This is a genomic window from Brevibacillus laterosporus LMG 15441 (assembly GCF_000219535.2).
GTDB classification, from domain to species: Bacteria; Bacillota; Bacilli; order Brevibacillales; family Brevibacillaceae; genus Brevibacillus_B; species Brevibacillus_B halotolerans.
In genome coordinates this window covers 1810858-1868528 of the sequence record NZ_CP007806.1, presented here as the reverse complement: position 1 = coordinate 1868528, position 57671 = coordinate 1810858, and the positions used below count along the sequence as shown (strand labels likewise).

Annotated in this window: 57 protein-coding genes and 1 pseudogene (2 of these 58 only partly in view); 6 read left to right on the top strand and 52 right to left on the bottom strand. The window is 41.0% G+C overall.

From position 1 onward, the window contains the following. Positions 1-1034 carry the 5' portion of a hypothetical protein gene (locus tag BRLA_RS08675; protein ID WP_003337772.1) on the bottom strand. 154 nt of this gene lie to the left of the window's left edge, so only the first 1034 of its 1188 coding nucleotides appear in the window; it begins with the start codon at positions 1032-1034; its stop codon lies off the left edge, out of view. A 1052-nt stretch (positions 1035-2086) separates the two neighbouring features. Between BRLA_RS08675 and BRLA_RS08670 the strand changes: the two genes are divergently transcribed. From BRLA_RS08670 to BRLA_RS24955, 3 genes are read left to right on the top strand one after another with little or no spacing between them, the layout of a single operon-like run. Beyond that, on the top strand, positions 2087-3292 hold the full coding sequence (locus BRLA_RS08670; protein WP_003337775.1) for a serine hydrolase: 1206 nt from the start codon (positions 2087-2089) through the stop codon (positions 3290-3292). Then, positions 3285-3638 carry a serine hydrolase gene (locus BRLA_RS24960; RefSeq protein WP_272898014.1) on the top strand — a complete coding sequence of 118 codons (354 nt, stop codon included), beginning with the start codon at positions 3285-3287 and terminating at the stop codon, positions 3636-3638. The genes BRLA_RS08670 and BRLA_RS24960 overlap by 8 nt, the downstream gene beginning before the upstream one ends. Continuing rightward, positions 3530-3940: a serine hydrolase gene (locus tag BRLA_RS24955; protein ID WP_272898015.1), complete on the top strand. Its 411-nt coding sequence runs from the start codon at positions 3530-3532 to the stop codon at positions 3938-3940. The genes BRLA_RS24960 and BRLA_RS24955 overlap by 109 nt, the downstream gene beginning before the upstream one ends. Before the next feature lie 588 nt (positions 3941-4528). On the opposite strand, the pseudogene BRLA_RS23130 reads toward BRLA_RS24955, so the two are convergent. The 5 genes and pseudogenes from BRLA_RS23130 to BRLA_RS08650 all read right to left on the bottom strand — a co-directional run. After that, a pseudogene (locus BRLA_RS23130) lies at positions 4529-4793 on the bottom strand (peptidylprolyl isomerase); the annotation flags it as partial. A gap of 188 nt (positions 4794-4981) precedes the next feature. Then, positions 4982-6238, bottom strand: a complete 1257-nt coding sequence (locus tag BRLA_RS08665) for an SH3 domain-containing protein (protein WP_041752033.1) — start codon at positions 6236-6238, stop codon at positions 4982-4984. Positions 6239-6443: 205 nt separating this feature from the next. Then, on the bottom strand, positions 6444-6962 hold the full coding sequence (locus BRLA_RS08660; protein ID WP_003337780.1) for a hypothetical protein: 519 nt from the start codon (positions 6960-6962) through the stop codon (positions 6444-6446). Between the two features lie 728 nt (positions 6963-7690). After that, positions 7691-8224, bottom strand: coding sequence for a DUF4367 domain-containing protein (locus BRLA_RS08655; protein ID WP_003337782.1), 534 nt, complete (start codon positions 8222-8224; stop codon positions 7691-7693). Positions 8225-8252: 28 nt separating this feature from the next. Further along, positions 8253-8765: a hypothetical protein gene (locus BRLA_RS08650; protein WP_003337783.1), complete on the bottom strand. Its 513-nt coding sequence runs from the start codon at positions 8763-8765 to the stop codon at positions 8253-8255. A gap of 45 nt (positions 8766-8810) precedes the next feature. Here BRLA_RS08650 and BRLA_RS08645 point away from each other — a divergent pair, with 45 nt between their 5' ends. Continuing rightward, a complete protein-coding gene (locus tag BRLA_RS08645) occupies positions 8811-8975 on the top strand; it encodes a hypothetical protein (RefSeq protein WP_233882583.1) in 165 nt (54 codons plus the stop codon). Between the two features lie 103 nt (positions 8976-9078). Here BRLA_RS08645 and BRLA_RS23125 read toward each other — a convergent pair whose 3' ends face one another. The 27 genes from BRLA_RS23125 to BRLA_RS08520 form a co-directional block, all read right to left on the bottom strand. Then, positions 9079-9252 (bottom strand): aspartyl-phosphate phosphatase Spo0E family protein, encoded by a 174-nt coding sequence (locus tag BRLA_RS23125; protein WP_003337785.1) that lies wholly within the window; start codon positions 9250-9252, stop codon positions 9079-9081. Between the two features lie 286 nt (positions 9253-9538). Continuing rightward, positions 9539-9676, bottom strand: coding sequence for a hypothetical protein (locus tag BRLA_RS23940; RefSeq protein WP_154071882.1), 138 nt, complete (start codon positions 9674-9676; stop codon positions 9539-9541). 13 nt (positions 9677-9689) lie between these two features. Beyond that, positions 9690-10973 (bottom strand): helix-turn-helix domain-containing protein, encoded by a 1284-nt coding sequence (locus BRLA_RS08640; protein ID WP_003337788.1) that lies wholly within the window; start codon positions 10971-10973, stop codon positions 9690-9692. Positions 10974-11363: 390 nt separating this feature from the next. Next, positions 11364-11798, bottom strand: coding sequence for a peptidylprolyl isomerase (locus BRLA_RS08635; RefSeq protein WP_003337789.1), 435 nt, complete (start codon positions 11796-11798; stop codon positions 11364-11366). A 193-nt stretch (positions 11799-11991) separates the two neighbouring features. Further along, the gene (gene lysA / locus BRLA_RS08630; protein ID WP_003344685.1) at positions 11992-13308 is read right to left on the bottom strand and encodes a diaminopimelate decarboxylase; all 1317 of its coding nucleotides are present in this window, start codon (positions 13306-13308) and stop codon (positions 11992-11994) included. A 212-nt stretch (positions 13309-13520) separates the two neighbouring features. Then, the gene (locus tag BRLA_RS08625; RefSeq protein WP_003337791.1) at positions 13521-14990 is read right to left on the bottom strand and encodes a spore germination protein; all 1470 of its coding nucleotides are present in this window, start codon (positions 14988-14990) and stop codon (positions 13521-13523) included. After that, the gene (locus BRLA_RS08620) at positions 14977-15558 is read right to left on the bottom strand and encodes a stage V sporulation protein SpoVABEA (protein WP_003337792.1); all 582 of its coding nucleotides are present in this window, start codon (positions 15556-15558) and stop codon (positions 14977-14979) included. Before BRLA_RS08620 ends, BRLA_RS08625 begins: the two co-directional genes overlap by 14 nt. A 26-nt stretch (positions 15559-15584) precedes the next feature. Further along, positions 15585-15935, bottom strand: coding sequence for a stage V sporulation protein AE (gene spoVAE / locus BRLA_RS08615; RefSeq protein ID WP_003337793.1), 351 nt, complete (start codon positions 15933-15935; stop codon positions 15585-15587). Positions 15936-15937: 2 nt separating this feature from the next. After that, positions 15938-16966 carry a stage V sporulation protein AD gene (gene spoVAD, locus BRLA_RS08610; RefSeq protein ID WP_003337794.1) on the bottom strand — a complete coding sequence of 343 codons (1029 nt, stop codon included), beginning with the start codon at positions 16964-16966 and terminating at the stop codon, positions 15938-15940. A 15-nt stretch (positions 16967-16981) separates the two neighbouring features. Beyond that, on the bottom strand, positions 16982-17467 hold the full coding sequence (gene spoVAC / locus BRLA_RS08605; RefSeq protein WP_003337795.1) for a stage V sporulation protein AC: 486 nt from the start codon (positions 17465-17467) through the stop codon (positions 16982-16984). A gap of 143 nt (positions 17468-17610) precedes the next feature. Continuing rightward, the gene (locus BRLA_RS08600) at positions 17611-18027 is read right to left on the bottom strand and encodes a stage V sporulation protein AB (protein WP_003337796.1); all 417 of its coding nucleotides are present in this window, start codon (positions 18025-18027) and stop codon (positions 17611-17613) included. Further along, positions 18024-18638, bottom strand: a complete 615-nt coding sequence (locus BRLA_RS08595) for a stage V sporulation protein AA (protein ID WP_003337798.1) — start codon at positions 18636-18638, stop codon at positions 18024-18026. Before BRLA_RS08595 ends, BRLA_RS08600 begins: the two co-directional genes overlap by 4 nt. A gap of 80 nt (positions 18639-18718) precedes the next feature. Next, the gene (gene sigF / locus BRLA_RS08590) at positions 18719-19474 is read right to left on the bottom strand and encodes an RNA polymerase sporulation sigma factor SigF (RefSeq protein WP_003337799.1); all 756 of its coding nucleotides are present in this window, start codon (positions 19472-19474) and stop codon (positions 18719-18721) included. 10 nt (positions 19475-19484) lie between these two features. Then, entirely contained in the window at positions 19485-19925 is a 441-nt protein-coding gene (gene spoIIAB / locus BRLA_RS08585; RefSeq protein WP_003337800.1) for an anti-sigma F factor, read from the bottom strand. Positions 19926-19927: 2 nt separating this feature from the next. Continuing rightward, positions 19928-20278, bottom strand: a complete 351-nt coding sequence (spoIIAA, locus tag BRLA_RS08580; RefSeq protein WP_003337801.1) for an anti-sigma F factor antagonist — start codon at positions 20276-20278, stop codon at positions 19928-19930. A gap of 136 nt (positions 20279-20414) precedes the next feature. Next, positions 20415-21584, bottom strand: a complete 1170-nt coding sequence (locus BRLA_RS08575; RefSeq protein WP_003337802.1) for a D-alanyl-D-alanine carboxypeptidase family protein — start codon at positions 21582-21584, stop codon at positions 20415-20417. 157 nt (positions 21585-21741) lie between these two features. Then, positions 21742-23793 carry a methyl-accepting chemotaxis protein gene (locus BRLA_RS08570; protein ID WP_003337803.1) on the bottom strand — a complete coding sequence of 684 codons (2052 nt, stop codon included), beginning with the start codon at positions 23791-23793 and terminating at the stop codon, positions 21742-21744. Between the two features lie 328 nt (positions 23794-24121). After that, positions 24122-25081, bottom strand: coding sequence for an ABC transporter ATP-binding protein (locus BRLA_RS08565; protein WP_031308890.1), 960 nt, complete (start codon positions 25079-25081; stop codon positions 24122-24124). Between the two features lie 31 nt (positions 25082-25112). Then, positions 25113-26108: an ABC transporter ATP-binding protein gene (locus BRLA_RS08560; RefSeq protein WP_003337805.1), complete on the bottom strand. Its 996-nt coding sequence runs from the start codon at positions 26106-26108 to the stop codon at positions 25113-25115. 11 nt (positions 26109-26119) lie between these two features. After that, on the bottom strand, positions 26120-27034 hold the full coding sequence (locus BRLA_RS08555; protein WP_003337806.1) for an ABC transporter permease: 915 nt from the start codon (positions 27032-27034) through the stop codon (positions 26120-26122). 7 nt (positions 27035-27041) lie between these two features. Further along, entirely contained in the window at positions 27042-27974 is a 933-nt protein-coding gene (locus tag BRLA_RS08550; RefSeq protein ID WP_003337807.1) for an ABC transporter permease, read from the bottom strand. A gap of 510 nt (positions 27975-28484) precedes the next feature. Next, complete coding sequence (locus BRLA_RS08545; protein WP_003337808.1) at positions 28485-28964, bottom strand: Lrp/AsnC family transcriptional regulator; 480 nt, start codon at positions 28962-28964, stop codon at positions 28485-28487. 550 nt (positions 28965-29514) lie between these two features. Then, positions 29515-30651: a M20 family metallopeptidase gene (locus tag BRLA_RS08540; RefSeq protein WP_003337809.1), complete on the bottom strand. Its 1137-nt coding sequence runs from the start codon at positions 30649-30651 to the stop codon at positions 29515-29517. Positions 30652-30669: 18 nt separating this feature from the next. Then, complete coding sequence (locus tag BRLA_RS08535; protein WP_003337810.1) at positions 30670-31476, bottom strand: ABC transporter permease; 807 nt, start codon at positions 31474-31476, stop codon at positions 30670-30672. Beyond that, the gene (locus BRLA_RS08530; protein WP_003337811.1) at positions 31473-32315 is read right to left on the bottom strand and encodes an ABC transporter permease; all 843 of its coding nucleotides are present in this window, start codon (positions 32313-32315) and stop codon (positions 31473-31475) included. The genes BRLA_RS08535 and BRLA_RS08530 overlap by 4 nt, the downstream gene beginning before the upstream one ends. Before the next feature lie 2 nt (positions 32316-32317). After that, complete coding sequence (locus tag BRLA_RS08525; RefSeq protein WP_041752520.1) at positions 32318-33427, bottom strand: ABC transporter ATP-binding protein; 1110 nt, start codon at positions 33425-33427, stop codon at positions 32318-32320. 9 nt (positions 33428-33436) lie between these two features. Beyond that, positions 33437-34525: an ABC transporter substrate-binding protein gene (locus BRLA_RS08520; protein WP_003337813.1), complete on the bottom strand. Its 1089-nt coding sequence runs from the start codon at positions 34523-34525 to the stop codon at positions 33437-33439. Positions 34526-34741: 216 nt separating this feature from the next. On the opposite strand from BRLA_RS08520, the gene BRLA_RS08515 reads away from it, so the two are divergent. Beyond that, complete coding sequence (locus BRLA_RS08515; protein ID WP_003337814.1) at positions 34742-35497, top strand: IclR family transcriptional regulator; 756 nt, start codon at positions 34742-34744, stop codon at positions 35495-35497. A gap of 93 nt (positions 35498-35590) precedes the next feature. Here the strand turns inward: BRLA_RS08515 and BRLA_RS08510 are convergent, their stop codons facing one another. The 8 genes from BRLA_RS08510 to BRLA_RS08475 all read right to left on the bottom strand — a co-directional run bounded on the left by BRLA_RS08510 (position 35591) and on the right by BRLA_RS08475 (position 41968). Then, complete coding sequence (locus tag BRLA_RS08510; protein WP_003337815.1) at positions 35591-36400, bottom strand: purine-nucleoside phosphorylase; 810 nt, start codon at positions 36398-36400, stop codon at positions 35591-35593. Between the two features lie 13 nt (positions 36401-36413). Further along, entirely contained in the window at positions 36414-37589 is a 1176-nt protein-coding gene (deoB, locus tag BRLA_RS08505; protein WP_003337817.1) for a phosphopentomutase, read from the bottom strand. Between the two features lie 57 nt (positions 37590-37646). Continuing rightward, on the bottom strand, positions 37647-38534 hold the full coding sequence (gene xerD / locus BRLA_RS08500; protein ID WP_003337818.1) for a site-specific tyrosine recombinase XerD: 888 nt from the start codon (positions 38532-38534) through the stop codon (positions 37647-37649). Positions 38535-38616: 82 nt separating this feature from the next. Beyond that, the gene (locus BRLA_RS08495; RefSeq protein WP_003337819.1) at positions 38617-38856 is read right to left on the bottom strand and encodes a DUF4227 family protein; all 240 of its coding nucleotides are present in this window, start codon (positions 38854-38856) and stop codon (positions 38617-38619) included. Between the two features lie 105 nt (positions 38857-38961). Next, complete coding sequence (locus BRLA_RS08490; protein WP_003337821.1) at positions 38962-39423, bottom strand: ferric iron uptake transcriptional regulator; 462 nt, start codon at positions 39421-39423, stop codon at positions 38962-38964. A 94-nt stretch (positions 39424-39517) separates the two neighbouring features. After that, positions 39518-40144 (bottom strand): stage II sporulation protein M, encoded by a 627-nt coding sequence (gene spoIIM / locus BRLA_RS08485; RefSeq protein WP_003337822.1) that lies wholly within the window; start codon positions 40142-40144, stop codon positions 39518-39520. Positions 40145-40220: 76 nt separating this feature from the next. Further along, on the bottom strand, positions 40221-41402 hold the full coding sequence (locus BRLA_RS08480; RefSeq protein ID WP_003337823.1) for an endonuclease Q family protein: 1182 nt from the start codon (positions 41400-41402) through the stop codon (positions 40221-40223). Positions 41403-41404: 2 nt separating this feature from the next. Continuing rightward, positions 41405-41968 (bottom strand): NUDIX domain-containing protein, encoded by a 564-nt coding sequence (locus BRLA_RS08475; RefSeq protein ID WP_003337824.1) that lies wholly within the window; start codon positions 41966-41968, stop codon positions 41405-41407. Between the two features lie 272 nt (positions 41969-42240). Here BRLA_RS08475 and BRLA_RS23620 point away from each other — a divergent pair, with 272 nt between their 5' ends. Further along, on the top strand, positions 42241-42378 hold the full coding sequence (locus BRLA_RS23620) for a hypothetical protein (RefSeq protein ID WP_003337826.1): 138 nt from the start codon (positions 42241-42243) through the stop codon (positions 42376-42378). Between the two features lie 7 nt (positions 42379-42385). Here the strand turns inward: BRLA_RS23620 and BRLA_RS08470 are convergent, their stop codons facing one another. The 11 genes from BRLA_RS08470 to BRLA_RS08420 form a co-directional block, all read right to left on the bottom strand. After that, entirely contained in the window at positions 42386-43495 is a 1110-nt protein-coding gene (locus BRLA_RS08470) for a DUF3866 family protein (RefSeq protein ID WP_003337827.1), read from the bottom strand. Between the two features lie 137 nt (positions 43496-43632). Next, positions 43633-44748, bottom strand: a complete 1116-nt coding sequence (locus tag BRLA_RS08465) for a M20/M25/M40 family metallo-hydrolase (RefSeq protein WP_003344733.1) — start codon at positions 44746-44748, stop codon at positions 43633-43635. A gap of 106 nt (positions 44749-44854) precedes the next feature. After that, positions 44855-46411, bottom strand: a complete 1557-nt coding sequence (locus BRLA_RS08460) for an acyl-CoA carboxylase subunit beta (RefSeq protein WP_003337829.1) — start codon at positions 46409-46411, stop codon at positions 44855-44857. Beyond that, positions 46404-47246, bottom strand: coding sequence for a methylmalonyl-CoA epimerase (gene mce, locus BRLA_RS08455; RefSeq protein WP_003344737.1), 843 nt, complete (start codon positions 47244-47246; stop codon positions 46404-46406). The genes BRLA_RS08460 and mce overlap by 8 nt, the downstream gene beginning before the upstream one ends. A gap of 25 nt (positions 47247-47271) precedes the next feature. After that, positions 47272-48924, bottom strand: a complete 1653-nt coding sequence (locus tag BRLA_RS08450) for an acyl-CoA mutase large subunit family protein (RefSeq protein WP_003337831.1) — start codon at positions 48922-48924, stop codon at positions 47272-47274. Between the two features lie 398 nt (positions 48925-49322). Beyond that, complete coding sequence (locus BRLA_RS08445) at positions 49323-51407, bottom strand: stalk domain-containing protein (protein ID WP_003337833.1); 2085 nt, start codon at positions 51405-51407, stop codon at positions 49323-49325. A gap of 228 nt (positions 51408-51635) precedes the next feature. Next, positions 51636-52988, bottom strand: a complete 1353-nt coding sequence (locus BRLA_RS08440; protein ID WP_003337834.1) for a dihydrolipoamide acetyltransferase family protein — start codon at positions 52986-52988, stop codon at positions 51636-51638. Positions 52989-53006: 18 nt separating this feature from the next. Beyond that, positions 53007-53990: an alpha-ketoacid dehydrogenase subunit beta gene (locus BRLA_RS08435; protein WP_003337835.1), complete on the bottom strand. Its 984-nt coding sequence runs from the start codon at positions 53988-53990 to the stop codon at positions 53007-53009. Between the two features lie 12 nt (positions 53991-54002). Continuing rightward, positions 54003-54995 carry a thiamine pyrophosphate-dependent dehydrogenase E1 component subunit alpha gene (locus tag BRLA_RS08430; RefSeq protein ID WP_003337836.1) on the bottom strand — a complete coding sequence of 331 codons (993 nt, stop codon included), beginning with the start codon at positions 54993-54995 and terminating at the stop codon, positions 54003-54005. Positions 54996-55013: 18 nt separating this feature from the next. Next, a complete protein-coding gene (gene lpdA / locus BRLA_RS08425) occupies positions 55014-56435 on the bottom strand; it encodes a dihydrolipoyl dehydrogenase (protein ID WP_041752032.1) in 1422 nt (473 codons plus the stop codon). A 253-nt stretch (positions 56436-56688) separates the two neighbouring features. Next, positions 56689-57671, bottom strand: partial view of a Glu/Leu/Phe/Val family dehydrogenase gene (locus BRLA_RS08420; RefSeq protein ID WP_003337838.1) — the 3' portion only. The gene runs 109 nt beyond the window's last position; only the last 983 of its 1092 coding nucleotides appear in the window; its start codon lies beyond the right edge, outside the window; its stop codon occupies positions 56689-56691.

Sequence of the window (57671 nt, the reverse complement as noted above, 5' to 3'; positions counted from 1 at the left end):
GAATTAAAAGACATAGCAAAGCTATGGTATCTATCAATTTCCTTGGCGTTTTCTGTCATTTTTTCAAGGGAAATATTGTGTAAGATACCACGAAAATAGGCTGATATTGCATCAGGTGTGTTTAATTCTAGTTCTAGTGAGTTTAAACTGCTCGCCAAATAACGTACTGCTTCGTCATAAATGGAGCGAGCCAGATAACGAACAGTACGCTTTTGTTTAAGTATTTCTTCTTCTACTTTCGAGTAAGAAGTCGCACGAATAGAATATTTATTTAACAGTAGAAATTCGGACTCCTTTACTAAACTGTGAATAAAACCTTTAGCGGTTGCTAGTATTCCTTGGTAGGTTTCTGGAGAAAGATTTTTTACTACACCGTAGCATGTAAAAGTGTCTTTAAGAAGGCTTCTTTCACGTTCGATCGTATAAAATTGGGTAAGGATTTCTGGAACAAAGTTAAAAACTAAAAATTCTTTTTTTGTCTCAACAGATTTATGTATTTGTACATCCACAATTCCAAATAGCTTAGCGTTTATCTCACGAATTGATAAGGAAAAGCGTTCATTATCAATAGGTAATTTACGCAAATGGTATTGTTTACGTGAGAAAAATGTTTCTTTTTTCATTACAACAGTCGCATTCTGAGACAAACTTTGAATAGATAATTGGAGAGCAGCTTTTAAAATGATACGTTTAGCGTTAACTTTTAGTCTTTTAAATTCAGGTCTATCGAAAAAGAAAAACGGTTTACAATAACGATCCCCGCGTTCCCATTCAAGGTTATCGCTTGCCAGCTCGAATCGGATTAGATCTGGATTATTAGGGTGGTAAGACAGTACACCATCCCGTTTAAGTTCATTCATCATTTCTTTTACATATTTTACAGTGGTCCCAATTTCAGATGCCAAACGTTCAATAGTCGAAAAACGGACATGACAATCCCAATCAATATATTTAAAGAGTGAGAGACAAAGATCAATTTTTTTTGAAGACAATGTATTAATGTCTTGATTAATAAAACTTTCAATTATCTTCATTTTTGTCTCCCTCCTCGCATAAATAGTTTAAAAGAATCTTACACGTAATTAAAAAGCTCATCAACTCGTACTTGTGAGTACCTTAAATTAATAGATTCAGATATTAACCTCTCGTACCTTTGAGTACTAAATATGTTAAAAAAAATCTATTATTTTTTTACAAGTTTGCAAAAGGTCTCAACAATCGAACTTGATCCTATTTTGATGCTATCTGCTACTTCCCCTCTGGTTAACTTCAATAATTCCTTACCGTTTTCAATACGGGTACCACCAGCAATATGTGATTATCTTAATTTCAATGTGACAACCATTGATTTAATAACAGTGATTGTCACATTGAAGTTAAGTTAAACGCGGATATACAACGTTAAGGAGTTCTGTCCCATAAAAATAACCAGTCTTCACTCCGCTAAGGGTAACCGTTAGAAACGAAGACACATACAACTTTTATCAAAAAAAGTTAATAACTAAACAATTTAACGTGTAAAGACGTGTACATTCTACTATTGGGATATAGTACCGGGATGGATGAGAGGTCTCTCTTTGATTCAAATGATCCCGATTTATAAAAAAGAAGGAGCATTTATCGCTCCTTCTTCTTCTTTGGATATTTCTATTGTTATCAAATACTAACAATATTGAATGTTTAAGCCTCGTTTATATCGGATAGAGATCTTGGTCAGATACACCTTACACCTACCCCCAATACCGCTATTGAGAATACGCTGAATTATTAGTGATTTCACATTGAGCTCCCGTTTTGCAAACTCTTGTAACATCCCTTTATCTAGGCAAAGCTACGGATCTCCTTTGAAGTAAAGGGATATTACGAGAAGATTTATTAAAGCATATGTCCATCTGGACTCATCTCCTCTTGGTTTCATTGTAAGGATTTAACTAAAAGGTATCCATTAAACTATACTAACTTCAGAGTAATAAAGCATAATAATAACTATTGAAAATAAAGTAATTAAGGTTTCCAACTCAGAAACACGCATCAACGTACTTTAATACTTTATTTCCATCAGACAATGTTATTAGGAGTGTGTTATATGGCATATGCATGGCAGGCCCGGCACGGACTTACATCCAACCAATTTCAAGCTGAATACAACTCACTAGTATCCCAAGGATATCGACTCATCGATATTAGCGGTTTCGGAGTAGATGGAGTCGATCGTTATGCTGCTGTCTGGGAACAGTCGCCAGGTCCGGAGTGGCAGGCTCGGCACGGACTATCTTCCGCAGATCATCAAGCCTTATTTAGGACCATGACTGCTAAAGGATACCGTCCAGTCCGAGTAAGCGGTTATGAAGTAACCGGCAGAGATCGCTACGCATCTCTCTGGGAAAAAACGGCCGGTCCGGAGTGGCTCGCTCACCATGACTTGACCGCAGCTCAATATCAAGCCGAATTTAACAACCTTATTTCGCAAGGGTTTCGACTAATAGACCTGTGCGGGTATACCGTAGCTGGTCAGCCTCGATTCGCAACAATTTGGGATAAATCTCCAATCGTCAATTGGGTCGCTCGCCATGGCCTGAGCTCTGCTCAGTACCAGGCTGAGTTCAACCACTGGAGCAACCAAGGATTTATACTGTGGCGCGTAAGTGGATACGAGGTTGCCAGCCAAAACTATTATGCGGTGATTTGGATCAAAGGACCAGATCTCACATGGTCAGCCCGCCACGGCCTGAGTCCTGCTGAGTACCAAACTGAGTTTAATTCCATGCTGTCTAGGGGATTCCGTCTAGTTCAGGTTAATGGACATCCATTGCGCGGAGAAGTGCGATATGCAGTAATATGGCACAAGCCTTACTTGTCCGATAGTGACCTAGCGTTCATCCAGCAGACTGTGACGACCTTCATGAACAATCACAGGATCCCAGGAGTATCACTAGCTCTCACCTACCAAGAGCGATTAGTCTTCGCTCAAGGATTTGGCCTTGCTAATCAAGCAACCAATGAACCAGTCAGAACCAATCACCTCTTTAGAATAGCCAGCGTCTCGAAACCGATTACTTCGGTAGCGGTGTTTAAATTGATCGAAGCTGGACGGCTAAATCTTGGCGATAGAGTGTTTGGTCCAAACGCTATCCTCGGTACCACTTACGGAAAACAGCCATATGGCAAAAATATTCACCAAATAACGGTACAACATCTTCTAGAACATACCAGCGGCTGGGCGCAAAAACAGGATCCGATGTTTAGCCATTTCAACTTAAATCAAGACGAGCCTTATCACATGGATGCTTGATGACGATAACGCACCATTGACTTATGTGCCGGGACGGACTTTCGATTATCTCAACTTTGGTTACTTGCTGCTCGGTCGAGTGATTGAACGCGTTTCAGGTATGTCCTATGCTGACTATGTTCGACAGCACGTCCTCGCGCCCTGCGGTATTACGGATATGCATATTGCCGGTGACACTCTCGCGGATCGCCGAACGAAGTTGTATATTACCCGCAAAGCAGATGGAATCCTTACACGATCCGGGTTTCTCGCATGGACGCACATGGAGGGTGGATTGCGTCTGCAACGGATCTCGTTCGTTTCCTCGTTCGCGTCGATCGTTTCGCCTCTAAGCCGGACATCCTGAACAGAGGATCCCTAGCGACAATGTACACAACCACGACTGCACCAAGAATAGATGGAAGCCCTTCAAATTACGCAAAGGGATGGGCCATTGATTCTTCAGGTAATTATTTTCATGATGGAGACATACCAGGTTCGACTTCTATCGTTATGCGGACACATCACGGATATTGTTGGGCCGTGTTAGTCAACTCTCGTAACGACACACAATTGGAAAAAATGCGGACCGACCTCGACAACCTGGTGTGGACGATTATTGGGCGCATCAAAGATTGGCCGGCTTATGATTTGTTCAGAAACCGATGACAAAGCAAAGTAGAGTATCACGACTGTAGCACTCCAAATGCTAATAACCAGTATCTTCTATCTTGATTATCGCACGACAAATCTCAAGTTTAACATCATTATAGAGTCCTTATGCTGCGGTTCCGTTGGTACCGAAGACGGTTGACACCGTCCGTTGCAGGCGCCACAACTACGAATAAGTAACTCAGTGGGTCTGATTAAGTTGATGATACCAAAACAAGCCAGTTGCTGGTGGCTAGAGGATGATGCAGGACGATTGCTCGCCATCTGTTGATGACGAGCACCACACCAATGCAATTTAGTCAAAAACACGCAATGACTTACGTATGTAAGTGGGGAACTTTATTGATTCGTGCAAAAGCACGCCTTAAGCTCTGTTAACTTAAACGTACACTTACAAAATTGTTGGTATTTTCAGTCGGTAACACTGACACGAGGAGTCTCACAGCCGACTTACTAGGTCACCACACCATTTTCGGAAAACTGATTTAGATAAAAATGGTGCTACTCCACTAAGGGAAAGACAGCACCATTTGCTTTAAGAGATTGTGCAGTCTCCATTTTATCAAATGAAGCGAACTTAACGCCTTACTCTATTCCATTCTGCACTTCAGTCATTTTATTACCTTGCTGAATTTTGTCCACATGCTCCATGCCTTCGATAATTTGTCCGAATACAGTATGAACGCCGTCTAGATGCGGGAATGAATCATAGCCGATAAAGAGAATTGGCTGCCGCCTGTATCTTTACCTGCATGTGCCATCGACAATGCACCACGAACGTGTTTGTGTGGGTTACCTTGTGTTCACATTTGATTGTGTATCCAGGGCCGCCAGTTCCTGTTCCATGCGGGTTATACATACGCCCTTATAAATTTTATACGATCAAAATTTTGATTTTTTAAATCAACGTGTAAAAGATACTATTAATAATAAAATTTACGATGTAATTGAGGACTTTTATTTCAACTCAGGGATAATTATATTCCATCATCTCTTGCTCATATCCATAATAAAATTCCTATCAAAATATTATAAATGTTATTTTCTTTCCAAGTATCTTGATAGAACCCATCCACTTTTTCTTTCGTTTTTGTATTTAAATTCCACATAAGACCAATCTTTTCGTTTTCTCATGAAAACAACCTCTTGCTCCTTTTCAAGATAAGCAATCGTCTTTGAACGATGCCACGGGTTTTCCTTTACTTCGAGCTTGTCTTTTTTTGAATATCGAAAAGGCTTTTGCCATAGTAAAGTAATGAACATAGCAGAATCTATTGATGGAACTGCTGCACTAAAGCTGCCAGAAATAGAACTGCTAATTATTAAGAGTATTAAATAATTAACAATATGAATTGTAAACCATAACAAAACTTGATTTACCCATTCTGGTCTTTCAGTAGGACTTTGCAATTTTTGGTCTAATGCTTCTAACTTCTCTTCTGCTGATAATTTAGACTCAAAGAATCCTGAGTCTTCCAATTCAGTATCTAAAGTTGAATGTATTAATTCCTTTTCAGGGAAGCTATCTTCATCAAAATCATCAAAATTTAGATATGATCTAAAATGATGAGCATATGTTTCTAAAGATGATAAACTAAAAGCAGATTTTCTCGCTGTTTCCAAAATAGTATTATTTATCCTGCTATTTTCTACTAGATAATCCAAGTTGTTTTTTATACTATTGTAAATATCAAAATTATATCTTAATGAAGTTGCACTGCTTATCTCACTACTTGACTTAAATGCTTCTAAAGCAACTCTTGTAATATTGTAAGCCTTATTAAAATCAGGAAATTTTCGCAATTCTACATTTGGAATTTGCATTGCCTTGGTAGCCAATGACCCATAATATAATGTATCCTTAATATTTTTACCGAGAGACATTACTCTTGAAAAATCATTAAATGTCTTTTCATATTGACTTATATGCTTTAATAGGTGCATTTCAGGATAAACAACATTTAGATCACGAATACTTGAATAGGGGCTAGATACTTGCTGTGCAAGTTTTGTAATAGTATCCAGCCCTTTCAATCTCTGAACCCCTAGAATTTTTTCCATCTTTTGATTGTGTAAATCATTTTCTACCTTTTTATAGCTATCCAATGCTAGTTTAAACCGTATGAAAAAATCATCTTGATCATTTATTTCTTCAAAATAACCTTTAAACTTTGCATTTCCATTAACATACAGACACCCTAGTTCTATTAAATTTTTATCTTGGAGTAAACTTAATCTTTGAAATATGTCTTCATCCTCGTTTGGACTTATCACTTTGTCCGCTATGAATTTCAAGAAAAATTCTCTATCTGTTGTGTACTTTTGATGTTTGTCAAAAAATATATCTGCTGCTCATATGTAATTTCTAAATCTAAACTCGTCCCCTCCTTCTTGGATAATAAATGCTTTTTGCTCTATAGACTTTATGAAATCTTTTGTAGTGTTCTTTGCCATATTTATTCCTCCAAATCCATAATAGTTAAAATACCAATGTCATTGCTTATCTCCCGAAATTATTCGTGTTATAATATAAACCCTTCATCATTTCAGCTGTTTTCGTTTGAGAATAGCCATATCGCAAAAGAACATTCTTCTTAATTTTAATAATATCGATTAAATATTTGATATTATCTAAATACGCATCATCTGCAAATCTCTTTTCAACGTCATAAACCTCATTTTTTATTTTGCGTGTGTGTTCTTCTATCAAATATAATGAATCTACTATTTCCATTGCTGTTTTCAAACTAATATCTTTTATTTCTTGGAAGTTGTTAATGAAATAATAATGTTTCGTATATTTATAACCAGTTTCATTAAAAAAATCATCGCCATGCTCAAACCAATCTTCTGAAACCAGATGTTCATCTATGCAATGTTTTAAATCAAGCTCTTCTTCTAAATAAAGATATTTAGCTACTTCCATGACACTATTAAAACCTATTTTGGGAAGAGGTTCTTTTTCAAGAATTTTCTTTTTATCGTTGGAATAAGTCACAACTTGTATTAGCTCTAACATAAAATTTCCCCTTTCTCTGGTCAAAACACCCTATTTTTATTGTTATTTCGTTCCACGTCTTTAAATACCCTTTCTTTTTCCACCAAAATCTTACATTTTATGAATTCATTTTTAGATTCTCTTTTGCTTACTTTGAAAAATAGTTTTCAGTATAAGAATAAAAGTTGCTCCTCTAATTTATAATTTTAAAACAATACCTATTGGCAATTTGTAATGAATGATTCGGTGTCAATATGATCGGTAACAAAATATACATTCATTCTAAGTTCTTTTGTTCTAGTAAGCAGATCGACATTCCCTAAACTACTATAAGCAATTCTATGTTTTTTAGAGAATGGATTATAAAAGCTGTTTTTATCAGACAATTTCCGCTTTCTTCTGCTAACTGATAGTATGGTTGAACTACCACAAAAAAGATGATCACAACTACCTCCAGTGTTGTAAATCCTTATAAGTAATTCAGAACTAACGAATGAAAATCCACCCAAAAACAAAGTTAGAGGATATAAAAATTCCGGCCGCTGTTACAGTAAGGGTAGGATTAGTGACATACATGCCAGGATTACGGTGAGGAATTTAAAATATGATTGAGATGCTGGTTATGTATTTATTTTGTAGGCTAGGATTAAAAAAAGAAAGAAGTAGATCACTCTTGAGCCAAACAACTCAATGATCTACTTCATCCTGCAATTGTGTTGGGGCACAAATGTCACTCGGACGTTTAGACTTTACTCTACGATAGAATTAGCGAATTTTAAAACTTCTTCACGTGTTAATGTTTCTGATTTTTTAGCCAGTACCCAGTATGTTAGACCTTTATACTTCCAAGACAAGTTAATGACGTTTTCATTTTCTTGAATTTCAGCCTTTGAGCCATTAATCTCCGTTTCTTTAACGGCTCCACCAATATGCATATTTCCTTCTGTAACAATCATATATAGAGAGTTACATACCTTTCCTTTTTCGCATGAACCAGAATAAAAAATATCGTATGTTTTAAGCCTATTTTGCAATTCACTAGCTGTAATTTCTCTAGGGGGATCATTCTGTACTACAGATTTCAAGGTAAGACTCTCTGGTACATATTTAGGCATAATAAAACCTAAATCATTTTGAATAGTTTGCAATGTGACTACCTTAGATGGTTCTTCACTTCTTATTTTGTATCCTTGTACTGGTTTGTTCTCAACATTGGCTGAGACAGAGAAACCTATACTCAATAAAGCTAAGGTTAATAATGCACCAGCAAAGTGTTTTTTCATAGAATGTTCTCCTTATTTAGATGTTTTATTAAGGCTGATAAACGTATTTATTTCTAACAAAATATGAGTCACCAGCTCCACAACCATTTGCATGTGCAAACACTCTTGATTCTGTATACGCAAGCGCTCTTGCGGTTGTTTTTAGCTTGACACCTGTATCGAATTTTTTGTTTCCACTAGTTAAGCCATCACAAAAAATATCATTATAAGTAGTGGTATTTTCCCCACCGCCTGCACTGTCAACAACCAGATAAATTCCATAAGAGACACCATCATCTGAAGCCTTAGCTTTTGTAAAATCGGCTCTTTGGAATTCAATCGTATCTTTGCTTATTCTTTTTATGGTATCATAATGTCTAAAAGAGAAAGTTTCATAACCGTTCAAATAATCTGGAGAACCATCTTCTACATCTTGATAATATGTGTATGTGGCTCCAATGTCCGGTTTTAATTTTGAAACATAAGTTTCATCAGCATATACAGGACTTGTGCCAATAATGGACAATGCTAAAATGGAAGTCAAGGCAAAAAATCGCTTCATTTTTTCAGCTCCTTAATATTCAAATATGAAATGGGAGGGAATAAGATGAACTTTTTGTACTTTGGGATTGGTATTGTTTTACTTATCGTAGGTATTGGATTATTTCCTTTGATGGATTCAATCAGTTTAAGAAAAAGGGATAAACATGGTAGTAAACATCCAATAGATGAATCTAACTATCCCTCATCATCCGAAAATCGACCAGATTAATACAGCTAGAGGTCTTTAGTGAATAGCTGAAAAACGGCTTTATAATTATTCCCCCTACTGGGCTTTGTAAAGTTTCCCGTACAGCTTCTTCATATTCGACCAACTAATGTCTAATCTTCTCAAACATAACGATGTACTCATCTAGTTGTTGGCTCATTTGTAGTACGGTTGGGTGTACAAATGAGCCTTCTTTGTAATACAACATCTCTAATTCTTTACGGAGGAGTTCTATAAGCTTCTGTAAATCATTTTTTAGTTGAGAATTTTCTGTTTTCATATTTTGTAAGTGAGTGGTAAAATGTACTTGAGTAACATTTATTGTTGCTCAAGGAAGGGGTGTTCCCGTAAGTTTAGCGACAGGGGGAACGCCCTTTTTAGTTGATACATTAAATAGACTAAAGATGGCACCTCCTTTCTTCCTCCTGAGCATCATTTTACCATCCCGTTCTAATTTTTCCTCTAAAAACCATTAGCTTGAAACGTTTTACAAAATACGACAAAATATTGATGAAAAAACATAAAAAAAGAACGCTATTTTGTAGCGCTCGAAAGTAACAAAAGTATCAATAGCCCGGATCAGCATTATTAGCACGCATACTGAAAGTGTTCAGATTATTTGCCTCATCTGTTTTAACCAAGGCAAAACCCATATTTGTAATTAATCCTAAAGTTAATAACATTAGAACAATTTTTTTCCTCATTGGAATCCTCCTTTCACTTACTCTTTTTTCCATTTATTTCATTATACGCTTCTTCTAACTGTTTTACATAGTGCAAATCAATTGGCTTTGAATTTTTCGAGAAATATTCGAAAATTTTCTGTAAGCATTCTACTATCTCGTTATAATCATTTATTTTCCCGTATGTCGTTATGCTGTTAATGTAGCTATCCATACCTTCTTCTAGAAGTCCTTTGCTTATTTGAAAAGCAGCTTTTTGACGGTAATATCTTGCAAGTGATGTTAATTTATACGGTGTATATGCATTATCCGGAAGTAATTCCCTTTCTCTGTTTATTATTTCATGTATTGACTCAACAATGTTAAAATGAACATATATCCCAAGCAGTTCATTTACTACATGTATTTTATTATCCTTACTTAATTCATCAATAAATTTTTTTAACATAGGAATCGCTATCTCATACTCTTTCTTTTTAGCTTTAGTGATAGCTCGTGTAATCATGGATGATTCTCGAACAAATTCATGTTTAAAATTTTCGAAAATATCAATCAAATCTTCAACAGAGTCATAATTATGTAAATCAGAATATGAGTTAATCATAGCTAAATATGCTCTAGCCTTCAGCTCAGTATCCTTTTTTTCAAGAGTAATTCCAGCTTGACATAGTTCAATACATGTTTCGTATTTTTTTATAGCATATGCTTGAAGCGCCATTCTAAAATATAAAATGATCCGCTCCTCTTCAGTCAAAAAATCTGCATAGTGAACAACCTCTTCACCAATTTTAAATGACTCCTCCATCTTTTTTAAATCTTGTCTTTCGATTAGGTATTTTTGTAATGACGGTTTGGCTATGTACATGGGAATGCCGTGTACTCTTGCATATTTAATAATTGTATTGTACAGCGACAATCTAACCTCATTGTTTACGGCTTTATTGGCTAGATTATATACCTGCTCTAATAATACATATGTTTCTTCCTTAGAATTTTCAAGGAATTTCGTTGCCACCTTAGTCGTCAAAGAAGAACTTGAGACTTCAAGACACAATTGCAATATATCATTTAAGACTTCGATTCGATGTTCTATTTCAACATAGCACTCAATGATCTCTTCATAAGGAATTTCTAAAGCATCTGCAATCGGTTTTAATGTCCGAAGCTCTGGACGTTTCGTATCTCCAGATTCAATCTTTGATAAAACCCCTTTACTAATCCCTATCATTCTCCCTAATTCCGATAAGCTAATTCCCATTTCAATTCTTTTCTTCCTTATCAGTTCCCCCAATGTTGTGAAAGTTAGACTTACACTCATGTTTATCCCCTTCCATAATTTATAAATAAGTACATGGATTCCTTTATTGATCTTAACTTAATTCTAACTTTATTGTATATATATGTAAATAACAATAAAAATTATTAGATTAAATAATACTTTTTTATAAAAAGTAGTTTTTTTCTGAAATAAGAAAAGATGACAGCTTTTATTTGATATCTCATTTTTATAGGGATTTAATATAATGTCGGGAAGGATTGAGGAACGATAGTTTGTAACTAATCCAGATAAATAGGCTTTTTTTAAAAAAGATGAAATGAATTTCGTATTCAACTGTTTACCTGTAAAAGAAAGAAAGCATATAAAAAAATAAATCCCCTAGCAAGGGGTAACACCTTCACTAGGGGATTCATTATGATTGACTGGGAACTATTCTTCCCAAACCTTCACTTCAGTCATTTTATTGCCTTGCTGAATTTTGTCCACATGCTCCATGCCTTCGATAATTTGCCCGAATACAGTATGAACGCCGTCTAGATGCGGGAATGCATCATAGCCGATAAAGAATTGGCTGCCGCCTGTATCTTTACCTGCATGTGCCATCGACAATGCACCACGAACGTGTTTGTGTGGGTTACCTTGTGTTTCACATTTGATTGTGTATCCAGGGCCGCCAGTTCCTGTTCCGTGCGGGCAACCGCCTTGTGCAACAAATCCTGGGATAACACGGTGGAAGGTTAGGCCATTGTAAAAGCCTTCATTTGCTAGCTTTTCAAAGTTTGCAACGGTGCCAGGAGCTTCTTTATCAAAGAATTCAATAACAACCTTATTGCCGTTTTCTAGGGTAATTTGACCTTTTTTCATATGTATATACCTCCAATATTTCCATTCCCTTACAAGAGGGTAAATAAGTAGCCACCCGCTCAAAGAACGTAGCAGTCTTTATCCCTTTTATCTTATCTTGTTCAATTCCTAATAGCAAGTTATCATTGTACAAAGCAAAAAAAGAGATTCAATAGCTGATATCTCTTTTCCTTGAGGTACTTTGTCATCCTTTTTATAGAGAGACCTTCGTATACAGGCGATCATTTCGAATCAGATCCATTAATGATTCACGCTGGACCACCAATTCAGCCTCTCCGTCCTTAACAAATACAACAGCAGGGCGGGTGATTCGATTATAGTTATTTGCCATTGCATATCCATAAGCACCGGTACTAGAAACTGCTAAAATATCTCCTGGCTGATGTGCGGATAGACAAATGTCCCAGATTAGCATATCTCCTGATTCACAGCATTTACCTGCTATCGAAACCAATTCTGTAGCAGGCTCATGTAAGCGATTAGCGACACAGGCCTCATATTTAGCCTGATACAAAGCCGGACGCAGGTTATCAGTCATTCCCCCATCAATTGCAACATATTTTCGGACATTAGGAATTTCCTTCGTTGCCCCAATGGTATACAAGGTTGTCCCAGCATCTCCAATAATGCTTCGTCCAGGTTCAATCCAAATTTCTGGGAAGGGCAGGTTATGCTTGATAAATTCTGTACGAACGCTATTTGCAATTGCTTCAATATAATCTTTTGCTACAAGGGGTGTATCTCCTTCCACATAGCGAATACCAAAACCGCCTCCGACATTAAATACCTGACAGGTAAAGCCTAACTCCTGTCTAACATCTGCTAAAAATTCCGTCAGCCGCTGAATAGCTAATAAAAAACCATCCGTTTCAAAAATCTGCGACCCTATATGACAATGGATACCAAGTAAATGCAAAGCTTGGCTTTCCTGCGCTACTTCAATCGCCTTCATCGCTTGATTGCTTATCATATCAAATCCAAATTTGGAGTCCTGCTGTCCAGTGGATATATATTCATGTGTGTGTGCTTCTACGCCTGGTGTAAGACGCAACAACACATTAGCTGTCAATCCACGTTCTTTGGCAAGGTCATGCAGCATCTCTAATTCATAAAAATTATCTGCCACGAAACAGCCAATATTGGCTTCTAGAGCCATAATTAATTCCTGCATGGTTTTATTATTCCCGTGGAAATGAATTCGTTCTGCCGGAAACCCTGCTGCCAATGCCGTATATAATTCTCCAGCAGAAACTACATCCAGAGATAATCCTTCCTCTTCTATCAACTTGCACATTGCCATCGTACAAAAAGCTTTACTGGCATAGGCTACTTGGAAGGCAAACCCGCTTTGCTGAAAGGCCTCTACAAAAGCACGGCACTTTTCCCGAATTAATGTTTCATCATAGACGTACAATGGAGTCTGATATTGCTCTACTAGTTTGGTAGTATCACATCCCCCAATTTCAAGATGCCCTTTTTCATTGATGCGACTTGTGCCATGCAAAAACATAACCTTTGCCCCCTCATCCACTTTCCCTATCATTGTATAAAGCTATTCTGTCTTTTCCATGTATTTTGACTCTTTTAGGAAGGATATAGCGAAGCCACATTCTCGTGGCTTGCTATATCCTTTGTATGTTTTATTCGTATATCTAATTTTTAAGCATTAATATACCACAGCAAGTAACCAAATCCAAGAGATATATAACTATGTCTACTTTGCTATTGTCTGTCTGGATTTTGGGAACGAACAATTTTCGGCCGTTTCTCCTGATATGGCACAGCCTTGCGTAGTACAATTTCCTTAAATCCCTCATAATTAAACGGAATTAATGGCCACAAATAAGGGGTATCAATCGATCTGGTCATCGCAAGGACAAGTAAAACAAAGGCACAGCCAAACATATAGCCTTGCAATCCAAAAAGTCCAGTAGTTACCAGTAATAGTAACCGGACCAGCCGGTTGGCCATGCTGAGTTCATAGCTTGGAGTTGCATAGGTTCCAATTGCCGCAACAGCTAGATACAAGATTACTTCTGGCGAGAACAGGCCTACCTTGATGGCAATCTCCCCAATTAAAATAGCTGCAATCAGTCCCATTGCAATAGAAAGCGGTGCAGGAGTATGGACCGCTGCCATCCTCATTAAATCGAGTCCAAGCTCAGCTAATAAAAACTGTATCATGATGGGAATAGAACCTTGATTCTTCACACCGAGAAATTCCAGATGAGGAGGGATATACTCCGTATGCATCACTAATAGCAGCCATAAGGGCGGTAACAGTAAAGAGGCAATAATCCCTAGAAAACGTACCCAGCGTAGATATGCTCCAACAACTGGTGTTTGCCTGTATTCCTCCGCATGCTGTACATGATGAAAGTAGGTAGCAGGAGTGATGATGACACTCGGTGATGTATCTACATAAATTAGGACATGTCCCTCAAGCAAATGAATGGCCGCTACGTCCGGACGTTCTGTATAACGTACCATAGGGAATGGATTAAACGATTTTCCAATAATAAACTCTTCAACGGTTTTCTCTGACATGGGAATTCCATCGATTTGGATCTCCTGAATCTTTGATTTTAATTTTTCCACTAACTGCGGATTAGCAACATCTGCCAGATAAGCGATCGCAACATCTGTTTTCGAGCGTTCCCCGACCTGCATAATTTCAAAACGCAAACGCTCATCACGTATACGGCGCCGAGTAAGCGAGGTATTGGAAACTAGACTTTCTGTAAAACCATCATGAGCTCCTCGTACAACGCGTTCAGTATCTGGTTCCTCTGGTGTACGAGTCAAATAAATTTTTGCATCGATCATCAGAGCTGTATCCTCACCATCAATCAGCATCCCGATTTGACCAACCAAAACTTTATCCATGAATTCATTACACGTTTTTATCTTGGATATTTGAAAGAAAGGGACATATTTCTGATAAAATATTTTCCAGCCATCCTCGCTCGTTTCCCGTTCTTTTACATTATTGAGGTCTTGTAAAATTAACGTTACGATTGTGCTATCCGCAAAGCCATTAATATAATACAGACTAACTCGGGTACGACCTACTTTTATATCATGGACGCCAATATCAAACGTTGTGCCTACCCCTAGCTTGTCATCAAGAAACGCCCTATTTTCTTCAAGGCTAGAGACTATAGGCTGCTTGTCCTGTTTATCCTCCGACACGATATCCACTCCTTTCCATAATCCACTCGATTGCTTTTTTAGTAATCGGACAGCCTTTATTAATGTGGTCCCTGCCGTCCATTTTTCCGATGTCGCCAATCCCAATTATGTGGGTAATATCACATGCATTTAGAATATCAACTGTATCGCCGTAAATTCGATGCTGAAGTTCCTTATGGACAACCCCATCCTTGTCGACAGCATCCTCCACCACTATTCCTTGTTTCGTAACCGAATATTTCACTTTAGTACCTGTTACCCATTTCGTATTGGAGGCAACTGCTACTGCCCCTAACACTTCAATGTCTGGATGCTTCGCCACAAAACAAATAGCCCTTTCTCCACGTCCAAAACCGTAATTCCCATTGTCATCAAACATTACTAGCACCGGATCATAAGGTGTCTGCTTAATAAGGGTTACCATCTGCTCTCCTGACAGTAGTGTTGGATTTCCCGCGGATAATGAAATGCATCTTCCCCCGATTTGTCGGGCTACTTCTTCTATTACCCTCTGAGCGATGTGGTCACCGTCTGTGATGATGATAACGCGGCGTCGAGCCTGATTCATCGAACCGCCTCCTCCGCCAAAAATTCTTATCCTTTTGGTTTGAACACCAGAGAAGCAAGAAAACTAAAAGCAATGGCCGCAGTAATACCAGCCGCTGGTACCTCAAACATCCCGCTCGCTACTCCAATGGCACCGGTTTGATTTAACTCCTGTAAGGCACCGTGGTACAGTGAATGTCCAAAGCTGATAATTGGCACAGTAGCACCTGCACCTGCAAATTTAATAAAACCATCGTAGATTCCAATAAAATCAAGCACCACACCTGAGACTACTAATGTAACCATGACATGGGCAGGTGTTATTTTAGCTACATCTAACATGATCTGCCCAACCACACAGATTATACCTCCTATGATAAAGGCAATAAGGTATTCCACGATTACTCTCCTCCTTCAAATGCTACTGCGTGAGCGATACACGGGATTGAATTTCCCTGTTGTGTACTGGTGGGACTAAGTAATGCACCGGTTGCGCACACAAGCACCTTTTTCAATTCGCCAGATTGAAGCTGCTTCATAATATAGCTGTAGGTTACGCTGGCACTTGAGGCGCATCCACTCGCCCCTGCAAACACTTCCTCGTCAAGTGGATAAATCATAAGGCCGCAGTCATTGTACACACCTTCAACGTTATAGCCTTCTTTCGCTAGCATATCTTTGCAAATGGCATAGCCCACGCTCCCCAAATCTCCTGTGACAATGAGATCATAATCAGATGGGCTACGTCCCGTATCAATAAAATGAGTGGCGATCGTAGAAACAGCGGCAGGCGCCATCGCGGCTCCCATTGCAAAAGGGTCTGTAATTCCCATATCTATTACTTTGCCGACTGTAGAATAGGTGATCCTAGGTCCCTTTCCCCCTATCCCTACAACTGCTGCGCCTGCTCCGGTAACTGTAACTTGTGAATGAGGAGGCTTTTGTCCACCATATTCAGTCGGATAACGGAATTGCCGTTCGGCTGTTGCGTTATGGCTGCTGCACGCGGCTACTATATAGTTAGAATATCTTGCATTGACTAGGGCCGTAGCGGTTGAGAGTGTCAGCATCGAGGAGGAACATGCCCCGTACATGCCAAGTGTAGGAAATTGCATTTTTTCAGCCGTAAAGCTAACGGTGATATTTTGATTAAGCAGATCACCTGCGATAATCTGATCGATTTGATTTTTTTTCAAATTAGCTTTCTTAATTGCAAAAGTAATGGCGTCCTCCATTAGCTTTTTTTCGGCTTTTTCCCAGGAATCCTGACCTGCGTACATATCGTCATAACTTTTATCAAATAAATCTTTTAGTGGTCCTTCTGCTTCCTTAGGCCCTACAACCACCGCACTTCCCTGAATCCGAACATCCTCGTTGAATCTCCACGTTTGCTGACTAACTCTATTTTTACCTTTCGTTGCCGTACTCACTGTTTTCACCTCGTTTTAGTAGAACATATTTAATATCACTCGCAGCATTCCAAAAATAAAAGCTGCTGTAACTCCATAAACGATAACAGCACCTGCCAGTTTAAACATGTTGCCAGCTACACCAAGCACATAGCCTTCACTGCGATGTTCAATGGCAGCAGATGACATAGAATTAGCAAAACCTGTAATGGGAACTGCTGAACCAGCCCCGGCATATTGACCGATATTGTCATAAATACCAAATCCAGTTAATAAAACAGAGATAAAAATAAGAGTAATGGAGGTTGGTCCGGCAGCCTTTTCTGCGTCCAGATGCATGAAAGCGATATAGAGATTCTGAATGATTTGCCCTAGCAAACAAATTGCTCCACCTACCCAGAAAGCACGAAAGCAGTTTAGCAAAATATTTCGTTTGGGCTCATATTTTTGAGCTTGCTCCTGATAGACTTGCTTATTCATTTGTAGTTTAAAGCCCTGTTTTTGTTTTTGCTTTGTTGCCATCTAACTTGTCCCCTTTATTTCCATTATGAAGTGCCATTGTAATGTCTAATTCCTCCTGCTTATTTTTGCTATGTCAGTGCTATTCTATGAATGGTTCGATTTACCAGGCTTATTTCTGGTTCCTTCCTAGCCTCTCATGGGCTTTATAAGGAGAAAGTCCATTGCAGCAAAGAACCTACTATCTTCCCTAACACCATCGCCATCAAAAAATTTCTCATATAATCATGGAGCCCCAATCGCTTGGTTAGAATAGGAAACACATTTAATACCTCTGTAAGACCAGCCGCTAGCATACCTACGAATATACCAGCGAAGCTTCCTACCACCGCGGTTAGCACCGCTGGGAGCTGCACTGAAATCGCCAAGTAATCACACCATGTAAACCAAAGCGCACCTAAGACGATGGCCCATTCATAGCTGCGAGTAAAAGAATGAGAAGAAGAGAGCTGTGTAAGGCGTGGAATGATATCTAGAACGCTTAAAAAAGCGACCAGACCACTTCCTACAGCAAGACCCCAGCCTAGTCCCATTACGATGACAAACAAATATAGCAGCATCATGTCTTATCTCGTTGATTTTCCTCGTTCTCATTTTCTAAATAATATTGATCCAGGTTCTGTTGATATAAAAATAATTCAACGTCAAGTGGACTGGGCTCTTCGTTGAATCGTTTACGAAAAATATGATTAAAAAACAAAACCATCCCAAGACCGATTCCTAATGAGTAAGGGATTTGAAGTAGTAGAGGACGTTTTTCATATTGTCCCGTGATTAGCTGATATAGACGTCGCTGTACCTCTAACATGCTGACATCAGCGTGAAAGTTCATTAGGGCTAAACCAGATCCTATAAACAGAAGAAGCCAAACAAATGATACAAGAAAAAAATTAGCACGTTTGGCGGGATTCTCTACCTCAACGATAATTTGAGTCGAACCCTGTACCTTAAGGTGGATCTCTGGATACATCTGACGCAGTTTACGGATTACCTGCATAATGTCGATGATAATCAAATTCCCATCCTCTTTTTTTACTTGATAGAGCGGAATACGACGTAATTTCTCCTCGCGCTCCCCATCTAAATAAAGCTGACAGATATCACCGAGCAGAATAACATCTTTCTGTCTTATCACCAGTCGCTTACGTAAGCGTAAAAATAAAATCTGCTCCATATTCACTGCCTCCTTCCTGCCTAATGCAAGCAGTGCGGTGTTTTTATGTAGTATCTGCAAAAAGAAAGAGACCATTCGAGCTATTGCTCGATTTGGTCTCTTATCGTTTGAAGTATCCTCTTTTCCAATCGCGACACCTGTACCTGTGAGATTCCTAATCTCTCAGCTACCTCAGATTGAGTTTGATCTTTATAGTAACGAAGAAGAACGATCAATTGTTCCCGTTCTGTCAATTTACTTATTGCATCACGTAAGGCAATCTGATCAAACCATTTGCTTAAGCTTTCATCGGCTATTTGATCAATCAAGGTGATCGGGTCACCATCATTTTCAAAAACCGTTTCATGAATCGATGATGGCGCTCGACTAGCCTCCTGAGCGAATACGACATCCTCATTAGACAGACCCAACGTCTCTGCAACTTCGCTGATGGTAGGGGAACGCCCGAATTTCTTATACAATTCGTCCCGCGTTCTTCGCACTTTGTTTGCCGTTTCCTTCAACGAACGGCTGACTTTGACCGTACCATCATCCCGCAGAAAGCGTTGAATTTCTCCGATGATCATTGGAACAGCATACGTTGAGAATTTGACATCATAGTTTAAATCGAATTTGTCGACTGCCTTTAATAATCCAATACATCCAATTTGAAACAAATCATCTGCTTCATAGCCACGGTTCATAAAACGTTGGACAACAGACCATACTAAACGAATATTACTACTTACCAGTTGGTCACGTGCAGACGTATCTCCCGTTTGGCTTTTAGCAATGAGCTCTTTTACTTGTTCGTTAGTAAGAAACGGCTGACTAGCGTTTTTAATATCGGCTCCCATGGCATTACCCCTAGCTTTGTAAAGCTTTTGCATAAGCGAGACGTTTAACTAAGCGAATCCTTGTACCCTGATCAATGGCCGTAACAACTTCTAATGAATCCATGAAATTTTCCATAATCGTAAAACCCATTCCTGAGCGTTCCAGCTCTGGCTTAGAAGTAAACAATGGTTGCATCGCCTCTTCCACATCAACAATTCCTTTTCCATAATCCTCAATGACAAGCTCAACTACTCCATCCTCTAAAGAAGCTTCAATATGAACCACTCCAAGTGGGTTTTCCTCATAGGCATGGATAATCGCATTTGTCACTGCTTCTGATACGACAGTTTTGATTTCCTCTAATTCTTCCATTGTGACATCGAGCTGCGAGATAAAAGATGCCACTGCAACGCGAGCAAATGCTTCGTTTTGACTGAGGGCAGAGAATTGTAGTTGCATGTGATTTTTCATCGTTATGCCACCCCCAGTACGTCCAAAGCATCTGATACATGCTCTTTGTACTTTAATACCTTAAACAAACCTGACATTTCAAAAATGCGATAAATGGTTGGATTAATGGAACAGACAAATACCTCACCAGAACGCGCTGTAATTTGTTTGTATCTCCCTAAAATCACACCAATTCCTGAGCTATCCATGAAGGTCAAGTCCTCCAAGTCGAGGACCACATGACGAATCTGCTCATCCTTGATAGCGGTGTCTAAACGGTTCCTCAAAGTTTCCGCTGTGTGATGATCCAGCTCCCCTTGCAGGCGGACCAACAGGACCTCACGTAAGGTCTCCATTTCAATGTGCAAGCTCATAACTTGGAACAACTCCTTCTCCCGTTGATGTCTCTCTTTTTCTCTATTCAATAAACCAAATCCTCCCAGCCGACAAAAGAACAAAAAAGTCGAGAAGCCTCTACAAAAGTGGACATTCTCGACATTTTTCGTAATTTCAGCGATAGGTAAACATTACCTTCTGGGTTGTTCTTTTGAGTATGTCCCACATATTGGCTCGTTCAACGGTTTTCTCTGGATACAAATCAATTCGGGCTACTTCTTTACCATTTTTTTTGATAAAAATATGGCCCACTACATTTGACTTTTTAATCGGAGCTTTTGCCTCACTAGCAAGTGTAATCTCTTTTACAAATGCATTAGGATTTTCTCCCTTTTTCAAAAGAAGACTAACAGGCTGTTCGGTCACAACGTTTACCTTCGTTTCTTCTCCCTTATCCAAAGAAAGCTGTTGAATAACATCCCCTTTTTTATATATGGGATGTACTTGATAATGATTAAAGGCATAATCAAACATACCAGTAATTTCTTTATTTCTTACCTTGGTATCGGGTTCACCCAATACAACAGCAATTACGCGCATATTTTTACGTTTTGCTGTTGCTGTAATACAAAATTTGGCTTCCGAGGTGTAACCCGTCTTCAAGCCATCTACTCCGTCATAAAATCGAACAAGTCGATTCGTGTTAACTAACCAGAATGGGCTGGCACTGTCTTTTCGTAGATAATCTTGATAGATGCCGGTATATTTAGTAATTATTTCATGTTTTAACAGCTCACGCGACATGATTGCAATGTCAGAGGCAGTTGTGTAATGATCTGGGGAGGGTAATCCGTTGCAGTTAATAAAGTGTGTATTTTTTAAACCTAATTGGGCAGCTCGTTCATTCATCTTCTTGATAAACGCTTCTTCTGTTCCTCCGATATGCTCAGCCATAGCAACTGCAGCATCATTTCCAGAAGCAATAGCAATCCCTTTCACCATATCCTCCACTGTCATCTCTTCACCAGGCTGCAAGAAAATCTGAGATCCGCCCATGGAAGCAGCTCGTTCGCTGGTACGAACTTTGTCGGTTAGCTTTACTTCTCCTCGTTCCATCGCCTCAAAAATCAATAACAAGGTCATTACCTTAGTGATACTTGCAGGCGGTAGTTTCTCATGCGCATTTTTTTCAAACAGAATGGTTCCGGAATCTGCCTCCATTAGGATCGCTGATTTTGCATGCGGAGCCATATTAGGTTTTGACTCTTCTGCAGAAGCTAGCCCTGGAGTAAGCATGGTTATGCAAGTAACCAAACAGAGAAAAACATGAAGTAATCTTTTCATTTCAATCTCGTACCTCCATTCGTATTTCTAGCTTCTCCTTTTCTCAGGAAAATATTCACACTTTGATCGAAATAAAAAATAAAGAGATTCGAGAGGTTGCTTACTGTACTGACAAAAAAGCTTGCCGTCCCTGCTAAGGTGAACGGCAAGCTTGTACTTATACTTGGAATTTAGCCACATGGGCTTCTAGATCATTTGATAATTCTTGCATACTTTGGACGTTTTTATTTATCTCTGCAATCGCTTTTAACTGCCCTTCGATAGTAGTAACTGCTTCAATCAGTGATTGATCAATCTCCCCAGACCTTTGTGACAAGTTTTGCATGGAGCTACTAACAACTTGATTACCGGCTGCCATCTCTTCTGAAATAGCAGTCATGGATTCACTCTGTTCAGCAGCCGCCTGAATCTCCTGTAAGATATGGGTAAAGGATTGGCCTACCATTTCCACGGATGTAAGTCCAGCATCCGCTTGTTTTACTACCTCATCCATATTTTGCGTCATCTCTTTTGCTTCATAGTTAATCGATCCCGCGATTGCTGCAATTTTTTCCGAAAAGCTACTGCTTTCCTCTGCTAACTTGCGAACCTCGCTTGCTACAACCGAGAATCCTTTACCTGCTTCTCCCGCCCGTGCTGCTTCTATAGCTGCATTTAAAGCAAGCAGATTGGTTTGAGATGCGATTCCCGTTATCATTTTAACAATTTCTGCAATTTCATTTGAGCGTTGGCGTAACGAATGCATCCGATTCGCATTTTGTCCGATTTCTTTCGTAACACCACGAACAACCTCTACTACATCTTGAACCTGCTTCATGCCGACCTGTGCCCGTTCTAATGTTTTCGATGTAGCATGAGAGGTAGCTTCTGCTGATATCGCAACCTGCTCCACCCCCTCGGAGATCTCCGAAACAGTAGTCACAGTATTCTGCACCTCTCGATTTTGCATGGATATGCGTTCTGATATCCCAGTTAACGTACCTGAAATCTGATGCAGGGACACGGTATTTGCTTCAGAATGTTTCTGCAACTCACCAGATGCCACATTTAGGACAACTGCTTGACTTTGTACACGGGTGATTAAATCCTTTAGTTCCCCCACCATCTGGTTAAGTGCTTGTCCGACTTGAGCAATTTCGTCTTTACCCCGCACCTCAATTTTTGTCGTGAAGTCTCCACTGCCAACTCGCTGCATTTGTGTTGTTACAGATAATAATTGCCTTTTCATCGAATTTGCATACCACCAAATAGCTACACCTGCTAGCACAGTGACCGGAATACTGACTAAGAAGATAATCCAGCCCATGCTGTTAACTTCTCCGTAGACTTCCGACAGGCTTGTGCTTAATACCAAGCTCCATGGCAACGTTTTTAATGGAGCAATGGATGCGAATGATTCGATTCCATTATCATTGTAAATAACATTGGAACTTGAGCGATCGACTACTTTTTGCATCAATTCTTTATAAGCCGGATTACTACCTACCTCTAAATTGTTCGTGTATTCCTCATTTTTATGAGCCACGACCAGACCATTCTCGTTTAATACATAGCCATAGCCATTTTCCATGAACTGAACCCCTGCTACGCTGTCTAGCAATTTTTGCATAGAAAAGGCAACGATCAGGATACGGCTTGTATCGCTATTAGATGGACCAATTGGTGTTGCGATGTAGCCATAGCTTTTTTCTACATGAGGCTGAATATCTTCACCCGAAATAACCATTTGTTTTTTAGAAACTGCCTCTTTAAAAAAGAATTTATCATTAAAATTCGTAAAATTCATAGTAGTTAATGAATACTCTTCGATTCCTGTATTTCCATTCACTAGATGAATCTTTTTAATTTCCGGAAAACTCTGTCGCAACAATTTAAATTCATCTTTTATGAGGGTATCAATGTTGGTACGCATTACATTCTTTGAAGCAGAGCTTTTTACTTTTGTTCCAATTGAATTTATCCAATCATCAACACTGGCTGTGTATTGCTCTGTCAACATTTTAGATTGTTTGGTTGTAATGTTGATTAACGTATTTTTGGAGAAAGACAATACGATCGTTTCTAAGGTTCCAAAGATCAATAGAACCAGGATGATTCCCCAGATAATCATTTTAGTTGCTATGGAGTTCCCCATATGAAGTCTTACATTTCTTATGTTTGTTAAAAAGGGCCTCCAGTTATCCTTTAACCCCCTAACTCCCTTGATCATTATTATCATCCTCCTTACATGTTAAAAGACCCGGCACATATCGAGCCTATAGTACCACAAATTATTCATATGTATAAAAGAAACATGAAACTTATTATCTATATCGGATAAACAGAGGGACTTAATTACTAAAAAACTGTAAAATTTCACAAAATAATAACTTTACAAATGATTACCACAGCATTTTACAAAATAAGATTGTCTGCAATTTTCGGATATTTTGAAATAAATGGAAATCCATGCTTTACCGGATAAAAGAAAACGGCGCCCTGCTGTACTGCAAGGCGCCGTTTTCTTTTATACTCATTTTTCGCAGAGAATAACGAATTTAGTTGAACAAGTGACAAGCTACGAAATGACCTGATTCAATCTCTTTCCAAGCTGGCTCCTTCGCTGCACACTCCGGCATTGCTTTCGGGCAACGCGTACGGAAATGACAACCGCTTGGTGGATTCATTGGACTCGGTACATCGCCTTGCAGGACGATACGCTCACGAGTACGCTCGATTTCAGGATCTGGAATCGGAATCGCAGATAATAAAGCTTGAGTATACGGATGGAGCGGTTTTTCATACAGCTTTTCACTATCTGCTAGCTCTACCATTTTTCCTAAATACATAACGCCAACTCGATCAGAAATGTATTTTACCATGGACAAGTCATGGGCGATAAACATATACGTTAAGCCCATTTTTTCTTGCAACTGCTCCAATAAGTTAACAACCTGAGCTTGAACGGATACGTCCAATGCTGAAATCGGTTCGTCACACACGATAAATTTCGGTTCAACAGCTAGAGCGCGTGCAATCCCAATACGTTGACGCTGACCACCAGAAAACTCATGTGGAAAACGGTTCATATGTTCAGGATTCAAGCTTACTAACGACAACAATTCTTGGATGCGTTCTTTACGTTTTGAACCACTAGCCAGACCATGAATATCTAATGCTTCACCGATAATATCGCCAACTGTCATACGCGGGTTAAGAGAAGCGTATGGATCTTGGAAAATCATCTGGATGTTACGACGCATTGCTTTCATTTCTGCAGGGCTTAATTTCGCCAAATCTTTACCCTCAAAAATTACTTGTCCTTCAGTTGGATCGTATAGGCGAAGCATTGTACGACCAGCAGTAGACTTCCCACAGCCAGACTCGCCTACGATCCCTAGAGTTTCACCGCGTTTGATCGTAAAGGATACGTCATTGACTGCCTTTAATGTATTTTCACCGATCTTAAAGTATTTCTTTAAATTGCGTACCTCAACCAATGTATCATCGTTTGACATAGCTTTGTTTGACATCTGTGCTCCTCCTCCCTTACGAACCTGTGCGAGCTTGTGCTAACGGATGCTGTAACCAGCAGGCGGCGCGTTGACTGTCGCTAATTGTAGTCAATTCTGGATCGTATTCCATGCATACCTTCATTGTGCACTCACAGCGTGCAGCAAAGCCACATCCCACTGGAGGTTTTAACAAATCCGGCGGAGTACCGAAGATTGGAGTAAGCGGCTCATCACGATTTAAATCGAGTCGTGGTACAGAGCGCAGCAAGCCTTTTGTATAAGGATGCTGAGGATTGTAGAATACTTCGTCTACCGTACCCTCTTCAATAACCTTACCAGCATACATAACGACTACACGATCGCACATTTCAGCAACTACACCCAAATCATGCGTGATCATGATAATAGAAGTTCCCATTTTCTTTTGCAAATCTTTCATCAAGTCAAGAATTTGCGCTTGAATGGTTACATCAAGAGCTGTTGTTGGCTCGTCGGCAATTAACAGCTTTGGCGAACATGAAAGAGAGATTGCGATCATGCCGCGTTGGCGCATACCACCGGAAAATTCATGCGGGTATTGGTTCACACGACGATCTGGTTGTGGAATACCTACAATGCTTAATAGTTCAATAGCACGCTCTTTAGCAGCGGCTTTGCTCATGTTTTGATGTTTAATTAAGCCCTCCATGATCTGATTACCGATCGTCATGGTTGGGTTAAGGGAAGTCATCGGGTCTTGGAAAATCATACCGATTTCTTTACCGCGAATAGATTCCATCTCTTTATTTGTCTTTTTAATAATATCCTGACCATTAAACAGAATCTGGCCCTGCTTATATTCACCCGGAGGCGTCGGAATTAGCTTCATCAAAGATTGAGCTGTTACCGACTTTCCACAGCCGGACTCACCTACAATTGCTACTGCTTCCCCTTTATTTACATGAAAGTTTACGCCACGCACAGCTTTCACTTCACCAGCATAGGTGTGGAAGGAAACATGCAAATCTTTTACTTCCAAAATTCGTTCCATCCTAATCCCTCCTATTTACGTAAGCGTGGGTCTACTGCATCTCGAATACCGTCACCCAACAGGTTTAAGGCCAAAATGGTTAAACTGATAAAAATAGCTGGGAACATTAAACGCCATGGGTAATACTTCATAGCCGGTAATCCCTCTGATGCCATGGTTCCCCATGAAGCAACTGGTGCAGAAACCCCTAGACCAAGGAAGGATAAGAATGCTTCAGCAAAAATTGCACTTGGAATCGACAAACTCAACGTTACGATGATCGGACCCAGAGCATTTGGAATCAAGTGCTTAAAGATAATGCGTTTGCTATCAGCACCAAGCGATTTCGCAGCTAATACATATTCCTGCTGCTTAAGCTGTAGCATCTGTCCCCTTACAATCCTGGCCATCCCGATCCAGCCCGTTATGGTAAGGGCTAAAATAATAGTCGTAACACCAGGCTTTAAAACAACCAAAAGTAAGATAACTACTAATAGATAAGGAATAGCAAACAGGATATCAGCAATGCGCATCATAACCTCGTCCACTTTACCACCATAGAAACCTGCGATACCACCCCAAAGTACTCCAACGATCAAATCAATAAAGGCAGCGGCAAAACCTACTTCAAGGGAGATACGTGCACCGTACCAAATACGAACGAACATATCACGTCCTAGATCATCCGTTCCAAAAAAGTGTTCCATGGATGGCTTTTTGTTTTTACCAGTTAAATCTGTAGAGAAGTAGTCATTAGAACTAATCATTGGCATAGCGATAGCACAGACAATTAGGGCTACCAAAAAGATAAGAGAAACCATAGCTACTTTATTTTGTTTAAGACGACGCCATGCGTCTTGCCAAAAGGATAAACTTGGACGCTTAATTTGTTCAGCCTGACTAGCATCTACAGAGACAGGCTCAAAGTGTTTTTCTGTTAATTGCATTCTGTCACTACTCCCTTCCAACATCGCCAAGCTTAATGCGTGGGTCAATCAATGTATAGGCAATATCCACAATCAAAACCATGACTACAAGTATCATCGCATAGAAGACGGTTGTACCCATGATAACCGTATAATCACGATTCGTAATGGATATAACAAATTCTCTACCAAGACCAGGAATACCAAAAATTCTTTCAACTACGAAAGCCCCAGTCAAAATGCTAGCAGACAAAGGTCCTAAGTAAGTAATAACAGGTAAAAGTGCATTTCGGATCGCATGTTTTACTGTGATAACGAAAGTACTTAATCCTTTAGATTTAGCTGTTTTAATATAATCTTGTCCCATAATTTCAATCATATTAGAACGAGTCAGACGCGCGATAAAGGCTAGTGGACTTGCTGCCAACGCGAATGTTGGTAAAACAGTATGCTTCCAAGTTTCCCATTTTGCAATCGGGAACCATCCAAGCTCAATCGAGAAGAAATATTGATAAAAACTTGCAAGGATAAAGCTAGGTACCGAAAGTCCAAGCACAGCAATCAGCATGGCACTATAATCCTGCCATTTATTATGATAGAGAGCTGCAATTACACCCAAGGAAATTCCGCCAAAAATAGCGACTAATAAAGCCTGTAGACCTAAATGTGCTGATACAGGAAATCCACGATTGATCATATCATTAACCGTTGATGATTTCTCAGTAAAGGATGGACCCAAATCCCAAGTAGCAATCCCTTTCAAGTACAACAGGTACTGCTGACTAATCGGTAAGTCCAGATTGTACTTTGCTTCCAGCGCTTTTTGAATTTCTGGTGGTACATTACGTTCACCGGTGAATGGTCCACCCGGAATTGAATGCATCAGGAAAAAAGTCGCGGTAACAATTAAAAACAAAGAAACAAACATAAAAATAATACGTTTACCAAGGTAACGGAGCAAACCTCATTCCCCCTTAAAAAGATTTCTACTATCTCTACACAATCCACCTTGGTGCATCTTAGATGACCATATGTGAATATATGATTGTGCTACTGTACAAGCGATCATCATTTTTCAAGCAAGCATTTTACAATATTCGACAGTTTTCGAGCATACGCTGTCTGTCCATGTCTGCATGAAAGCTATTATCCAATCTTAGTTATCTATTCACATGAAATGAACCAATTGTTTCTTTCCCTAAATCTTATGCGTTATTGTACTACTTAGGTAAAGTAAACCAAATAGGTTATTCATTCTGAATATTCTAGATAAAAACCAAGAGTCTGTATAATGTCTTTCTAATCAGTGCAATTCAGAAGGTTGGTCATACATCAAAACAGAGGGCAAATAGTTCACTAAACCATGCCCTATCTATACCTGATAGATGCATGATTCATAGTACAATGCTCTCATTGTATGTTTTTTCTGAAAAATCTAGCATCGGGAGATAAGGTTCTAAAGCCGGCTTGTTTAACCCCCTTCTGATGTCGTAATATCCTCTTCACGTACATACGAAAAAGATTCTTTATACTGCTTTAGCTCCAAAGAGACATCGGCAGCGAGTATGCCATCGATTCGCGAGAGTTGCTCATTAACGAAGATAATCAGCTCGTCATTACTGTAAAAACAGGCTTGTATGATTAAATCGTGCTTACCACTAAAAGCCCCTACAAATGTAACCTGAGGTAGTTCCGTTAACTCCGCAGCTACTTGTTTCTGTTTGCCCAATTTCGTGGTTAGACCGATAAACGCCAACACATTAAGCCCTAGCTTTTCCGGATCGGTGCGAATGACGAATTGAAAAACTCCATCATGTAATAGACGAGATATCCTCGAGCGAATCGTGCCTTCACTCACTTTTAATTGGTGAGCAATCTCTGTATAAGGAGTTCGGCCATCTTCTTGGAGGATCTGCAAGATTTGCCTATCCACATGGTCGATTTTCCTCAATCTTACCACTCCATTTTACTCTTATTTCTGTTTGATCTCATCTACTCTACGAATTCACTTTCGTACTTTTCCATTTCATTACGAATTTCGCAAAATAACGAAACAAACTGTCTGTTACATATAAAAATATTACGAATTTATTACGGTGTCAACGAATTACAGCCCCTACAAACATAAAATATTATAAACAAAGTGAATAGAACTAGCATGAATTTCCTACAAATGTATGCTACAAACTGAACTAACCGGTCAATTTTCATAAACTTTTCGTTTTAAATCAAAATAGTCTTGGTTATAAAGCGATGATAACGCTTTCATTTTGTCTCTTGTTTGAAATATCCCATTCTTTGTCTTTCATTATTATAATTTATTTATTTTATATTTTTTTATGTTCAGCTGACAGAATTATCTTACATATGTAACATAACGCATACATTTTTGACCTTGCATCGTAACATGTAAAGGAAAGACTCTCTAACCTGCCCCACCCATTTATCCATAAAAGCAATCCTGGCCTAGGTTTGGATCAAGAGAGTCTTATCTATCCTTTTTAACATTCTTCTAACAAACGAGCTAATAGTGTCGTTCTTTTTGGAATATCTTTTACCCAGATGAACTCACGTGGGGAATGGGCATAATCGCCACTTGCCCCTAATCCATCTAACGTGGGAACCCCGCAAGCGGCGACAAAGTTACCATCGCTAACACCACCTGTTCCCTCTTCTGTTAAGGAGCAGGAGAACTCCTGTTCACAAATATACTTCGCTAACGCAAAAAGTGCATAGCTTTTCTCCGTCTTTTCCATCGGCGGACGATTGATACCTCCCTTCACAACTAGCTTTGTTCCAGGAAGAACTGGCTGTAAAGACATCATGAGCTGGTGAATTCGTTCCGCCTCTTCTTGAGATTGCACTCGCACATCTACTTCGGCTTCAGCATAATCGGCTACTACATTTCGCCCTACCCCGCCTGTAATTGTCCCCACATTAACCGTTGTTCCATTTGCATAATTGGTCAGCGAGTGCAAATGTTGAATATGATAGGTTATTTCTTGAATAGCTGAAATTCCTTTATCGTGATCAACTCCAGCATGAGCCGAAACCCCTGATACCTGAATCGTGTACTGCGAGCTACCCTTGCGCCACGTCTTTAATGCCCCATGAGGAGCTACCGGCGGTTCTAATATGAACGCTACCTCTGCTTTTTTCGCCTCCTCTTCCAAAATCAATCGAGAAGTCGGGCTACCGATTTCCTCATCTCCTGTAAGAAGAAGCACAATCGTCTTATCCTTTGGAAGGCGATTAAATCTACTCAGAGCTTGAATGGCAAAAATAGCTTGAAGAATCCCTGCTTTCATATCATAGACTCCGGGTCCGTATGCCTTTCCATCCTGGCAACGAAATGGTCGCTTTATACTCTCCTGTAGTGGCCATACTGTATCATAATGACCGACTAATAAGATTCTTTTCCTTCCTGTCCCTACCTCCCAGCGCAATTGGTCGCCATAGGTGGGGTTCGTATAACGGTGAACCCTTCCGCCCGTTAATTTATGCATGACTTTTATATACCAAGCAATCATTTTTTCGCTCTGTGATTTATGTTTAGAAGGAGAATCAATATTGACACTCTCTTCTAAGTGTTGCATAAAGCTAGGCAGTTGTTCTTGCAAATAAGTATATAGGGCCATAGGTAGATGACATCTCCATTAATGTTGTTGTGCGTTTAGTCCAAATAATCGATCTAAACCATATACCTTTTCCAATAAAAAGATAAAAAATAAGCTAATCAGAATAACAACCGATGATATAGAAGCCACCATTGGATCAAGTGATTCCTGCATGTAGGTAAAAATGGCGAGCGGTAACGTTGTTGTATCTGGAGCAACGAGGAATAAGGATACTGTCACATTATCAAAGGAAGTCAGGAACGAAAAAATAAATCCTGACAAGATCGCTGGACGCAACATCGGTAATGTAATATCCCAAAACACATGTACCGGTCTTGCCCCTAGCATATATGCCGCCTTTTCTAAGGTGTAATCAAAGGTAGTTAACCCCGTCAAAACAAGTCGTACGACATAAGGAATTGAAATTAATATGTGTGCTAGTAGCAAGCCCAAGAATGTTCCCCCAAGCCCAAGACGGGTAAAGAACAACAGCGCCGCGATACCAATAATCAGTGATGGCACGGTTAAAGGTGATAAGAGCAAGCCACTAATAAAATTTTTACCCTTAAATTGATACTTAGAGATTGCGATGGCAGCCATTGTTCCAATCAAGGTCGAAAGGATGGCCGTGATAGCTGCTAACTGGAGGCTAAACCAGAAGGCTTCTATAAACTCAGGCCGATCAAGGATTTGCTTATACCAATCCAAGGAAAACCCTTCTGGGGGAAACGATAGGTATCCAGCAGCAGTAAATGAGCTTGGAACAATAATCAAAAAAGGCGCATTTACAAAAATCAAAATGGCAACGGTGATAACACCTAGCCAAGAAAATTTACCTTGTCTCATGATGTAAACACCTCTTTATACCGTTTTGTTTCTACTAATCGACTAAACAAAGTGACCAGCACAACCGTACTTGAAAGCAATAAGATAGCGAGAGCTGCTCCCAATGGCCAGTTAAGGGTCGACATGATTTGTTCAAAGGCTAGTACAGGAATAACCTTAACCGACGTTCCTCCCATTAGGGCTGGTGTAACATAGGCACTCATCGACAAACTAAAAACCAGTGTAATGCCGGCAAACACACCAGGCATGCTCAGAGGTAAGGTTATGTGAAAAAAAGATTGAAGGCGTGTTGCTCCTAAGATAGAAGCCGCTTTATACAAGGAAGCATCAATGGTATAAAGACTAGTCGCAATTGCCAATACCATATAAGCAATAAACGCATCCGTTAAGCCTATAACAATACCTAATTCGTTGTATAACAAGCGGAGTGGCGTTTCAATAATCCCTACTTTTAGTAGCATGGTATTCAGCCAGCCTGTATCTCCCAAAATGACTACCCAGCCGAAATTTCGTATCACAACACTTATAAGATGTGGACACAAAATTAACATCGTGACGAGCCCACGCAGCTTTCCCTGTGTACGGGCCATAAACATCGCTACAGGATAGGCTAGTAGTAATGTGCAGGCAACGGTGTATAAGCTTAGAGAGATTGTTCGTCCTAGTATCTCTAGATAATAGGTATCCTGAAAAAACATGAGATAATTGGACCAACTAAACTGCCCCTCTGCTCCTTCCAAACTTAAAAGAAGAATGAAAAGCATAGGGATAAGAAAGACACCAAGTAAAATAATCATGGCCGGTAAAAGTAATAACAGATAGCCGAGTCGTTTTGACATCTTTACTCCCTCCTCTCCGCCATTACAAAAACATCTTCCTTTTCCCATTGACAAATGATCGTTGCTTCCTGCTTCATTTCTGTAAGCACACTCGATTCTTGTACGCGTACATCAAGCTGAGCTCCTCCAATCTGCACCCTACATTCCGTATAGGCACCAAGGAATGAGGAAAACGTCAGTTGTCCGTATACTTTATTATCCATGGAGGATCTATCGCTTGATCGATCATGTAACGAAAATAGTTTGATTTTCTCTGGACGGACATAGGCTATCACTCGCTGATCTATCTGTAGATTTTTGTTAGTCACAACAGCTTGTATCTCCCAATCTCCATCTGTTTTAATCGTCATGATCTGACCGTTTATAGCGGTAATACGACCAGGTATTCGATTTGACTTGCCAATAAACGTATGAACAAATTCTGTTGCTGGATGATGATAAATTTCGTGAGGTCGACCGATTTGCTCTACACGTCCATAATTCATGACTACTATTCGATCAGATAGGGATAAAGCTTCTTCCTGATCATGCGTAACAAAAATGGTCGTAACTCCAATTTCCTGATGTAGCCGTTTCAACTCATCACGTAATTCTTCACGTAATTTCGCATCTAGGTTGCTTAATGGCTCGTCAAGAAGTAACAATGACGGCTCTACAACTAATGCTCTGGCAATGGCAATACGTTGACGCTGTCCGCCTGAAAGCTGCTTGGGATATCGATCTGCTACATGTGGTAGCTTTACCAGCTCTAGGACCTTTTGGATTCGCTCCTTCTGTTCCGCTTTAGATATTTTGCGTAATTTTAACCCATAGCCAATGTTCTCCCCTACCGTCATGTGCGGGAATAAGGAATAGGTTTGAAATACCATACCCAATTCTCTCTTATAGGGGGGAACTCCATTCATCCTCTTGCCTTTAATGAGCAAATCCCCCTGGTCAGGATCTAAAAAACCGGCAATCATATTTAACGTTGTTGTTTTGCCACAACCAGAAGGACCTAGCAAGGAAATGAACTCGCCTTGCTCAATTTGAAGCTGGAAGTCATCAACAATAATCTGATTTTGGAACCTTTTCTGAATATTTATCAACTCTACATCCGGCACTCTTGTCAATATGGACACCTACTTTCCTACTTTGGGCGCAATTTCCTTGTTGAAATGATTAATCCACTCTCCCGTCTTACTTCCTAAAACGGCATAATCAAAGTTCACAACTTTGGTCCGATCAAAATCAAGCTGTTTTGCTACATCATCCGGCAAGTCCACTTTGGTAGCAGGATTGTAATATAATTTTGAAGCATACATGCTCTGCACCTCATCTGTTAGTAAGAAATTCATAAATTCCTTAGCTACCTCAGGATGCTTTGCCCCTTTAACCATAACCGCTACGTTTGGTACTATATTAGCCCCTTCTTTGGGAAAGACGAATTCAAGTGGTAATCCTGCTTTTTTTTGTGTAATGCTCCGCGCCATTGTCCACGCTGTGTAGGCAGAGGTCTTACTTTGCAAATTCTGTTGGAGCTGTGCAGCAGACTTTGCAAATGTAGGCATATATCCGGCAATCATCTCTAGCTTTTTGAAGCCCTCCTCCATTTCTTTTTCCGAACCACCATTGGCATACGCAAGCATGATTAACGCACTACGCCCGAAGTTGCTAGTAATATCAGTTAAAATCAAATTTCCTTTCATTTCAGGACGAGCTAGATCATTCCAGGATTCTGGCACAGGTAACCCCTTTTCCTTAATGAGGTCAGTATTATAGGAGATGCCCATAGGTGTGAAATTAACCGTAACTCCTGAATTTTCTAACACTTTTAAGTCATCAGCTACGTTAGCCGCATTGGGGATATCTGTTGCTGTAATCGGTTGCCATAATCCTTCTGTACGGCCTTTTTCTTGCTCACCGCCCTCTATGATGGCTACGTCTATTTGTGGAGAGTTTTTCTGTGCCTTTATCTTGGCTACAATTTCCGTAGAAACACCTGATACATAGGAGAGCTTTACATTCGGATGTTTTTCATTAAATTTTTTAAAAATCTCGTCTTTCATCAATTTTTCTACGGTAGCGCCATTTCCAGCAATAACGAGCTTGTCTTCGAATTGAGATTTTGCCTCATTGCTTCCCGCTGGTTGTGCTGAGCTTCCACAGCCTGCCACCAATATTGCCGAAAGTGCAATAACCGATAAAACTGACCACGCTTGTTTCTTCATCATAAGCACCCCATACTCTCTTTTATTGTTCTTTTATAGTGAACTCTGTTATCCATATAGGAACGATATGTGAATTTTAGCATGAATATTTTCAAAAATCAATTATTTGTGAAAATTATGTGTCCATGATACAATACCGTTACATCAGGGCTTTTCCCCTATTTTTTGGAATATCAGTCAATCGTGTATGACTTTTCATAGGAAAGGAATAATCGGATGGACAACTTCTTATCTTCCGTTAAAAAAAGCTGTCATCTTATGCAACTCTTTTTAGATTCTCCTAGAGAATTGGGTGTAACAGAAATAAGTAAAAAACTGGCGATGTCCAAAAGCGCCGCACATAAATTACTAACCACACTTGAGAGCGAGGGCTTTATTCGCCAAAACCAAAAAACCAAGCAATATGCGCTTGGTTATACCTTACTTGAATTAGGTTCAAAGGTATTACGTGATCACAATACCGTAGAATATACAAAACCCCATCTTGTAGAACTGGCAGGCGAGACCAAAGAATTGGTATGTCTTTGTATTATGGATGGTAAAGATGCTATTTATGTGGACAAAATCGACTCTGAATATCCTATTCGCTTTACCGTTGATGCCTATCGGCGGTTTCCTTTATATGCGACAAGTAGTGCTCGGTGTTTGCTTGCTTATCAATCCGAGACTTTTATTGATGAAGTTCTTGCATCTGGGCTAAAAGCATACACACCTCAATCCCTTACTTCTACTGAGGAAATGAAACAGCGTCTGACAACGATTAGGAGAAACGGCTATGAAGTTAGCTCCAATCTGCGCAATGTTGGTGTGACGGCTATTGCTGCCCCTATTTTTGATGCAACCGGACAAGCCATCGCTTCCATCAGTCTAATCGGTCCATCTGAACGTATGCTTCCTCATATGAATGATTTTCAGCAGAAAGTATTACGAACCGTTTCCCAATTATCACTTGGTTTAGGGTATCACCACTAGCATAAAAACCCCTTTGGGCAGAAAAGCCAAAGGGGTTTTTGTGAATGTTTGAAAGCATTCCTTATGTTTCACTCGTCGACAGATTATGAAAGATTACATCTTTTCAATTACACTTTTTACTAAGGAAAGAAACTCCGCTTTTACCTTCTCAGTCGTCTCCATTACCTCGTCATGGGATAATGGTTGATCAAGAATTCCTGCCGCCATATTGCTGATGCAAGAAATACCGAGTACCTCTATGTTCATATGGCGAGCCACGATTACCTCTGGTACTGTAGACATCCCAACAGCATCTCCGCCCAGAATACGCAACATGCGAATCTCAGCAGGAGTTTCATAGGATGGGCCTAATAGCCCTGCATACACGCCTTCTTGTAATTGGATGCCCAATGTAGCTGCAATCTCTTTAGAAAGCTTACGTAAGCGTTTGGAATAAGCTTCAGACATATCAGGGAAGCGAGCGCCTAAAGACTCATCATTTCCTCCGATTAACGGATTGCGATACGTCAGATTGAGATGATCAGAAATTAACATCAAATCACCTGGTTTATAGGATTCATTGATGCCACCTGCTGCATTCGTAACAATGATGGTTTCTACACCAATCGCTTTCATGACACGAATCGGGAACACAACAGCTTCCAATTCATGCCCTTCATAGTAGTGAAAGCGTCCTTGCATCGCTACTACCTGCTTGCCTTTCAATTTTCCAATAACAAGCTGCCCTTTATGTCCGACTACTGTTGATTTTGTAAAATGGGGAATCTCGTTGTATGGAATAACAGTAGTTTCTTCAATTTCATCTGCCAAAACACCTAGACCTGAGCCTAAAACTAAGCCGATGGTTGGCTTTTCAGTAAGCTTTTCCTCAATAAACGCCTTTGCTTCAAGAATTTTGGACATGTATGCTCTCCCCCTACAATTGAGCTAAGAAACTTTGACCGATTTTCGGCATTTTCACTTCGAAGTTTTCGGCAATGGTTGCCCCTAGGTCAGCAAATGTTTCACGCACACCTAGATTTTTGCCTGTCTCCAAGTTTTTGTAGTAAGCCAGTATAGGTACATATTCGCGAGTATGATCAGTACCATGATGAGTTGGGTCATTTCCATGATCAGCTGTTATGATAAGTAAATCATTTTCTTTTAAAGCTGCCAGTAGCTCAGGAACGCGTGCGTCAAACTCCATTAACGCTTTTCCGTACCCTTCTGGATCGCGGCGATGACCATATTTGGCATCGAAATCAACTAGATTTACAAAGCTAAGCCCTGTAAAGGATTCTTGCATGCTTTGAAGTAGTTTATCTACTCCATCCATGTTGTCCTTGGATCGAATCTCTTTACTTACACCCTCTCCTGCATAAATATCAGAGATTTTACCAATCGCAATGGAAGTGAGTCCTGCCTCTACAAGGTTGTTCATAACCGTATTGTCAAATGGTTTCACAGAGTAGTCATGACGATTTGAAGTACGTTCAAATGCCCCTGGTTTTCCTAAAAACGGACGAGCAATTACACGTGTAACCGCATATTCGTCACGCAGTGTAAGCTCACGGGCAATCTCACAGATCTTGTATAGCTCTTCTAGCGGTACGATTTCTTCATGAGCAGCAACTTGGAATACGCTATCAGCAGACGTATACACAATTACTGCACCTGTTTTCATATGCTCTTCGCCTAATTCATCCAGAATTTCAGTTCCAGATGCTACCTTGTTACCTAATACTTTACGCCCGATGCGTTGCTCGAATTCCTCAATTAATTCTTGTGGAAATCCATCTGGATATGTATTAAACGGAGTAGATACATGCAACCCCATAATTTCCCAATGTCCAGTTGTTGTATCTTTCCCCATAGAGATTTCTTTCATTTTGCCATAGTGTGCGCGAGGTGCAGCCACAGCTGGTACATTATGTAGCGGAGCAATAGTACCCAGACCTAATTCTGCAAGATGCGGAAGTGCGAACCCATCTACCTTTTGTGCAATATGACCAAGTGTATGAGAACCTTCATCATTAAATTTCTTAGCGTCAGGCAATTCACCAATTCCAACACTATCCAACACAATTAAAAATACACGCGAAAAACGATTCATTTGTGTGTTCCTCCTTATGCACTTGAAGTCTGCCTTGTAAAGTGTACGTCCATCTCTTTAGGCACGAGGATGTGTTTTTGCATAGACATCTTTGATGCGCGTACGCGTTACATGCGTATAAATTTGAGTGGTAGAAATATCGGCATGTCCCAACATTTCCTGTACAGATCGCAAGTCTGCACCATTTTCTAAAAGATGTGTTGCAAAGGAGTGTCGCAAGGTATGCGGTGTAATCTCCTTTTGGATTCCCTCTTGTAAGGCATATTTTTTAATAATTTTCCAAAATCCCTGGCGCGTAATCTGTGTGCCTAAATGATTTAAAAACAACGCCTGGTCTGAACTTGCCTTAACAAGCTGTGGACGCCCCCGATCCAAATAGGTTCGGATTACTTGAATGGCAATGCTACCAAGTGGAATCATGCGTTCCTTGGAACCTTTCCCCATACATTTGACAAAGCCCATGTCCAAATTAATATCCCCCAGTTGTAAGGATACTAACTCGGAAACGCGAATTCCGGTCGCATATAGTAATTCTAGCATGGCTTTATCACGATATGCTATAGGTACATTTCCTTTTGGACCATCTAATAACCGCTCTACCTCTTCTACTGACAGCACCTTAGGCAACCTTTTCTCGATTTTGGGTGTTTCCAGATGAATGGATGGATCAGTTGTCATATGACGGTCTCGAACCAAGAACTGATAAAAGGCACGTATGGATGCCATATTTCTAGATAAGGTAGCCGTAGCCCGTCCTTTCTCTTGAAGCATGAAGAGATAGCCAACGATATGAGTACGTGTAGTATCTTCTATCTTGCTAATTCCCTGGTCATTCAAATAAGCAGCGTACATTACCAAGTCATGTTGATAGGATTCCAGCGTATTTGCTGCAAGTCCTTTTTCTACTGCGAGAAAGTGGGTAAACTGATCGATTAGCGTATCCATGAAGCCACTTCTCCTCCTGGATTAATTATACCAGAGTGGTACCTTATACATTTCAACAGCGCACTTACAAAATCCTGCTTTTTCATTCTCCTTCCAAGAAAAAAAGCTGAAGGCGCTCTAAATACCAGTCCAACTCAGATACGGGTTTATTGTTCAGCCATTTTACCACCTTAACAGCATTCCCGGTAGGTTCTCTATAGGGATTTGCCGGCAAAAGATGGTGTGATAAGTAGGATACTACTCCATAGCTAAACAAGGAACAAGTGACAAAAAGCAAAAAGAATCGAATTAATTCCATAAAACGGCGAAATGGAAAACTCATTGCAACAGCCCCTTGAGCACGGTTGTTGCTATTTTATGCCTTTTTGTCCCTATTCATGACTTTCATGAACAAGAAAAAAACTTCTCCTTTACTATGGAGAAGTTTTTACTTGTAGTCTTCCAAATTAACTTTATCAAGACAACGATGGCAGATTCCATAAAAACTGAGTCGGTGATCTGTTACAGCAAATTTGTAGTCCGCTTTTACCTTCTCTTCTGTTCCCACTAACAAATCTTCGAATATCTCATCCACCGTACCACAATGTAAGCATATTAAGTGATGATGGTGATGTTTAGCATTATCATCTCGGAGGTCATAACGCGCTACTCCATCGCCAAAGTTCATTTTATGGATAATCCGCAGCTCACTCAATAGCTCCAAGGTCCGATATACCGTCGCTAAGCCAATCTCAGGAGCTTTGTCTTTTACCTTTAAGTAGACATCCTCAGCGCTGAGATGATCTGCTTCATTCTCCAGTAAGACACGAACTGTAGCTTCGCGTTGCGGAGTCAATTTATAGTGGTGCGAATGTAATTGTTGCTTTATCTTTTCTATTTTTTCTTCCATGTATGCCCCTCCCCGTTCGCATCAAACCTGTACTTATTATAGAGGAGAGAAATCTATTTAGTCAAATACATAAGTTCTTATCTTATAATTATTCTTAATTAATAGCGTACTGCATTAATAATGGCGACAAAAAAGTCTCCAATAAAGCAGCAGCTATCAGGATTATAAACATGCTCCCCATTAAAATCGAATAATGAGCGAAATGGGGCATAATGCTATCTCGACGTGTAACTAATCTAGTACGAACCAAACGAAGAGAAAATGAAATACCTGCAACGCCGGCAATGAGCATAGCGGGAACCACTAACATATTTTGCGGAAGAACACCGAGCAGAGCAAACGTCACTCCCTTCCATTGCAATTCTCCTACGAGAAATCCAACGGTAAAACCAACAATGATACCCTTAAGAAATAATAGGAGCAAAATCATAGGCAATCCAATAATGGACATTCCTAATACCCACAGTATCAAAATTGTTTTTAAGTGATATCCAAACGCTTGTTGAAAATGTAGGGAGGAATCCGTTATGCCGCTTTTATCAAAGTTAGAGAAAAAATAATTGAGAAAGCCAAGCAATTCATGGCGCTGTGACAAATCAAGCGAATTAACAAGCACAGCTCCAAAGATAATACCCATTGTAAATAGGACGATGGTAAATAGGAAAAGGGATTGGTTTTCTTTTAAATAAAGTTGGATGCCATGTCCAAAGCGGTTACGCAAGACGGCCCCCTCCTTGGCTGTCAGGATACTTACAATCTATGCACCGCTTGTCTATTCTATGACTAATAAATAGGTGTTACTCCCCTTTTTCTTCCATCACCTTTCCATAGATCCCAGCTCGACCTGCTTGAATCAATAGCTCGCCACGCCTTGCCTTTACAATCGTACTCGTCACTTTTTCACCTAATATCTGACACAAAATCTCCTCATCTACTCGGTGAAGAACATCCATTTCGGTTCCGATTTTTTCATAGATTTTTTGCCGCATTTTAGGGCCTATCCCTGGTAAAAACTCTAAAGGAATCTGCTCTACATACGGTGGACGATGAGTAGGATGCACCCCGATTGGCACATCAGCTAACTGATCTATCCGTTGGCTAACACCTCTTACCATCCGTTTATACCCACACGCAGGGCACCGTCCCAGCTCATTCTCTTGTTCCATGGACCCACATCCCTGACACGCTGTTTGGTGATACTTACCTAGCTGTGGAGATAGCCCATAATTAGACGCAACCCTTCTGCCTTGCTCACGCCGCATCGCCATCGCCCACTCCTGGAAGCTTGGTTGCTTTAGCAAGATCGCTTGATATTCCCTACCAATCTTTTGTAAGGAATGGGCATCTGAATTTGTCACAAAGGTTTTCTCATGCAACTCCTGTAGCCGATCTGTCATCTTTGTATTTGCACTTAAACCTAGCTCAACTGCATAGACCAAGCTAGGATCGGCAACCTCGCTAAGATGATCCGTACAGCTCCCATAAAGCCCTTTATGAGGTGTAAAGATGTGTGCTGGTATCATAAGTCCCTCGTGCCGGTCAATAAAATGCTGGAGCTCAAGAAGGCTTGTATATACGCGTTGTGAGCTTAGGTGTACATTCTTGCAACGAACAGCCAACCACTCCGTGAAGAGACGCATCCTGCGCAAATCAGGTATATAACACAAAAAATGAGCTTCTCCCCTATTAGGTTCCTTAATTTCAACCTCACAGCCGAGCAGTAGAAGTGTTCGTTTATAATAGATGCCTCCATCGGGATGAGCTATAGCCATTTTTCGATCAATCAATTCCTGCAATTCAGCCTGCACCTCGGGAGCATGCGCGTCTATCACACCAATGATCTCCATTCCCTTACGCTCAGAGGCTTCCTCCAAAATACTATGAAGCGTCATTTTTCTGGAAGCCGTAATTTTCACAGCCTTACCTGACATCGTTCCGCCAATGTGTATATGTAAATCCGCAAAGAAAGAGGACAGCATGATTACAGACGCTGATTCAAACGCTCATTTTCCATTACAAACAAAGCAAGAACGGTTTTAGCGTCTCGAATCTCTCCCGCTTCATGAAGTTTTCTAGCTTCTTCAAGTGTCACGTACATCACTTCAACAAATTCATCTTCGTCAGGTTTGCATTCTCCCTCGACCAATCCCGTAGCCATGTACAGATGTAAAAGCTCATCTGCAAACCCCGGTGAGGTATAAAACGAGCTGATATGTTTATACTCCTTGGCTTTAAAGCCAGTCTCTTCTTCTAATTCACGCTTGGCACACTCTAAAGGATCTTCTCCCCTCTCAAGCTTACCAGCAGGAATTTCTACAATAGATCGCTCCAATGGTTTACGAAATTGACGCACAACGATCAATTTGCCATCCTCTGTAATCGGCATAACCGCTACAGCACCTTGATGCTTCACAATCTCCCGTTTAGCTGTATGACCATTCGGTAGTTCTACATCGTCAACCTGAACCGAAATAATTTTGCCGTCGTAGATTTTTTTCGTAGCAATCGTTTTTTCATATAACGAATCGTGCTGAGCTTGTTTCATGGATGTTTCCTCCTAAAGGACAATGTTTTTTGCTGCTTTTGCACACCATACTTTTCATAAAAATACCTATTTACCTTTGAAATCATTCACCTTTTAGTTCTTTTTTCGAATCCCTCTCCATATCTTAGCATCAAGAATAGCTTGTACAACCCTTTCTCAGAAAATCTCTCCTCGAATTTCAATGACCACAACTTCTTACATAAAACTACAGTTCTAGGTACACTCTCAATCAGTTGTACATAACTCTTCTAAATCCAAAGGGGGACATTAGGATGAAATTATATACAGATTTGAAACAGTTACGCTTGGTTGGGAAAGTAAATGAAATTCAGGCCGCTCTGCGTGGCTTATCTGAGCAGCCCATCACATTACATGACTATTTACAGCAAATAAATCAGCCCAAGGTCTAAACGGTACTTAGTTCATTTCGACTAGTTGCTTAAGCCACCAGGCAGTTTTGGCCATTATATCAGCGGTTATAAAGGGAGTCGGGTCTTCCTTCCAATTCCGTCCCATCGAGGAAAGCTTCTCTAGGTGATGCCTTTTATACAGACTATCAATCTCTGATACTGTCCCTGCTTTTTGTCTGAGGATAATATGTTTTTTCGCCAAAGATGATTGTTCTATCTGGCTTTCGATATGTAGATCACGTGCATCTCCAAACAGAGGTATCGGTAGAAGTACAGGTCGAAGCACAAATTTCTTTAACAGGGTGGTTGTATGATGACTAATGCCATAGTGCCGTTCTCTTTTATCTCCAAAGCTAATTCTTGGTAAAAAAAACGGTACTCCGCCCAGAATATCCACATGATGCAAAATATCCGCTAATTGTAAGCCTGTGAAGCCATAAGGCGTACCTGTACCTACTCCGCCAGGTCCAGGCGTACAAATGATCCAATCCGCTTGATACACATGTTTTGCAGCTAGTAGGCCCGTTACGGTATTGACGCATTCTCCATCTCCCCCAAAAGCCTGACCGGTCGTAATGGTGGCGTGTACATATTCGTTGCTTACAAGCCAGTGTACATGCTGTGATAGGGAGAGTGGCAGTGCGGTATGGTCCGTCATCATATAAACAATTCGTGCTTCTGGCATCCGTTCTTTTAATTGAACGCATAATGCAGGCAGCATACTATGTAATTCTGCTATCAGTACAAAACTCCCCGCTAAAGACAATTCCTCCTGAGCAAATAGCCCATGATAGGGACTCTCCTGTTCTTCTAGTGTATCCACGGCCATCTGCCAGGGAGTATAGCGCATTTTCATAATATGCCCGTATTTTGATGGGTAATGTTGTCTATTACAAAAAGGTTCCAGAGCCATTATAAAGTCTGTCCCACCGGTTCCTAACTCCAAATGAGTTGCTGAAACATTAAGCAACACTGATTTCCCCACCCTTACATCTTCTTTTTGACCATAATAAATAGCACGTTGTTTTTTACCATCTGCTCGCTGAACGAGTACTTCTGTAACTCCTGTTCGTTCTTCTATACAGGTAAGAATATGACCTGCCATCATTTGTTGCATTCTCTTCATCCTCATCCATTTTATTTCTTAAAAAAGATGGAACATTATACATTCCATACCTATGCCCCTCCTCTTCCAAACTTTCTAGGACATACAAAAAAGAGCTTGGTGCGATGACCAAGCTCTTTTCCTATTCGTTATTCTACACATTCAGCGATAACCGCTAGTACCAATTCAGAAGCCTTGTATAGCTCCTCTAAAGGCATGCGTTCATTTTTTGTATGTATCTCTTCATACCCGATACCAAAGTTGACAGATGGGATGCCATGTCCGTTAAACACGTTACCGTCACTGCCCCCGCCACTATTGGTTAGCTTCGGCTCGCGATCTACACGTTTAACCGCAGCAATTGCTTTTTGTAGCACTGGCGTACCTTCATCAAATTTATAGCCGGAATACATAAACTTAACATCATTTTCACAAGTCGCCCCAAGCTCAGAAGCCACTTCTTCAAAAGCAGTCGTCATTTTTTTCACTTGTGCTTCTAATTTTTCATTTACCATACTACGTGCCTCAGACCAAATCTCCACGTAATCTGTAACGATATTGTAAGCGCGACCACCTTCAAAACGGCCAATGTTTGCAGTAGTATCTTCATCAATACGTCCAAGCGGCATACGTGAAATAGCCTTGCTAGCCACAGTGATAGCACTTATGCCATCCTCTGGATTCACACCGGCATGAGCAGCTTTTCCGTGGATTTTGGTAACAATGCGGTATTGGCCAGCTCCAGCTTTGACAATTTCGCCCACTTTCCCTGTTGAATCCAAAATAAAGCCCATTTCTGCCTTTAATTTGCTCGCATCCATGTGACGTGATCCAACTAGGCCAGATTCCTCACCAACGGTTAATACAACCTGGATAGATGGGTGGGGTAGGTTTTTCTCTTTTAATGTACGAATCGCTTCAAAGATCGCCGCGATACCTGCTTTATCGTCAGCACCCAGTATCGTAGTACCATCTGTTACAACATACCCATCTTTAATGGAAGGCTTTACACCTTTGCCTGGAACGACGGTATCCATGTGGCAGCTAAACAAAATGGCAGGACCCTTAGCAGTACCTTCTAGGTTAGCAAACAAATTGTTCGCACTATGTTCTGTTTTGGAAGCAACATCATCTTCCTCTACAGAAAAGCCCAAGCTTGCCAATTTATCCTTTAATACCTCAGCAATCGCTGCTTCTTCTTTTGTTTCACTGTCAATCTGTACAAGTTCCAAAAACTCTGCAAGAATTCGTTCTTGATTAATCACATTGACTTCCTCCGTTCCCAATTCTCTATGTAACCCTTTTAGTATACCGTAAAAAAGGAGTCTGTACTATTCAGTCGGAACTTTTTTTCTTTCCCATTTCGCATAGCTATAAGGGAATATTGCCATGTTTTTTTGCAGGGCGCTCCTCACGTTTCGTCTTTAGCATGTCCAGAGAATGAATAAGGTATTTTCTCGTTTCTCTCGGATCAATAATATCATCTACCATGCCATGCTCTGCTGCTACATAAGGATTGGCAAATTTTTCACGGTATTCAGTAATTTTTCGTTGTCTAGTCTCCAAAGCATCTTCACTTTTCTCAATTTCTTTTGCAAAAATGACACTAGCTGCGCCCTCTGGCCCCATCACCGCTATCTCCGCATTAGGCCAAGCATATACAACATCAGCACCAATGGCTTTGGAATTTAGCGCAACGTAAGCACCGCCATATGCTTTACGAGTAATGATGCTTATTTTTGGTACAGTTGCTTCTGAGTATGCATACAGAATTTTGGCTCCATGTCGGATAATTCCCCCATGCTCCTGATTTACTCCAGGAAAAAAGCCGGTCACGTCCACAAAGGTAACTAACGGAATATTAAAACAATCACAAGTGCGAATAAAACGTGCCAATTTATCAGACGAATCAATATCAAGTCCCCCTGCCATTACTTTAGGCTGATTGGCAATAAAGCCTAAAGGTTGACCTTTTAACCGCCCAAATCCAACCACAACATTTCTAGCAAATTGTGATTGAATTTCCATGAAATCTCCATCATCTACAATAAGTTTCAACACCTTTTTCACGTCGTATACCTTAGTCCCAGCGACAGGAACAATGTCTAGCATCTCCTCTAGCCAATTCCCCTCTTCCCCGTCAAACAAAATAACAGGAGGCTCTTCGCGGTGGTTTTGAGGCAAAAACTGAAGGAGACGGCGAACTTCTTCCAGCACTTCCGCCTCCGATTCAGACGTAAAATGAGCAACTCCACTTATGCTGGAATGAACCTTTGCCCCGCCAAGATCTTCACTAGAAATTCTTTCCCCTGTAACAGTTTCAATGACCTTGGGGCCCGTGATAAACATCTGCGAGCTTTTTTCTACCATAAACACAAAATCAGTGATAGCAGGCGAATAAACGGCTCCTCCAGCGCATGGTCCAAGAATGACCGAAATTTGTGGAATAACACCTGAATAGATAGAATTCCGATAAAAAATATGCCCATAGCCATCTAGGGAAACGACCCCTTCTTGGATGCGTGCTCCTCCAGAATCATTTAAGCCTACCACAGGGGCGCCATTTTTCGCCGCCAAATCCATAATATTAGCAATTTTCTTAGCGTGCATTTCACCTAACGCCCCACCAAAGACAGTAAAGTCTTGGGCAAACACATAAATCGTCCGTCCCTGAACTTTTCCGTATCCTGTCACAACGCCTTCCCCAGGGGCTTCCAGCTTATCTAGTCCAAACAGATTGCTGCGATGCTTTACGAATGGCTGAAGCTCTACGAAGGTTCCTGAATCCACTAACAGATCAATTCTTTCACGAGCTGTGAGCTTTCCACGTCTATGCTGGGCTTCGATTCGTTCATCTCCGCCGCCCAATTCTATTTTATTCTTCCGCTCGTATAGCTCGTCAATCTTAGTGTACATCTCATCACTCATCTGCCAGCCCCTCCTTCTGCTGTTCATACTGGCATAGCTCGAATAATACGCCATTCGCCGCTTTAGGATGCAAAAAGGCTATCTGTGCTCCATGCGCCCCTAGCTTCGCCTGTTCATGGACAAGCTGTACTCCATTCTGTTTAAATTGCTGCAATCGTCCCTCAATATCATCCACATCCAATGCAATATGATGAATACCCTCGCCTCGTTTTGTAATAAAGCTAGCGATTGGGCTCTCCGGGGAGAGAGGCTCCAATAGTTCCAGATTCGTTTCTCCAATTTGCAAAAAGGCAACCTCGACCTGCTCTGATTCCACTTTTTCCCTTCCCTTAAGCTGTAGACCTAATTGTTCCGTGTAAAAGGGAAGGACCGCTTCAATTGACTGGACAGCGATGCCTATATGAGCAATTCGTTTGGGAGTTTCGTGCCAGCTATCCCTTTTGGGTCTCGCCTTGCTTCGAACAAAGTCTACAGCCGCCTGTGTTGGAGTACCCGGTGTAAAAATTTCAGCAATCCCCTGTTCTTTTAGGAAAGGAATATCTTCTTGCGGAATCACTCCGCCGCCAAAAACCATAATATCCTCAGCCTGCTGCTCTCGTAACAAACGAATTACTTCAGGAAATAATTCATTATGCGCCCCAGATAAGCAGGACAAACCAATAAAATCAACGTCCTCTTGAATCGCCGCATGTACAATTTGTGCAGGGGTTTGACGCAAGCCGGTATATACGACCTCCATCCCTGCATCACGTAAGGATTGAGCGATAACGAGTGCACCGCGATCATGGCCATCCAAACCTGGCTTTGCTACTAATACACGAATTTTTTGTTTCATCGTTGTCTTTCCTCCTTCGACCCGATTAAACCGCCCGGTACTCCCCAAAAACCTGACGTAAAACCCCACAGATTTCTCCAATCGTGGCATAAGCGCGTACACAGTCGAGAATAAACGGCATTACATTTTCTGTGCCCTCTGCGGCTGTCTTTAATCGACCGAGCGTTTGATCAACAAAAACCGCATCTCGACGATTACGCAGGTTTCCCAGTCGCTCCGTCTGTTTTGTACCAATCGATGGATCTACTCGTAAAAGCTCAGGCTGCGTCTCATTCTCAAGCGTGAACCGATTGACGCCTACTACCACTTCTTCTCCAGACTCAATATTACGTTGTGTTTCATAGGCTTGCTTGTGTATCTCACGTTGCATATATCCTGCTTCGACTGCCGCAACTGCGCCACCCATTTTCTCGATTTTGTCCATATAAGCCAGAACGCCTTTTTCAATCTCGTCAGTTAAGGCTTCCACATAATACGAGCCGCCCAATGGATCGACCGTATCTGTAACCCCGCTTTCATGGGCAATAATCTGCTGAGTGCGTAGGGCAATACGTGCAGAGTCCTCAGTGGGCAGAGCAAGAGCTTCATCACGGGAATTGGTATGCAAGCTCTGTGTTCCACCCAATACAGCCGCCAACGCTTGTAAAGTAACTCGCACAATATTATTATCTGGCTGCTGCGCCGTTAAGGTAGAACCGCCTGTTTGTGTATGAACACGGAACTGCCAAGATTTTGGCTGCTTTGCTCCATAAACATTTCTCATTAAATTTGACCAGATTCTTCTGGCAGCTCTAAATTTTGCGACTTCTTCAAAGAAATGATTATGTGCATTAAAAAAGAAAGATAACTGCGGAGCAAAAAGATCGATATCAAGGCCTGCTTGCAATGCTGCTTCTACATATGCTCTGCCATCCGCTAGAGTAAACGCTACCTCTTGTACAGCACTAGAACCCGCTTCTCGAATATGGTACCCACTAATGCTGATCGTGTTCCATTTAGGCACATGTTGCGCACAGTACGCAAAAATGTCTGTAATCAGACGCATAGAGGGCTGCGGTGGAAAAATGTAAGTACCCCTAGCAATATATTCCTTTAAAATGTCATTTTGAATTGTGCCGCTTAGGGCGTGTGACGGTGTTCCTTGTTTCTCTGCAACAACGATGTACATGGCCAATAATACAGAAGCCGGTGCATTAATGGTCATAGAGGTACTCACTTTATCGAGCGGAATCCCCTGTAATAAGGTTTCCATGTCTTCCAAGGAATCAATTGCAACACCAACCTTCCCTACTTCTCCCACCGACATAGAATCATCGGAGTCATACCCAATTTGTGTAGGTAGGTCAAAAGCAACGCTTAGTCCAGTCTGTCCCTGCTCTAACAGGTAGCGAAACCGTTTATTCGTTTCTTCTGCTGAGCCAAATCCAGCATACTGACGCATCGTCCAAAAGCGCCCTCTATACATCGTAGGTTGAACGCCACGAGTATATGGATATTCTCCGGGAAGACCGATTTGATCCATATATGATTGATTCACTTCTTTAGGCAGATAAAGCTGCTCGACTTCCAAATCGGAAGAGGTGGAAAACCTTTTCTTGCGTTCCGGTATTTTCTCGAGCCGTTGATTCAACCGTTGTTGCCAGTCCTGATAGATTTGGGTAAAATTATGATCAGACACGTGTTCTCCCCCAATGCCAGCATAATGGAAAAATTAAGAATTCTCCTCTATTTTATTCTAGCATAGCCTCGCCGTTTTTCAATCAACGGTAGTAGCATTTGTACATTTAAGTAAGCAGATTCAATTTTTAGAAATGATGGCTTTACCTCCCTCTGGTTACAGTAAAGCCTTTTGCAACATTATTGAACATAAGAAAAGGAGCTGTCCCATATTGAAACATCAATCTACTATCGCCAAAATTCTGGTCGTTATTCTTGTATTGGCTCTCATTGTTCCGATGATTTTTCAATACATTTAGGAAACACTCTCCTATAACCATTAAAAAATACCCCCAGTCAAAAGATGGACTTGCATGGATGTCCATCTTTTCTGGGGGTATTTGGCTTTAAGCTACGTTCTTATTTAAAAATAATGACGCTGGAAGAAGCGTTATCCCATGCTAGGTTGAAGCGCAAGTTATCAGTGATTGTACGAATTGGTAACATTGGTACATTGTTTTTCAATTGTACAGCGGTTGGCAGAGTATAGTTCTTACCATTGATGTTGACAACCTTTGAACCTACTTTGAAGCTCATTGTTGTTTTTCCATATTTTACAGTAGCAGCCGCTTTTGTGTAGGTTGTGCTTACTTTCAACCCATCACGTACAAAGGTAGCTGGTACCATCGTATTACCATTCACTGTGTAAGGAGCTACAGCCAATGGGAAGGTTTTTCCTTGTGTTTTAAAGGATGCTGCACCTACTTTAAAGCTGATTCCGTTTTGCGCACCGACCGTTACTTGACGAATGAACAACGGATTTTTTTCAGCAGATGTATAAACGCCTACATTGTAAATATTAGATGCTCCAGGTGTTTGGATTTTTGCATTTTCATTTACTGCTACGCTTACTGCTTGACCTGCAGGTAGGTTAACTGATGGGTAGATAACCAAGTTTTGTCCACGAGTACCAACATAGCTTGGATATGTGCCATTAACGGTCACAGCTGTTGTTGGAATAGTCGTAGGGACACGGAAGGTTGTTGGCATAACCACTTCAATATAATCAGATGTGCTAAGACCAACGCCTAGCGCCTTAATTCCAACAGTCATACCAGTAATTGCATTTGGATTAGGCTTGCTAAGTGCTACAGTCGCTGTGCTATTGTTAGCAGGAACCACAGGTACTGTAGGATTAGTTGGGTTTGTTGGGTTTGTCGGATACGTAGGATTAGTCGGATTTGTTGGTGTTACTCCTCCTGCTGCTACAGTAAACGATTTAGAACGATAAGTTGTATCTCTATATTTTACAGCCAGATCGTAGTTGCCTGTTGATGTAGGCATTTTAAGGAACGCGTCGTTTTTAAATTCGATACGTACACGATCTGTACTAGAGAAGTTATAAGGTGTTGACAAGGTTACCGTACGACCCGAAACTCCAGTAGATCTCGCAGGAGTTCCATTGATTGTTACAGATGAGCTAAAAATATAGCCTGGAACCATATCTTGGGTAGGAAATTCTACATAAATATCATTGCCGCCTCTAAGTTCATCCCTTAATCTTACATCCATTGCCACAGAACTGCGAGCTCCTGCTTTGTTATCGGATAAAGTGACACTGTAGTCACTATCTACAGAGGAGGAACCTTTTTTCATTTCAAATTCTTTTGAAACGTAGGTCGTATTTCTATAATCAACTTCTACTTTAAAAGAGCTACTAGAAGAAGGGGTTCTGATCCCCGCATCTTTGTTAAATTTAATCGTCAGCCTTTTATCGCCGTCCGCTTTCGAGCTAGGCTTAATTTTAACTGTTCTTCCAGATACCTCAACGTCTTTTGGAGAATATCCATTTAATTCAACGTCACTTGTGCTGATTTTATTAGGTACCATGCTAGAGTAAGGGAATGTCACTTCTACATACTTTGTATCGTCTAGCTTGTCATTTAAATCAATTCGGGAAATTTCAAGAGATGTTTTTTCATCTTGATATTTGCTTCCAAAGTCGACGGAAAAGGCGCTTTTCTCAGTTTTGCTTTTGGAAGAAGAGCTTTTACTTTTCCCGATTTTAATTGAGTCTGTTGATTTTCCTTCTCCATCATCTACAGAGATATCATATTCGTCGTCATCATCAGGGTTACCGACATCCTTGATAACAATTTCTACATCATCACCATCATCAATTTTCTTACTGATTTCAATGGTGATTTTTCCACGGCTAACAGATACGTCTTTTGGCTTGCTTCCATTTACTTTGATCGAATCTTCATCAACGTCTCTCAAGTCAAAATCTGTACCAAAATTTACAACGATCTCATCACCCTTTTTTAGATCATCTTCTGCTTCAAATTCAAGGGTGTAGGTCGTTGTCTTATCTGTTTTCGTATCTTTTGCATCAACAGACAAACCCTTAGCTGCGTATGTACTCTGCGGAACAGAGACCAAAGGTGTAATTGCTAGAGTCGATGCTAGCAGTAGGAATGCGCCTCTCTTTAGTTGTTTATTCATAATTCTCCTCCTGTTCACTCTCGATTTTTTGCCTTTGGATAAATTCAACTCTCCCTTTCAGTGTACCATTAACAGAATGTTAATAAGACAAAGTTGTTCATAACATTAAGGCAATTTTAAAATAGTATCCATTATTTAATACGAACAAATCGTGAAAAAGTTACATAAAAAAACCAAAAAAATGAGGAAGATTACCTATCTTCCTCATTTTTTCCATTTTATTTCGTGTTAGTAAACCTTCGTTTCTGGGCCAATGGCTTCCAATTTCGCCTTTACACTTTGCAGGAATCGGCCACATACTAACCCATCCAGAACACGATGATCAAGAGATAAACACAGATTAACCATGGAACGAACAGCAATCATATCGTTTATAACTACTGGACGTTTCACGATGGATTCCACGCTCATAATCGCCGCTTGCGGTGCATTGATGATAGGCTGTGACAGCACAGAACCAAATGATCCAGTATTATTTACGGTAAAGGTTCCGCCGCTCATATCATCCATCGTTAGCTTACCTGCTCGCGCTCTGTATGCTAAATCTTCAATTGATTTGGCAATGCCGTACACTGATTTTTGATCAGCATCTTTAATAACTGGAACAAATAAAGCATCCTCGCTCGCTACAGCAATAGAAATGTTTATGTTTTTACGAACGATGATTTGATCGCCTGCCCAAGAGGAGTTAAGCATCGGAAATTCTTTCAATGCTTCTACCACTGCCTTGATAAAGAATGGCAGGAAGGTTAAAGAAACGCCTTCTTTTTGCTTGAATTCATCCTTTATACGATTGCGGAAATGAACAAGATTGGTCACATCCACCTCAACCATCATCCAAGCATGCGGGGATTCATGCTTACTTTGTACCATGCGTGACGCTATCGTTTTACGAACTGGCGTCACAGGGATGCTCTGGTCTCCTGCTGCTACAGATACTTGACTTGGTGCTGAAGAGGTCATTGGACTGAGACTATTGGACTGCGGTGTTGCTGGCATAGATGGTGCTGGTGTACTAGTCGGCATTGCCGCAGACTGTGGAGTAGTTGCTAATTTGTTCGCATCGGTTGCTTGCGGTAAGCCACCTTGATCAATCACCTTTTGTACATCTTTACGCGTAATTCGTCCTTCTAAGCCAGTGCCTGTCACATGGGCTAGATCAATATTATGCTCCTGAGCAAGACGCATCACAGCAGGGGAATAGCGTTGTTTACTTCCCGATTGCCCCTTGGTTTCATTTTTCACAGCTCCACCTGTCGAGGCAGGAGCTGAAGACGGCATTGATGTGGCAGATTCCGGCAAGCTTACTTCTACACTGCCTGCTGAATTGCTGACACTTTCCGTTCCTTCTTCTATATAAAGAATAAGAGTACCGACACTAACCGTCTCTCCTTCAGGAACTACGATCTCCTTAATGCGTCCCGATACAGTGGAGGGCACTTCGGCGGTTACCTTATCCGTATTTACTTCAGCTAACGGATCATACTTGTTGACCACATCGCCCACATTTACAAGCCACTTGGTGATGGTCCCTTCTGTAACGCTCTCGCCCAATTGTGGCATGAGTACTTTCGTTGCCATGGTTCGTCCTCCTTTTGCCTAGAAGTGCGCTAATTCACGCATCGCTTCCAATACTTTTTCTGGACTTAACATAAAGAATTTTTCCATCGGTGGGCTGTATGGCATTGCCGGTACATCCGGTCCGCACAGACGCTTAATTGGCGCATCCAAATCGAATAGACAATGCTCAGCGATAATAGCAGCTACCTCGCCACCAACTCCACCTTCCTTATTATCTTCATGGATGATTAACACTTTCCCCGTCTTAGATGCCGCTTCTACAATCGCTTCCTTGTCTAGCGGATAAAGTGTACGCAGATCCAGAACATGGGCAGACATTCCTTCTTGAGCGAGCTTTTCCGCAGCCTGCAAAGCAAAATGCAGGGAGAGCCCATAGGAAATGACGGTAATATCGTCTCCTTCTCGCTTTACATCTGCCTTGCCAATTGGTACTGTGTAATCTTCCTCTGGCACTTCGCCTTTAATTAAGCGATAGCAGCGTTTATGCTCAAAAAACAGAACCGGATCTTCGTCACGGATAGCTGCTTTTAATAAACCTTTTGCATCATATGGGGTTGAAGGAACGACCACTTTTAACCCTGGAACGTTCGTAAACATCGCTTCTAAGGATTGCGAATGGTACAAGGCCCCATGTACCCCTCCACCAAACGGAGCTCGAACAGTAAGCGGGCAATTCCAATCGTTATTGGAACGATAACGCATTTTAGCGGCCTCGGAAACAATTTGGTTCACCGCTGGCAAAATGAAATCAGCAAATTGTATCTCGGCAATAGGACGCATGCCTACCGCTGCTGCTCCGATTGCTACGCCTACAATCGCTGATTCAGCTAATGGTGTGTCGATAACACGTTGCTCTCCAAACTCTTCAATCATACCATTTGATGCACGGAAAACCCCTCCGCGTACTCCTACGTCTTCTCCCAACAGAAATACTTTAGGATCACGACGCATTTCTTCTTTCATCGCCATAGTAATTGCATCAATAAAAGAAATAACTGCCATCTTAACTCCCCCTTACGATCCGTATACGTGCATCAAAGTAGATTCCGGCGCTGGATATGGTGCCTGCTCAGCGTATTCCGTCGCTTCATCTACAATTGCTTGCACTTCGTTAGATAGAGCCGACTCTGACTCATCCGTTAAGAGGCCTGCCTCTTTTAAATATTGGGAAAAGGTGATGATGGGGTCTTGTTTTTTCGCTTCGTCCACTTCTCCACGATCACGGTATACACGATCATCATCATCACTTGAATGAGGTACGAGACGATAGGTTACGGCTTCGACTAAGGTAGGTCCTTCCCCAGCCTTTGCTCGATCAACCGCTTCTTTCATGACACGATACACTTCAATAGGGTCGTTACCGTCTACGCTAACCCCTGGGAATCCATAACCAACTGCGCGGTCAGCCACGCTTTCGCAGGCCAATTGCTTTTTCAAGGGGACGGAAATGGCATATTTATTATTTTCGCAGAAGAAAATAACCGGCAATTTATGCACCCCTGCAAAGTTAGCCCCTTCATGGAAATCACCTTGATTGCTAGACCCTTCGCCAAAAGAGGTGAAAACTGCATGATTCTCACCTGTCATTCGACCTGCTAAGGCAATTCCAACAGCATGTGGCACCTGTGTCGTAACGGGACTCGATCCTGTTAAAATTCGGTATTTCTTCCCGCCAAAATGACCAGGCATTTGACGGCCACCACTGTTAGGATCTTCAGCCTTTGCAAAAGCTGACAGCAACGTATCACGAGCTGTTTGCCCAAAGACCATAACCGCTCCAAAATCACGATAGTACGGGCATAAATAATCTTTTTCTTTATCAAAGGCAAAAGCAGCCCCAACCTGAGCGGCTTCCTGTCCTTGGCAGGAAATAACGAATGGAACTTTACCAGCTCGGTTTAACAGCCAAAGGCGCTCATCCACTTTTCTTGCCAAGAGCATGTAACGATACATGTCCAGCACTTGCTCATCGGTTAAACCTACAGCCTGATGACGATTCTTTGTCATAAGGTTTCCTCCCTGCATTTAAGAATGAATAGCCAGATTGTCAACATCCAGAGCCGCTTCCGCAAAGGCTTCCGACAATGTCGGGTGCGGATGAATGGTATGGGCGATCTCCCATGGGGTCGCATCCAATACACGCGCTAATGCTCCTTCTGAAATCATTTCAGTAACATGCGGCCCAATCATGTGTACACCAAGTACATCATTGGTTTGTTCATCGACAACTAATTTTACAAATCCATCGTTTTCTCCAAAAACTAATGCTTTGCCTAGTGATTTAAAACTAAATTTGCCTGTTTTAACGCGATAACCCTGTTGTTTCGCTTCTGCTTCACTTAAGCCTACACTTGCTACTTCGGGACGGCTATAGGTGCATTTGGCTACCTTTGCCGGATCAAGTGTCTCCACTGGTCGATTATTCATATGCTCAACGGCCAAAATTCCTTCGTGAGCAGCTACGTGAGCCAATTGAATTCCACCAATCACGTCTCCTACTGCATAGATATGCGGTTCAGCCGTTTGATAGGTAGAATTAACTGCAATATGCCCCTGATCTACCTTAATTTCAGTGGCTTCTATGCCTAAATTATCTACATTAGCTTGACGGCCAACAGACAAGAGCATTTTTTCAGCGATAAAGGTTTGAATTTCTCCCTTTACCTCCGCTTGTACGCTTACCTGACCTTCCGCCACCTGAGCGGTTTCGGACATTACTTTTGCATTTGTCACGATTTTTACTTTTCGTTTTTTAAGTATGCGAGTTAATTCCTTACTGATATCAGCATCCTCTGTTGGCAAAATGCGATCCCCGTACTCGATTACGGTCACATCCACACCAAAGTCTCTTAACAAGGATGCCCATTCCATACCGATAACTCCACCACCAACGATGATCATAGACGCTGGGAGCTGTTCCATTTCCAACGCTTCATCGCTCGTCATTATATGTATTCCATCTATATTTAGGCCAGGTAAAACGCGTGGTCTAGAGCCAGTTGCAATCAATAAGAAGCGAGGAACGATGATTTCTTGTTCACCATCCGTTGTCTCAATGCGCACCGCACCAGCTTGCGGAGAAAATATGCTTGGTCCCATTACGCGACCAAATCCTTGATATATTTTGATTTTTCCTTTGCTCATCAAGTATTCTACGCCTTTATGCAATTGCTCCGTTATCGAGCGTTTGCGCTGTTGTACCAGCCCAAAATCCAGCTCTACATTACCTGTGCGGACCCCATATTTTTCACTTTCCTTGATCGTGGCAAAAACCTCGGCACTACGCAATAATGCTTTGGATGGTATGCATCCGCGGTGTAGGCACGTTCCGCCCATTTTATCCTTTTCGACGATGGCTACCGACATGCCTAATTGTGTGGCACGGATCGCCGCTACATAGCCGCCAATTCCTCCACCAAGCACGACAAGATCAAATTCTTGGGACATGTTCATATCTCCTTTACCCTGTAGTAGCTATGTGTTGCTTTTGCCTTACCGAGACACATTATACCACATTCCATGACCTGGTACTAAAAAAAGAGTTGGATGTGTCAAGAAATGGTCCAACTCCTACTCTTTTCTCATTTGTTCTGCCTTTTTATCTTGGGACTTGGCATGAAGTAGATCGTGTAGGTAGTGCAAGAATCAATTACATTCTTGCACTACCGTACTACCAATGCTTTTTTCAGTCAAGTTGTTCTTACTTTGGTAAGCTTGCTTTTGGATCACGCAAAAACGTTTTACGTGATCTAGCTAGACGAGCAATACGCTCCTCTGCCATGCGATCAGCCGCTTTGTACGTAGGAATATTATCGCGATCTGCAATCTCAAACACGCGGTTCATATTATCGTAAATCGTCTCTACCTTCTTCATAGCACGTTCACGGTTGTAGCCATGCAATTCATCTGCAACGTTAATGACACCACCAGCGTTAATTACATAATCAGGTGCATAGACGATGCCCATTTCCTGGATAATGTCGCCGTGACGTTCTTCTTTTAATTGATTATTAGCCGCTCCAGCAATTACTTTGGCTTTAAATTGTGGAATGGTGTCATCATTGATAATTGCACCTAATGCACATGGAGAGAAGATATCGCACTCAACGCCGAAGATTTCATTGACTCCTACCGCTTTAGCTCCAAAGTCCACAACCGCACGTTGAACATTTTCCGTGTTAATATCCGTTACAATTAGATTTGCGCCTTCTTCATGCAAATAGCGGCACAAATTGTAAGCAACATTCCCTACCCCTTGAACAGCAATTGTTTTACCGGAGAGATCATCATGACCAAAGCCGCGTTTTACTGCTGCCTTCATCCCGCGATACACTCCATAGGCTGTTACAGGAGAAGGATTTCCACCAGAACCAAATGCTGGTGATACGCCTGTTACATAGTTAGTTTCTTGATAAATTAAATCCATATCAGCAACAGTTGTTCCTACATCTTCAGCCGTAATATAACGTCCGTTCAAGCCTTGGACAAAACGCCCGAATGCTCGGAATAACTCTTCGCTCTTATCTTTACGAGGATCACCGATAATAACCGCTTTTCCTCCGCCCAAATTAAGTCCTGCTGCCGCAGCTTTATACGTCATACCACGAGACAAGCGAAGTGCATCTTCAATTGCCTCTTCTTCGGAATTATACATCCACATCCGTGTACCACCCAAAGCTGGGC

Coding starts and splice junctions, on each gene's coding strand:
- BRLA_RS08670 (WP_003337775.1), top strand. CDS start 2,087: ATGGCATATGCATGGCAGGCCCGGCACGGACTTACATCCAACCAATTT.
- BRLA_RS24960 (WP_272898014.1), top strand. CDS start 3,285: ATGCTTGATGACGATAACGCACCATTGACTTATGTGCCGGGACGGACT.
- BRLA_RS08660 (WP_003337780.1), bottom strand. CDS start 6,962: ATGTTAGAGCTAATACAAGTTGTGACTTATTCCAACGATAAAAAGAAA.
- BRLA_RS08655 (WP_003337782.1), bottom strand. CDS start 8,224: ATGAAAAAACACTTTGCTGGTGCATTATTAACCTTAGCTTTATTGAGT.
- BRLA_RS08650 (WP_003337783.1), bottom strand. CDS start 8,765: ATGAAGCGATTTTTTGCCTTGACTTCCATTTTAGCATTGTCCATTATT.
- BRLA_RS08645 (WP_233882583.1), top strand. CDS start 8,811: ATGAACTTTTTGTACTTTGGGATTGGTATTGTTTTACTTATCGTAGGT.
- BRLA_RS23125 (WP_003337785.1), bottom strand. CDS start 9,252: ATGAAAACAGAAAATTCTCAACTAAAAAATGATTTACAGAAGCTTATA.
- BRLA_RS23940 (WP_154071882.1), bottom strand. CDS start 9,676: ATGAGGAAAAAAATTGTTCTAATGTTATTAACTTTAGGATTAATTACA.
- BRLA_RS08640 (WP_003337788.1), bottom strand. CDS start 10,973: ATGAGTGTAAGTCTAACTTTCACAACATTGGGGGAACTGATAAGGAAG.
- BRLA_RS08635 (WP_003337789.1), bottom strand. CDS start 11,798: ATGAAAAAAGGTCAAATTACCCTAGAAAACGGCAATAAGGTTGTTATT.
- lysA (WP_003344685.1), bottom strand. CDS start 13,308: ATGTTTTTGCATGGCACAAGTCGCATCAATGAAAAAGGGCATCTTGAA.
- BRLA_RS08620 (WP_003337792.1), bottom strand. CDS start 15,558: ATGAATCAGGCTCGACGCCGCGTTATCATCATCACAGACGGTGACCAC.
- spoVAC (WP_003337795.1), bottom strand. CDS start 17,467: ATGGCAACAAAGCAAAAACAAAAACAGGGCTTTAAACTACAAATGAAT.
- BRLA_RS08600 (WP_003337796.1), bottom strand. CDS start 18,027: ATGATGCTGCTATATTTGTTTGTCATCGTAATGGGACTAGGCTGGGGT.
- BRLA_RS08595 (WP_003337798.1), bottom strand. CDS start 18,638: ATGGAGCAGATTTTATTTTTACGCTTACGTAAGCGACTGGTGATAAGA.
- sigF (WP_003337799.1), bottom strand. CDS start 19,474: ATGGGAGCCGATATTAAAAACGCTAGTCAGCCGTTTCTTACTAACGAA.
- spoIIAB (WP_003337800.1), bottom strand. CDS start 19,925: ATGAAAAATCACATGCAACTACAATTCTCTGCCCTCAGTCAAAACGAA.
- spoIIAA (WP_003337801.1), bottom strand. CDS start 20,278: ATGAGCTTGCACATTGAAATGGAGACCTTACGTGAGGTCCTGTTGGTC.
- BRLA_RS08575 (WP_003337802.1), bottom strand. CDS start 21,584: ATGAAAAGATTACTTCATGTTTTTCTCTGTTTGGTTACTTGCATAACC.
- BRLA_RS08570 (WP_003337803.1), bottom strand. CDS start 23,793: ATGATCAAGGGAGTTAGGGGGTTAAAGGATAACTGGAGGCCCTTTTTA.
- BRLA_RS08565 (WP_031308890.1), bottom strand. CDS start 25,081: ATGTCAAACGATGATACATTGGTTGAGGTACGCAATTTAAAGAAATAC.
- BRLA_RS08560 (WP_003337805.1), bottom strand. CDS start 26,108: ATGGAACGAATTTTGGAAGTAAAAGATTTGCATGTTTCCTTCCACACC.
- BRLA_RS08555 (WP_003337806.1), bottom strand. CDS start 27,034: ATGCAATTAACAGAAAAACACTTTGAGCCTGTCTCTGTAGATGCTAGT.
- BRLA_RS08540 (WP_003337809.1), bottom strand. CDS start 30,651: ATGGCCCTATATACTTATTTGCAAGAACAACTGCCTAGCTTTATGCAA.
- BRLA_RS08535 (WP_003337810.1), bottom strand. CDS start 31,476: ATGAGACAAGGTAAATTTTCTTGGCTAGGTGTTATCACCGTTGCCATT.
- BRLA_RS08530 (WP_003337811.1), bottom strand. CDS start 32,315: ATGTCAAAACGACTCGGCTATCTGTTATTACTTTTACCGGCCATGATT.
- BRLA_RS08520 (WP_003337813.1), bottom strand. CDS start 34,525: ATGAAGAAACAAGCGTGGTCAGTTTTATCGGTTATTGCACTTTCGGCA.
- BRLA_RS08515 (WP_003337814.1), top strand. CDS start 34,742: ATGGACAACTTCTTATCTTCCGTTAAAAAAAGCTGTCATCTTATGCAA.
- BRLA_RS08510 (WP_003337815.1), bottom strand. CDS start 36,400: ATGTCCAAAATTCTTGAAGCAAAGGCGTTTATTGAGGAAAAGCTTACT.
- deoB (WP_003337817.1), bottom strand. CDS start 37,589: ATGAATCGTTTTTCGCGTGTATTTTTAATTGTGTTGGATAGTGTTGGA.
- xerD (WP_003337818.1), bottom strand. CDS start 38,534: ATGGATACGCTAATCGATCAGTTTACCCACTTTCTCGCAGTAGAAAAA.
- BRLA_RS08495 (WP_003337819.1), bottom strand. CDS start 38,856: ATGAGTTTTCCATTTCGCCGTTTTATGGAATTAATTCGATTCTTTTTG.
- BRLA_RS08490 (WP_003337821.1), bottom strand. CDS start 39,423: ATGGAAGAAAAAATAGAAAAGATAAAGCAACAATTACATTCGCACCAC.
- BRLA_RS08480 (WP_003337823.1), bottom strand. CDS start 41,402: ATGCTGTCCTCTTTCTTTGCGGATTTACATATACACATTGGCGGAACG.
- BRLA_RS08475 (WP_003337824.1), bottom strand. CDS start 41,968: ATGAAACAAGCTCAGCACGATTCGTTATATGAAAAAACGATTGCTACG.
- BRLA_RS23620 (WP_003337826.1), top strand. CDS start 42,241: ATGAAATTATATACAGATTTGAAACAGTTACGCTTGGTTGGGAAAGTA.
- BRLA_RS08470 (WP_003337827.1), bottom strand. CDS start 43,495: ATGCAACAAATGATGGCAGGTCATATTCTTACCTGTATAGAAGAACGA.
- BRLA_RS08460 (WP_003337829.1), bottom strand. CDS start 46,411: ATGAGTGATGAGATGTACACTAAGATTGACGAGCTATACGAGCGGAAG.
- mce (WP_003344737.1), bottom strand. CDS start 47,246: ATGAAACAAAAAATTCGTGTATTAGTAGCAAAGCCAGGTTTGGATGGC.
- BRLA_RS08445 (WP_003337833.1), bottom strand. CDS start 51,407: ATGAATAAACAACTAAAGAGAGGCGCATTCCTACTGCTAGCATCGACT.
- BRLA_RS08440 (WP_003337834.1), bottom strand. CDS start 52,988: ATGGCAACGAAAGTACTCATGCCACAATTGGGCGAGAGCGTTACAGAA.
- BRLA_RS08435 (WP_003337835.1), bottom strand. CDS start 53,990: ATGGCAGTTATTTCTTTTATTGATGCAATTACTATGGCGATGAAAGAA.
- BRLA_RS08430 (WP_003337836.1), bottom strand. CDS start 54,995: ATGACAAAGAATCGTCATCAGGCTGTAGGTTTAACCGATGAGCAAGTG.
- lpdA (WP_041752032.1), bottom strand. CDS start 56,435: ATGTCCCAAGAATTTGATCTTGTCGTGCTTGGTGGAGGAATTGGCGGC.